This window comes from Telluria sp. ZT3P25, assembly GCF_059685895.1.
The window spans coordinates 1-57671 of record NZ_JCASIJ010000004.1; the positions used below are offsets into that span (position 1 = coordinate 1).

General features: G+C 51.1%; 59 protein-coding genes and 1 pseudogene (1 of these 60 running past the window's edge). 27 read left to right on the forward strand and 33 right to left on the reverse strand.

The features are described 5' to 3' along the window. Positions 1–429 precede the first annotated feature (429 nt). The 8 genes from AC56LY_RS23640 to AC56LY_RS23675 all read right to left on the reverse strand — a co-directional run bounded on the left by AC56LY_RS23640 (position 430) and on the right by AC56LY_RS23675 (position 7469). Entirely contained in the window at positions 430–1554 is a 1125-nt protein-coding gene (locus AC56LY_RS23640) for an ATP-binding protein (protein ID WP_499583559.1), read from the reverse strand. Between the two features lie 218 nt (positions 1555–1772). Then, complete coding sequence (locus tag AC56LY_RS23645) at positions 1773–2045, reverse strand: hypothetical protein (RefSeq protein ID WP_499583560.1); 273 nt, start codon at positions 2043–2045, stop codon at positions 1773–1775. Positions 2046–2368: 323 nt separating this feature from the next. Next, positions 2369–2755 carry a hypothetical protein gene (locus AC56LY_RS23650; RefSeq protein WP_499583561.1) on the reverse strand — a complete coding sequence of 129 codons (387 nt, stop codon included), beginning with the start codon at positions 2753–2755 and terminating at the stop codon, positions 2369–2371. A gap of 232 nt (positions 2756–2987) precedes the next feature. Beyond that, the gene (locus AC56LY_RS23655; RefSeq protein WP_499583562.1) at positions 2988–3347 is read right to left on the reverse strand and encodes a helix-turn-helix transcriptional regulator; all 360 of its coding nucleotides are present in this window, start codon (positions 3345–3347) and stop codon (positions 2988–2990) included. A 255-nt stretch (positions 3348–3602) separates the two neighbouring features. Beyond that, positions 3603–3884 carry a hypothetical protein gene (locus AC56LY_RS23660; RefSeq protein WP_499583564.1) on the reverse strand — a complete coding sequence of 94 codons (282 nt, stop codon included), beginning with the start codon at positions 3882–3884 and terminating at the stop codon, positions 3603–3605. Positions 3885–3894: 10 nt separating this feature from the next. Beyond that, positions 3895–4476: a recombinase family protein gene (locus AC56LY_RS23665; RefSeq protein ID WP_499583565.1), complete on the reverse strand. Its 582-nt coding sequence runs from the start codon at positions 4474–4476 to the stop codon at positions 3895–3897. Positions 4477–4905: 429 nt separating this feature from the next. Further along, positions 4906–5319 (reverse strand): toll/interleukin-1 receptor domain-containing protein, encoded by a 414-nt coding sequence (locus AC56LY_RS23670; protein ID WP_499583566.1) that lies wholly within the window; start codon positions 5317–5319, stop codon positions 4906–4908. Positions 5320–7250: 1931 nt separating this feature from the next. Then, on the reverse strand, positions 7251–7469 hold the full coding sequence (locus tag AC56LY_RS23675) for a hypothetical protein (protein ID WP_499583567.1): 219 nt from the start codon (positions 7467–7469) through the stop codon (positions 7251–7253). A gap of 313 nt (positions 7470–7782) precedes the next feature. On the opposite strand from AC56LY_RS23675, the gene AC56LY_RS23680 reads away from it, so the two are divergent. Beyond that, complete coding sequence (locus AC56LY_RS23680; RefSeq protein ID WP_499583568.1) at positions 7783–8100, forward strand: H-NS histone family protein; 318 nt, start codon at positions 7783–7785, stop codon at positions 8098–8100. A gap of 344 nt (positions 8101–8444) precedes the next feature. Here the strand turns inward: AC56LY_RS23680 and AC56LY_RS23685 are convergent, their stop codons facing one another. Together AC56LY_RS23685 and AC56LY_RS23690 are read right to left on the reverse strand one after the other, a co-directional pair. Then, the gene (locus tag AC56LY_RS23685; protein ID WP_499583569.1) at positions 8445–8774 is read right to left on the reverse strand and encodes a hypothetical protein; all 330 of its coding nucleotides are present in this window, start codon (positions 8772–8774) and stop codon (positions 8445–8447) included. 213 nt (positions 8775–8987) lie between these two features. Next, a complete protein-coding gene (locus tag AC56LY_RS23690) occupies positions 8988–10151 on the reverse strand; it encodes a GGDEF domain-containing protein (protein WP_499583570.1) in 1164 nt (387 codons plus the stop codon). A gap of 1256 nt (positions 10152–11407) precedes the next feature. Between AC56LY_RS23690 and AC56LY_RS23695 the strand changes: the two genes are divergently transcribed. Further along, positions 11408–12268 (forward strand): DNRLRE domain-containing protein, encoded by an 861-nt coding sequence (locus AC56LY_RS23695; protein ID WP_499583571.1) that lies wholly within the window; start codon positions 11408–11410, stop codon positions 12266–12268. 111 nt (positions 12269–12379) lie between these two features. Here AC56LY_RS23695 and AC56LY_RS23700 read toward each other — a convergent pair whose 3' ends face one another. Next, positions 12380–12718, reverse strand: coding sequence for a response regulator (locus AC56LY_RS23700; protein ID WP_499583572.1), 339 nt, complete (start codon positions 12716–12718; stop codon positions 12380–12382). A 477-nt stretch (positions 12719–13195) separates the two neighbouring features. On the opposite strand from AC56LY_RS23700, the gene AC56LY_RS23705 reads away from it, so the two are divergent. Beyond that, positions 13196–13525: an H-NS histone family protein gene (locus tag AC56LY_RS23705; protein ID WP_499583573.1), complete on the forward strand. Its 330-nt coding sequence runs from the start codon at positions 13196–13198 to the stop codon at positions 13523–13525. Positions 13526–13561: 36 nt separating this feature from the next. Here AC56LY_RS23705 and AC56LY_RS23710 read toward each other — a convergent pair whose 3' ends face one another. Both AC56LY_RS23710 and AC56LY_RS23715 read right to left on the reverse strand, forming a co-directional pair. Next, entirely contained in the window at positions 13562–16336 is a 2775-nt protein-coding gene (locus AC56LY_RS23710) for an LPD7 domain-containing protein (RefSeq protein ID WP_499583574.1), read from the reverse strand. Next, entirely contained in the window at positions 16326–16688 is a 363-nt protein-coding gene (locus AC56LY_RS23715) for a plasmid mobilization protein (RefSeq protein ID WP_499583575.1), read from the reverse strand. The genes AC56LY_RS23710 and AC56LY_RS23715 overlap by 11 nt, the downstream gene beginning before the upstream one ends. A gap of 351 nt (positions 16689–17039) precedes the next feature. Between AC56LY_RS23715 and AC56LY_RS23720 the strand changes: the two genes are divergently transcribed. The 4 genes from AC56LY_RS23720 (at position 17040) to AC56LY_RS23735 (ending at position 19083) form a co-directional block, all read left to right on the forward strand. Next, on the forward strand, positions 17040–17423 hold the full coding sequence (locus AC56LY_RS23720; protein ID WP_499583576.1) for a hypothetical protein: 384 nt from the start codon (positions 17040–17042) through the stop codon (positions 17421–17423). A 2-nt stretch (positions 17424–17425) separates the two neighbouring features. Beyond that, positions 17426–18148 carry a P-loop NTPase family protein gene (locus tag AC56LY_RS23725; RefSeq protein WP_499583577.1) on the forward strand — a complete coding sequence of 241 codons (723 nt, stop codon included), beginning with the start codon at positions 17426–17428 and terminating at the stop codon, positions 18146–18148. Further along, the gene (locus AC56LY_RS23730; RefSeq protein WP_499583578.1) at positions 18148–18618 is read left to right on the forward strand and encodes a hypothetical protein; all 471 of its coding nucleotides are present in this window, start codon (positions 18148–18150) and stop codon (positions 18616–18618) included. Before AC56LY_RS23725 ends, AC56LY_RS23730 begins: the two co-directional genes overlap by 1 nt. Before the next feature lie 162 nt (positions 18619–18780). Further along, entirely contained in the window at positions 18781–19083 is a 303-nt protein-coding gene (locus AC56LY_RS23735; protein WP_499583579.1) for an EexN family lipoprotein, read from the forward strand. Positions 19084–19605: 522 nt separating this feature from the next. Here the strand turns inward: AC56LY_RS23735 and AC56LY_RS23740 are convergent. The 4 genes and pseudogenes from AC56LY_RS23740 to imuA form a co-directional block, all read right to left on the reverse strand. Continuing rightward, entirely contained in the window at positions 19606–19950 is a 345-nt protein-coding gene (locus tag AC56LY_RS23740; RefSeq protein WP_499583580.1) for a hypothetical protein, read from the reverse strand. Then, positions 19947–20231: a hypothetical protein gene (locus tag AC56LY_RS23745; protein WP_499583581.1), complete on the reverse strand. Its 285-nt coding sequence runs from the start codon at positions 20229–20231 to the stop codon at positions 19947–19949. The genes AC56LY_RS23740 and AC56LY_RS23745 overlap by 4 nt, the downstream gene beginning before the upstream one ends. Before the next feature lie 58 nt (positions 20232–20289). Then, the gene (locus tag AC56LY_RS23750) at positions 20290–21117 is read right to left on the reverse strand and encodes a DUF932 domain-containing protein (RefSeq protein ID WP_499583620.1); all 828 of its coding nucleotides are present in this window, start codon (positions 21115–21117) and stop codon (positions 20290–20292) included. Between the two features lie 456 nt (positions 21118–21573). Then, a pseudogene (imuA, locus tag AC56LY_RS23755) lies at positions 21574–22295 on the reverse strand (translesion DNA synthesis-associated protein ImuA). A 494-nt stretch (positions 22296–22789) separates the two neighbouring features. Between imuA and AC56LY_RS23760 the strand changes: the two are divergent. Both AC56LY_RS23760 and AC56LY_RS23765 read left to right on the forward strand, forming a co-directional pair. Then, positions 22790–23359 (forward strand): hypothetical protein, encoded by a 570-nt coding sequence (locus AC56LY_RS23760; protein ID WP_499583582.1) that lies wholly within the window; start codon positions 22790–22792, stop codon positions 23357–23359. Positions 23360–23530: 171 nt separating this feature from the next. Beyond that, positions 23531–24058, forward strand: a complete 528-nt coding sequence (locus AC56LY_RS23765) for a hypothetical protein (RefSeq protein ID WP_499583583.1) — start codon at positions 23531–23533, stop codon at positions 24056–24058. Between the two features lie 182 nt (positions 24059–24240). On the opposite strand, the gene AC56LY_RS23770 is transcribed toward AC56LY_RS23765, so the two are convergent. The 10 genes from AC56LY_RS23770 to ssb form a co-directional block, all read right to left on the reverse strand. Next, on the reverse strand, positions 24241–24717 hold the full coding sequence (locus AC56LY_RS23770; protein ID WP_499583584.1) for a hypothetical protein: 477 nt from the start codon (positions 24715–24717) through the stop codon (positions 24241–24243). A gap of 98 nt (positions 24718–24815) precedes the next feature. Next, entirely contained in the window at positions 24816–25385 is a 570-nt protein-coding gene (locus tag AC56LY_RS23775; protein WP_499583621.1) for a recombinase family protein, read from the reverse strand. Between the two features lie 241 nt (positions 25386–25626). After that, on the reverse strand, positions 25627–26160 hold the full coding sequence (locus AC56LY_RS23780; protein ID WP_499583585.1) for a GNAT family N-acetyltransferase: 534 nt from the start codon (positions 26158–26160) through the stop codon (positions 25627–25629). An 841-nt stretch (positions 26161–27001) separates the two neighbouring features. Next, positions 27002–27283: a hypothetical protein gene (locus AC56LY_RS23785; RefSeq protein WP_499583586.1), complete on the reverse strand. Its 282-nt coding sequence runs from the start codon at positions 27281–27283 to the stop codon at positions 27002–27004. Then, positions 27255–27515, reverse strand: coding sequence for a hypothetical protein (locus tag AC56LY_RS23790; RefSeq protein ID WP_499583587.1), 261 nt, complete (start codon positions 27513–27515; stop codon positions 27255–27257). The genes AC56LY_RS23785 and AC56LY_RS23790 overlap by 29 nt, the downstream gene beginning before the upstream one ends. 850 nt (positions 27516–28365) lie before the next feature. Further along, positions 28366–29496, reverse strand: coding sequence for a replication initiator protein A (locus tag AC56LY_RS23795; RefSeq protein ID WP_499583588.1), 1131 nt, complete (start codon positions 29494–29496; stop codon positions 28366–28368). 106 nt (positions 29497–29602) lie between these two features. Then, entirely contained in the window at positions 29603–29971 is a 369-nt protein-coding gene (locus tag AC56LY_RS23800) for a TrfB-related DNA-binding protein (protein ID WP_499583589.1), read from the reverse strand. Between the two features lie 54 nt (positions 29972–30025). Continuing rightward, complete coding sequence (locus AC56LY_RS23805; protein ID WP_499583590.1) at positions 30026–31381, reverse strand: ParB/RepB/Spo0J family partition protein; 1356 nt, start codon at positions 31379–31381, stop codon at positions 30026–30028. Next, entirely contained in the window at positions 31330–32100 is a 771-nt protein-coding gene (locus AC56LY_RS23810) for a ParA family protein (protein WP_499583591.1), read from the reverse strand. The genes AC56LY_RS23805 and AC56LY_RS23810 overlap by 52 nt, the downstream gene beginning before the upstream one ends. Positions 32101–32240: 140 nt before the next feature. Next, positions 32241–32717, reverse strand: coding sequence for a single-stranded DNA-binding protein (ssb, locus tag AC56LY_RS23815; protein WP_499583592.1), 477 nt, complete (start codon positions 32715–32717; stop codon positions 32241–32243). Positions 32718–33728: 1011 nt separating this feature from the next. Here ssb and AC56LY_RS23820 point away from each other — a divergent pair. Next, positions 33729–34127: a hypothetical protein gene (locus AC56LY_RS23820; RefSeq protein WP_499583593.1), complete on the forward strand. Its 399-nt coding sequence runs from the start codon at positions 33729–33731 to the stop codon at positions 34125–34127. A gap of 101 nt (positions 34128–34228) precedes the next feature. On the opposite strand, the gene AC56LY_RS23825 is transcribed toward AC56LY_RS23820, so the two are convergent. The 6 genes from AC56LY_RS23825 to AC56LY_RS23850 all read right to left on the reverse strand — a co-directional run bounded on the left by AC56LY_RS23825 (position 34229) and on the right by AC56LY_RS23850 (position 40825). Then, positions 34229–34438, reverse strand: coding sequence for an antitoxin VbhA family protein (locus AC56LY_RS23825; protein WP_499583594.1), 210 nt, complete (start codon positions 34436–34438; stop codon positions 34229–34231). Between the two features lie 123 nt (positions 34439–34561). Further along, entirely contained in the window at positions 34562–36070 is a 1509-nt protein-coding gene (locus tag AC56LY_RS23830; protein ID WP_499583595.1) for an ATP-binding protein, read from the reverse strand. Next, positions 36067–36987 carry a hypothetical protein gene (locus AC56LY_RS23835; RefSeq protein ID WP_499583596.1) on the reverse strand — a complete coding sequence of 307 codons (921 nt, stop codon included), beginning with the start codon at positions 36985–36987 and terminating at the stop codon, positions 36067–36069. The genes AC56LY_RS23830 and AC56LY_RS23835 overlap by 4 nt, the downstream gene beginning before the upstream one ends. Positions 36988–37085: 98 nt before the next feature. Next, a complete protein-coding gene (locus AC56LY_RS23840) occupies positions 37086–39224 on the reverse strand; it encodes a TonB-dependent receptor plug domain-containing protein (RefSeq protein WP_499583597.1) in 2139 nt (712 codons plus the stop codon). 10 nt (positions 39225–39234) lie between these two features. Then, a complete protein-coding gene (locus AC56LY_RS23845; RefSeq protein ID WP_499583598.1) occupies positions 39235–40116 on the reverse strand; it encodes a CPBP family intramembrane glutamic endopeptidase in 882 nt (293 codons plus the stop codon). Positions 40117–40171: 55 nt separating this feature from the next. Beyond that, the gene (locus AC56LY_RS23850) at positions 40172–40825 is read right to left on the reverse strand and encodes a response regulator transcription factor (protein WP_499583599.1); all 654 of its coding nucleotides are present in this window, start codon (positions 40823–40825) and stop codon (positions 40172–40174) included. Between the two features lie 473 nt (positions 40826–41298). Between AC56LY_RS23850 and AC56LY_RS23855 the strand changes: the two genes are divergently transcribed. The 17 genes from AC56LY_RS23855 to AC56LY_RS23935 all read left to right on the forward strand — a co-directional run. After that, the gene (locus AC56LY_RS23855) at positions 41299–41754 is read left to right on the forward strand and encodes a hypothetical protein (protein WP_499583600.1); all 456 of its coding nucleotides are present in this window, start codon (positions 41299–41301) and stop codon (positions 41752–41754) included. Between the two features lie 8 nt (positions 41755–41762). Beyond that, positions 41763–42413: a lytic transglycosylase domain-containing protein gene (locus AC56LY_RS23860; RefSeq protein ID WP_499583601.1), complete on the forward strand. Its 651-nt coding sequence runs from the start codon at positions 41763–41765 to the stop codon at positions 42411–42413. Positions 42414–42447: 34 nt separating this feature from the next. Next, positions 42448–42738, forward strand: a complete 291-nt coding sequence (locus tag AC56LY_RS23865) for a hypothetical protein (RefSeq protein WP_499583602.1) — start codon at positions 42448–42450, stop codon at positions 42736–42738. Continuing rightward, positions 42738–43103, forward strand: a complete 366-nt coding sequence (locus AC56LY_RS23870) for a VirB3 family type IV secretion system protein (protein ID WP_499583603.1) — start codon at positions 42738–42740, stop codon at positions 43101–43103. Before AC56LY_RS23865 ends, AC56LY_RS23870 begins: the two co-directional genes overlap by 1 nt. Continuing rightward, positions 43063–45462, forward strand: coding sequence for a VirB4 family type IV secretion/conjugal transfer ATPase (locus tag AC56LY_RS23875; protein WP_499583604.1), 2400 nt, complete (start codon positions 43063–43065; stop codon positions 45460–45462). The genes AC56LY_RS23870 and AC56LY_RS23875 overlap by 41 nt, the downstream gene beginning before the upstream one ends. Before the next feature lie 50 nt (positions 45463–45512). Next, a complete protein-coding gene (virB5, locus tag AC56LY_RS23880; RefSeq protein WP_499583605.1) occupies positions 45513–46169 on the forward strand; it encodes a P-type DNA transfer protein VirB5 in 657 nt (218 codons plus the stop codon). Then, a complete protein-coding gene (locus AC56LY_RS23885) occupies positions 46166–46300 on the forward strand; it encodes a hypothetical protein (RefSeq protein ID WP_499583606.1) in 135 nt (44 codons plus the stop codon). Before virB5 ends, AC56LY_RS23885 begins: the two co-directional genes overlap by 4 nt. A gap of 15 nt (positions 46301–46315) precedes the next feature. After that, positions 46316–47251, forward strand: a complete 936-nt coding sequence (locus AC56LY_RS23890) for a TrbL/VirB6 family protein (protein WP_499583607.1) — start codon at positions 46316–46318, stop codon at positions 47249–47251. A gap of 140 nt (positions 47252–47391) precedes the next feature. Continuing rightward, on the forward strand, positions 47392–48174 hold the full coding sequence (locus tag AC56LY_RS23895; protein WP_499583608.1) for a VirB8 family type IV secretion system protein: 783 nt from the start codon (positions 47392–47394) through the stop codon (positions 48172–48174). Then, complete coding sequence (locus AC56LY_RS23900; protein WP_499583609.1) at positions 48171–48995, forward strand: TrbG/VirB9 family P-type conjugative transfer protein; 825 nt, start codon at positions 48171–48173, stop codon at positions 48993–48995. The genes AC56LY_RS23895 and AC56LY_RS23900 overlap by 4 nt, the downstream gene beginning before the upstream one ends. Next, positions 48992–50272: a TrbI/VirB10 family protein gene (locus AC56LY_RS23905; protein ID WP_499583610.1), complete on the forward strand. Its 1281-nt coding sequence runs from the start codon at positions 48992–48994 to the stop codon at positions 50270–50272. The genes AC56LY_RS23900 and AC56LY_RS23905 overlap by 4 nt, the downstream gene beginning before the upstream one ends. After that, positions 50253–51305 (forward strand): P-type DNA transfer ATPase VirB11, encoded by a 1053-nt coding sequence (gene virB11, locus AC56LY_RS23910; protein WP_499583611.1) that lies wholly within the window; start codon positions 50253–50255, stop codon positions 51303–51305. Before AC56LY_RS23905 ends, virB11 begins: the two co-directional genes overlap by 20 nt. Before the next feature lie 63 nt (positions 51306–51368). Further along, on the forward strand, positions 51369–53246 hold the full coding sequence (locus tag AC56LY_RS23915) for a type IV secretory system conjugative DNA transfer family protein (protein ID WP_499583612.1): 1878 nt from the start codon (positions 51369–51371) through the stop codon (positions 53244–53246). 13 nt (positions 53247–53259) lie between these two features. Next, positions 53260–54648: an LPD7 domain-containing protein gene (locus tag AC56LY_RS23920; RefSeq protein ID WP_499583613.1), complete on the forward strand. Its 1389-nt coding sequence runs from the start codon at positions 53260–53262 to the stop codon at positions 54646–54648. A 139-nt stretch (positions 54649–54787) separates the two neighbouring features. Beyond that, positions 54788–57247 carry a DNA topoisomerase gene (locus AC56LY_RS23925; RefSeq protein ID WP_499583614.1) on the forward strand — a complete coding sequence of 820 codons (2460 nt, stop codon included), beginning with the start codon at positions 54788–54790 and terminating at the stop codon, positions 57245–57247. Positions 57248–57331: 84 nt separating this feature from the next. Continuing rightward, positions 57332–57610 carry a hypothetical protein gene (locus tag AC56LY_RS23930; protein WP_499583615.1) on the forward strand — a complete coding sequence of 93 codons (279 nt, stop codon included), beginning with the start codon at positions 57332–57334 and terminating at the stop codon, positions 57608–57610. A 19-nt stretch (positions 57611–57629) separates the two neighbouring features. Further along, positions 57630–57671, forward strand: the 5' end (the start) of a protein-coding gene (locus AC56LY_RS23935; RefSeq protein ID WP_499583616.1) for a DUF2726 domain-containing protein. It continues 432 nt past the right edge of the window; the window shows 42 of its 474 coding nt (coding positions 1–42); the start codon lies at positions 57630–57632; the stop codon falls past the right edge of the window.

Consider the following 57671-nt stretch of genomic DNA (forward strand, 5'->3'; position numbering starts at 1 on the left):
AGTTTGTCCCAATAATTGCGACCAGACTGGCACTCCTGTGCAGACCCTCGTTAATCGAGGAAAAGAGTGCTTTCTTGTCAATATGTCCGACACGACTAGTACTGCTGATAACCTATTTTATCAATAGTAAATTTTCTCGACTTGAGTGCAACTCGCAACTTCGCACTAATACGCAGGCGGGCATGCGCACATGAGTGCGCATGGAAGGCGACAGGTAACGCGCGCGCGCTTGAGAGGGGTATTTTCCGAGTCCAAAAAGGCGCCACTCGAAGGATTGCCCACGGCGCTCCTCAGCGTGCGGGGCCGGTCGGTTAAACGTTCAACTCGTCGCGTGAGGAAGGTTAAAGCATGGCCGAAGGGAGGCAATATTAGATCGAGCACACTAAGACACCACTACGGACGACTATCGACCTAGAACAGAAAAAACCATTACAAACGAGGTATTTTCACAATAAATTTTGTGCCAGTTAGGGCATCAGAGCTAGCAGAAATATTACCACCATGTGCGGTGGCAATTTCTCTTGCGATGTACAGGCCGAGGCCAAGATTGCTCCGTGCCCTCGACCCACTCTCGTTGTCTGCTGCTTGCACTAACGAAGTAAATAGGGTCGGCAAAACATTTTCTGGAATGGTCGGCCCTTGGTTCTGCACTGTCAAAAGTATTTGATCTGTGTGGCCAACGATATGGATATTAATTGGTGCGTGTGGCGTACCATATTGTGCGGCGTTAGTAGCCAAATTTGTTAGCAGCTGCTGCAGTCGTGATTGATCGAAGCTACCCATTAGTTCACCGGTTGCATGAAGATCGAACTGGGCGCGGGGATGCGCTGCGTTTGCATCTTCAATGGCCCACTGACACATTTGGAGGAGGTCACAATCTTCGCGAATGATCGGAATGCCTTCTCCTAGTTGCGTACGGGCTAGAGCCAAAAGGTCATTAACCATTCCGTTTAAGGTTGCAGCGCTGCGCTTAACACGCACACCAATCTGCTGAACTCGCTCTTCAAAAGCACCTGGCCTTGCCAAGTAAGTCCCGGCCGTTGCCACTGCTGCCAAGGGGTTACGCAAGTCATGTCCAAGAATCGCCAAAAACATGTCGCGAGTTTCGTTCAGCTTTTCAGAGTAGGCAACAGCTGCGGCTGCGAGAGACTGATCAATTGCTTCGTTGAAGCGCATGACGTCCTCAGGGTTTTGAATTAGCGCAGCTCCTCCGTCTTCTTTCCAGAGTTTGAGAACACTCGCTCGAAGCGCTCGATACTCAGCAATTAGTTGCAGGAGAGTAAATCCGCTGGCGTAACGTAATCTTCCATGAGTTATGGAAGCATCATCATCCGATATGGACGTTGCTGGCTCGCCATGAGACTTCGCGTCTGCCTGTTTTGAGCTTTGATCCTGTTGAATGTCGTCTGCGACAAATTCTAGGATCTGCTTGGCATGATCTCTCAATTCAAGACTCGACATCTTATCCGAAGCTGCGCCAAAAGTTGCAGCGAATGCTTCCCACTCGACAAGAATCTTCTCCATATGGGTGATGATGTACTTTGAAAGGGTCATTGTGCGCTTTTTTGGGGAAAAGGAATATTGTTAGACAGCCATGGATTTCTAATGCTGAGGATAGCCTATTCGAAGAAATAATTTCGCTCGGTAGAGCGCTATGTGCGCCGCGTCAGCGGTTGCGCGCGGACCGACAGCGACGCCTAGAAGGCCCACCGCCAAATTTTAGGGTAGATGCTAAGTACGCGGTACACCATGCGAAGACGGTTCAGGTGTGTTCAAAGCAGCGCCGCAGCGTCGCGGTCCACCTCATCGAAAACGTGCTGCTCAACATACAAAGGCGGGCTCTGCTGCAGGACGCGCAGGCCGACCTCTACCCCGAATATGGCTGCAACAGTGGTTGCCAGGTCGACATAGGTAGCGGTGAGATGATCTATTCGTTGGTCCATAGTCTGAGTATGGCAGGGCGTGCCGCTCACCCCCGGCTTCGCCAAAATTAGGCAGGGTGCATCAACCCGCTGATATTCTGTATGGATGAACAGTGGCCCCATATGCGATTCAAGCCGCCGCTCACCCGCGCTGACTTGGTCCCCATTTAAGAGCGCAACCCGGAGAGCACTGACGTACGCCCGCTACTGTAGGAGGTGAAGCGCTTCCATACGCTGGCACTGTACGTCGACCAGCCGCAGCGCATCCTGGGCACGCTACCCGGCCCGCAGGGCGACGTCTTGCAAACCATCCGTGCGCAGCTTGAGGACGAGCCATGTGTAAAAGAGTTCCCCTACTGCCACCCCGCGTCTGATCGTAGAGGTTTCCGCACCCACCGCCTGCGCGCGTACGAGGGAAAATACTTGGGGTCAAAAAAAGGGAAGCGTCACGTGCAGTCGAGTGCTATTCGCGTACTAGGTGGGCTGTATAGGACTTGATGCACCGTAGCTTCGAGCCGCTCTTGATTCAGCGGAACGGCTAACAATGCGTTGATATTTATAAAATTTTCTAGTGAGTACCGCTCATCTGCGACCGCGATAATCCTTAGTAGAGGTTGAAGTGATTTCGCTTCCTCTAGGAAGACGGCTTCGTAAGGATCATCAGAGCCAAGTCTTGCTATTACTGCATCGAATACGACGCCATGCAGCGCGCACAACGCATTTGCAAAGCTTGGTATAGGAATGCCAAAGTGCCCTTTAGCTTGGAGCATTCGACAAATTTCTTTTGCCTGAAATGCGTTGCGGTCGACCACCAAAACAGGAGCCTTGTTCATATTGCTGCGTATCAATAGAAAAATGAAATTCTAAAGTGGCTTGCAATTATTTTCCACATTTTGAGTCTCATTGGACCTTAATTTACTGGCTCTTTACAACATGGGACGTGACGTCACATCGACCAACTACTCCACATCCTGAACACCCTATTCGGCGTTTAGGGCGATGCCTTGGTAAGCCATCACACTCAGCACGAGGGGGACTCTGTGTGAAAGAGTTTTCTGGCCCCGCCTAGCGTCTGGCCGCAGGCTTGATGCACGCATCGCTTGCGCGTGCGTATGACGGGGAATATTTGGAATCCAAAAAAAGGCGATGCGCGGCAGGGCGCACGGCCAGTTTCTCGATCAGCGCGTCATTGATCACCGGTCCGCCTTCCTCGCTGGTCGATCGGGCATTGCCTGGCCGGGTTGGCTGATTCTCCATCCAGGCCCGCACATCCTCAACCCGCCAGGCGGTGACGCTGGCCGAGAACTTCACTGGCGCCGGGAAGGTCTGCGCCCTCACCTTGCGCCACAGGGTTGCGGCCGAGAGCGGGACGCCGCCGGTCAGCAGCTGGGCCTGGCGAACATATCCGGTGGATGGCAGGGTCATTGATCGCGGCGTCTGTCGCTCAAGCGAAAGGTGGACTGGCACCGGCGCGCCGTCATCAACCTCGGCTCGCTGACCTCATGATTGCCTCGCCGGGAACTAACACTATCAGAGTTGCGCTTTTCTGAGAGTCACTGTTCATGCGCGTTTCAGCGGATTGATGCTCGGCGCTCCGACCTCCAGTGCAGCGCGCCGAGCTCTTCGATGATAAGTCGTATTATCATCGTTGGCTCGTCAATCCCGCTGTGTAGGCGGGCTTCAAGCCGACCAGGACTCACCTGCGCCCATGGCATCGTTGTAGGCGTTCGCTAGCAAATAAGCATGGCGCGCCGCAGACGGCATGGCTGACGCAGCCATCATCAGCCAGTGCCCGCGCCGTGTTTCGGGGAGTCCATTCCACCATTCCATGCCGGCGTGCGGGCTGTCCTCCCGAACCGGGTACATGCCGCCACCGGCTTCCTGATTGTCCTCATACAGCTTCAAGTGCCATCCCCCTCCCAGATCGGCAGAACGAGGCTGGATTTTGTAAGTACGTTTCATGGTGTTCCCCTTACTGGATGGTAGCGGCCGGCTTTACGACGCGCATGACGCTGGCGCGGGAAATGCCGAAGGTGCGCGCCAGTGCGCTGATCGATTCGCCAGCCTGGTGTTGCCTAGTCATCGCTGCGCGCTGTTCGTCGGTCGTGCTGGTCGGGCGGCCCAAGGTCTTGCCCTCTGCCTTCGCGCGCGCCAGTCCGGACTGGGTGCGTTCCACCAGCAGGTCGCGTTCCATCTCGGCGACGGCAGCCAGCATGTTCAGCATGAGCTTGCCGGCGGCACTGGTCAGATCGAGCTTGCCCAACTGCAGGACGATGACCACGATGCGACGCGCGGCCAGCGTTTTGATCGTGGCGCCGATGTCTTGGGCATCGCGTCCGAGGCGGTCGAGCTTCGTCACCACCAGCGTCTCGCCGTCGCGGATCTGGCTGAGCATCTTGGCGAACTGCGGGCGCTGGGCCGCCGAGACCTTGCCCGACACTCCCTCATCGGCGTACCAGTAGTCAGTTGTGTAGCCGGCCGCTTCGATCTCGCGGCGCTGGTTCTCCGTCGTCTGTTCCCTGGTACTGACCCGGCCATATCCGAAAACCGCCATGTTGTTGCTCCTTATGCACGTTTCAGGCATCCGAACGAGTTCACACTCGTTCAAACCTGTTCAATAAGATGCATCATAAAATCGAACATGTCCATAAGTCAACCCACTATTTTTTGAACATTGTTTTAGGCGGCAACAATGCCCTGTTCACAAACGGTCGTTATTGAACAGGAGGACGGTACAGTAGAGGAGGGGCGTGGAATGAAGGGGCTTTGGCTATGCCTAGGCGGGCACATTAAGCAGCAGATCGATAGCCCCTCTACGCAAGCTGCTGTCAGCAGGGAACGTATTTTATCAAGAATAGAAGGTTAAACATGACCTTGCTATGTTTAACAATCTTGGTGGTGCGGGGTACCGTACGCAGGGTTGTCAATAAGCCACGAAATCTGGGGGCCGAAGCAGCCCATCTTAATGACAACCCTGTGCAGGTTAGGGAGTAGCCAGCTCAGCGAGCTTGGCCGCGACAGTTGTCATCGAATCTTCTTCGGTGCTCAGGCCGCTCCTCGAGCCAAGCAGGGGGCTGACTTCGCGGAGTGCGTCATACGTCGTACCGTGCACGATGGGAACGAGCAGGTCACGTGCCAGGAGTACCGAAAGCTCCTTGTCGGCGATGCCCTCTGCTCGAACGCGGCTCAGTAGCGCGGGCGTCACCAGCACGATCCCGACCCGCGACTTCGCCAATCCCTTGTCGATTTCGCGGAGCAACGACGTGCCGAGGACGACGTCCTTCTCGCTGAACCAAACCGAAACGCCACGCGACTCGAGCAGATCATGCAGTTCCTTCGCGGCCCCTTTCCGGTCGTCCCACGCGTGGCACAGGAAGATGTCCCGAAGATCGGGCACGGACGCTCGCCTTTCTACGTTTTCGCGGACCGGCGTGAGCGTCCGCACCTCGGCAGGCGTGTATACCACTACCGACCCTGCTCGCGACCAGCGCGGCCTTGCGCTGCCACCGGACCCGCCGACGCTCCGGCTGCTGCCGCTGCTCCCCGACGAGGAGTAGGGCGAGGAGTAGGACGAAGACGAATATGAGTATGACCTGCTGCGGCCACCACATGCAGGACAGTCCGCTGCCCCGCTCGCTGTGCGGTGACCGTTTCTGGGGGCTGTGCATCTAGCCATGGCGTAATCCTTTCATTTGTAATCGCTCGGTCAAGTAGCGGGTTCGGCGCCGAAGGTACCGGGTACCATCGGCGCTTCGCCAGTTCGACCGTGCGTCAATTGCGATGTTGTCTTCCTGACAGACGATTACTTCTTGCCCTTATTACGCGCTTGCGTCAGGGCTGACGCAGCAACGCTCTTCTGTGCCGATGTCGACTTAGGGTTCGACAGGATCTTGCTCGCCTTCGATGCCACAGACGGAGACGTCTGCTCGTTGCTCTTCTTCGATGTTGCCATGTGAACCTCCAAAAAATAGAACTCACTATAAACAACTACATGTGGCAACTAAATGCGTTTTTGCACTAGATGTAGTGCCTGGAATTATACGCCCAGTTTTTTGTAAATATCCACGAGTCATGAAAAAAACTGTATGGTTGTACAGCTTCACGACCTTATGTGCCTTCGCGAAGAACGAGATGCGTACTGACTCAGGCGGCTACGACCCGATCGATGCTTGTGAGCGGCGCCTTTTGCACCGCGGCGCGCTGCAGGTGGCCGCCCTGAGCAGCAGCTGCCGTCAGCTCGCGCCTAGTTAAACAACGCCGGCCTGCACCTCGGCACTGCGGCCGCATGCGATTGTGTGGAAAAGCGCTGCCAATAAGTACAGTGGCTGGTGCGGTCGTAACGACAAGCTCGGGGAGCCCCCTAGCGGCGGCTAGGGGATAGGACCCGCGCCCGGCCTGTGAGCGAACCGGAGCCGAGCGCTGCAACCATCCAATGACCACCGCTCGTTGACCCTGCCCTGCACTAAAACCTACTTCGTGATGCCTGGGGATGACGACGAAGGCGATTAGGAAAGTTATTCAAATTGAGTGATTTCTCACCCAATTTGAGCAGCGAGAGAGTTGTGAGTTATGCCACTCCTAGATCTATATGGTAGGTATTATTCGGCTGACCAACTCCCATCCTTTGAGGAGTTCAAGACATGTTCTCGCAAGCTCAGGATGGCCACTGAAGGCAAAGACCTGTGCTGTAATCAGAACCATGAGAATGATACCGACGAGCGCAATTAGTCCATGTTGATACATAGACACAAAAAGATGACGTTTGAGTGTTGATTTGCGCCGGACAGCGCGAGGGGGGGGTAGGGTACTTTGAGGTAGGATATTGCGAACGAGCAGAATTAGAGGAACGTCGAGGCCCGTCGCCGTCGCCGTCGCCATCACCGTCGCCATCACCGTCGCTGCTAGCATTCTCGACGCTTGGAGCCATCGTGGAATCACTCATGCTCGATACGCTGGTTGGGTTGACGTTGTGCTGCGAAGCTGCGTTGCCAGCATGAGCGATAGTATGCCGAGACACACCAGACAAATATCTCTCATAGTGTTTCAGCATGCTACGAGCATCACCAAAACCTTCTACAAGAAGAACTTTTGTTGATGGCATTTTCCTACGCTTCACATCTTTCACTATGAGTGCCAACTCAATGGCGCCCCGCCTGCAGTTCTGCATGATTTGTTGATGGTGAGACATCTTTTATTCCTTAATCGGTGAGGGGAGTAGCAATATTACAACCATTATTGAGATGGGAATACTGCTCAACGTATCGCGGAAGACGAACCAGGAAGGAAGCAAGGAATAACACTTTGCTGTGGCCGACATGGGAGAGCAGATTATTTCTTACTGGTGATCTTTACATCGTTGATGGTGTGCTCGATGGCTATCAAGACTGCAGACAAGTCCTTGGGATTTGGACGCAAGCCGGGATGGCCAGCTGTGTCATTCCTGGCGTGCGCTAGAAGCGCTTCCAGATTGACGCCTTCCTTTTGGGCCGCATACAGCACGGCAATCAAAGCGTGTTCATAAACACCTGCTTTTTGTTCGTTGTCCATGATTTATCCTTGGTAGTGGAATTGCCATCCTAGCACCCTGACAGCCGGCAGCGTAGAACTTATCTTATGTCAAACACAAGATCAAAAATCATTTTATTTTGCACTCAAGTTGTGATTATTATGGATTACCTAAATTAATAAATGCTTGGCTGATAAAGAGCATTATCTTAATGCTCCTCCAAATTTATTTTTTGGTTAGGCTTGGCAGAGCTGCATTTGTTACATCATGTATCTGTACAGGGATGTCTGCAGAATATTGGGCTCGGATCGAGTATGATCGTCGCAAACTATTTTTAACCTTTTCAGGAACATCATGCAAGAACTATCAAAGTACTCCCTGTCGCAGTTGCGTACGCTAGAAGCACAAATTGTTGAAGAACTTAAAAAACGTCATTTTCTTGGGGTTAGCCAAGCGCGGGAGCAAATTCTTCATATTGCCCGGGCGGCAGGTCTTTCAGTCAACGAACTTCTTGCAGGAAAAGGATCCAAAAAAGGCCAATCCGAGCCACAGGAAGCGAAATTTCGTCATCCAGATGACTCCACCAAACAGTGGAGCGGTCGCGGACGTCAACCTGGTTGGGTCAAGGATTGGCTTGCCGCTGGAAAAAGCCTGGACGACACGAAGGTCTAAGCAGTAAGAAGCGCGGTAGTCGGTTGTGTTTCCACATGACCGACTTGACTACAGGGTGCCCGTGATGCTGTAACGACCGTCCGGTTTCGGCCCAGGCTGTGTAAAAACGCAAATTAGACGTCGGCTTGGCGACACCAACCTCTCAGATCGCGCGCTACGGCGTTTTCTCGAAGTTGGGAATGGTAAAGGGCCCCCTAAAAAAGCGCCCATCGCGCGTTTTTACACAGCCTGGACCAAAAGCAGACATACAGTAGTCTGCGAACTGGTTAGCTGCTTAGCGGTAGGTGTTCTTAAATCACAGCGACCTTGGCATCTCAGGCCGATTTTTGACAAAAATGCTGAAGCTAGCAGCCCAAGCGATCCTTGGTGCGAACTCGCTGAAGACCGTGGGAGACGGCCATCATTTTAGCGAGTCCCTGCGTAGCAAAAGTTTGGATATCTACTTGATGAAGTTCCACTGCCTTCTTAGGTGCATCGGAAATTCCTTGAATTCGCTCTATTATGTACGCTGGCCAATAAGTACCATCAGGAGCCGGAATAGCATAACCGTAGACACGGTAGTCACCCTCAATCCAAGGATTAACCGACTTCGAAGGGGCAAATCCGCTCATAATCAAGTCTCCAATTAGTTGCCTGACCACTGTAATAACAGGTTTAGAATGATAATCTTCCACCAAATTACGTTTCAGGTCAAATCGAAAGTAACATCGATAGTGTCAAGCGAGTTGATAAGGAAGACTGCTGTATGAGCGCGAACGTATTCGAGCATGCGGCTTCTAGCATCATTAATTCAGATTGACGGCAGAAGCTTTCGCCGCACAGGCCTCGTAAGCCGATGCACCGCAAGCAGATAGCTTGGCGCGAGTACGGTACTACGGAACTTCGGCTTAAGTAGAGCTAGTAACGTCCCATTCGGCCACATGAACCTGGTTCCGACCGCTACGTTTGGCCGCGTACATAAGCTCATCAGCGCGTGCTATCAAGGCATGGCTTGCTATTGTTGGAAGATGGGGCAAAAGGCACGTACTGACCACCCCAAAGCTTGCTGTAGCATTGATCCGGACATCGCCATGCATGCTTCTGGCTTCAGTTAATTTTGTGCGAATGCGCTCCGCAAGGGCGAGGCCATTGGGCAAATTGGTGTCAGGCAAAATTAATAAAAACTCTTCACCGCCGTAGCGCACGACTGTATCAATACCGTCTCGGGTCATGGAAAGCAATAGGTGCGCGAAATCTCTTAGAAGCGTGTCCCCAGCCAGATGTCCATGAGTATCGTTGACGGCTTTGAAACCGTCTATGTCGCATATGATGACGGTAAGCGATTCCCCATGAACTCGAGCGCGGTCAATTTCTTTGTCGAGCAGGCCAGCGTTCAGATGACGACGGTTGAAGACGCCGGTTAGGGGATCCCTCATAGCCTGGTTGAGCAGAATTTGATGAGTCCAGTATTGTCGGCGCGATGAATGAGCGTCGCGCCGTGCGGCAATGGCGCTGAATAGATTTGCGAGGATGAGGAGCATTGTCATAGTCGACAGCTGACGCAGGCTTACCATATCGACAGCATACACAAGCCCCAAGAAGGCGATGCTCGCACTGAGTGCGACGATAGTGGCGTTGACAAGTCGGTTCGGGATGAATAGATAGACGATGATTAGCATAATAGCCATCGACATACCGTGAAGCAGCAAGTCACCCCGGAAATAAGCGACTAGCAAGAACGTCAGCATTGCCAGGCTGGTAAAGACAGTAGCCGCGCGGTAGGCGGTACGCGCTGGATTGGAACTGCGGCGAATCATCACGATACCAATCAACGCCACGATCGTGACCATGAGACGGGCTACAAACAGTGCCAGTGCTTGATCGCCATAGCCGAGTTGGGCCAGGTCAGCAAGGCCAAATGCGCAAAAAAAAATCCCGCAAAACGCAAGCGAACGCACTGATTCACCCTGGATGACGTTGCCATGGTCTTGCAAAAAGCTAGATTCGATTGTTACAGAAGCAAATTCACTATGCCAGCACCTGATGTCACCGGGAGACTGCAGCTTCGACATGGGGTAGGTATAAGGTAGGATGGAGCAAGACTTTAGCGACTAATTGAATTGCTGTAAAGAAGTTACGTAAAGACGGATCTAATCGGCAAACCACGCCATGGGGCACAAGCAACTGTTTCAGTTGGCCAGAAGCATCAGCTTAGGCGTCTCGAGACTTAGAACACTGCTTGCATTGCGTCGGTAGCTACTTGTAAAGACGATCGGCGACTCCTCCAGCCTGGCAAACTGCTAAGCTGACGCGAACAACCGGGTTTGGCCAAAAGAGGACGTTAACATCACAGCGCTGCTAGCAGATTTAGACATTTCGATGAATCGATCAAAAATGAAAATATGGGCCTTTCGAGCTGCGATTGCGTTGGTTCCCGTCGGATATATAACTGTCTGTTCGTACGAGTCGCATCGTGGCGAAGTAGCTATGGCCCAAGTACAAAAAGGCGACAGCGAAGAAAAGGTGGTCGCTCTCTTCGGTCCGCCTAATACACGTGAGCATCAAGGCACGGGGTATCGTAGGTACGTTAACGACGCGTGTATCGACCCACGCGTGGAGCGACTGTGGTTCGAAATCGGCTGTCAATCGTAGACGAGGCCTGGCTTGTAGCGTTAGACAAGGATCGTCGTGTGCTTAAGGCGGCATACTTGATATCGCAGTAGGGTTAGCAAACGGTCCGTTTGGAAGGCATGTCTGCTTCGGGCCCAGGCTGTGTAAAAACGCAAATTAGGCGTCGGCCTGACGACAGTCGACCTCTCAGATCGCTCGCTACGGCGTTTTCTCGAGGTCGGGAATGGTAAAGGGACCCCTGAAAACACGCCGATCACGCGTTTTTACACAGCCTGGGCCGAAAGCACACATTGGTAGCGCTCAAATTTGCGTGATTGACTCGCGTTGCACTTCTTAAACAGCCCGTAGCAACTACGCATAAATTACGCAATCAATGTATAACTCATTGATTATAAATCGATGCGGATTCCGGCCGAATGCAACTCAGCAGTATCCCGGGCAGCAGTTTGTTGTAATCCAGTAACATTTACAGGCATTAGTTGCTCACGATGCAACGGTAGACTACACTAACCATGGCTGACCGTCCGGTATCGGCTATGAGCTGCCGCCCGCCCCGTGGTTTGGAGGAAAGCCATTTTGGCTCGATGAAAATGCAACTAACACTTGCCACGCAAAGCAATAACGTAACTACTTACCCGCCCGCCCAAATCGAGGTCAATCAGTGAAGCCTAGGCTACATACTCACCGGCAGTCAGGGGTGCTTCTGTTGATGGTGGCCTTGATACTAGCCAGCATCGCAGCGTTGTCGTTTAGCATAAACCGCGCCGCTACCATGGAGCTTCAATCGATCCAGTCCGACTACGAAAAACGCAATGCCGCTTACCTTGCCGAAGCTGCTGTGGCGGCCGCAAAATGGACCAATCAAGTTGACACGAAGTGCGGCAGAGCCTCCTTCACACCGATAACACTAGCAAACGCTACGCTAAGCGCAAATATCACGAGAGCGCCGCCGAAAGCGATTAATGTTATCGCGACCGCCGCCACGGCCGCAGGAGCAAATGCTACCCTAACAAGAGATCAGATCAACCTCGTCGATCTCACCAACAGCCAAACCAAGAACCTTGGCGGTGAAGTGCTGGATACCTATGTTGATCCGAGCCTGGGGACGATGAATACCTCCACTAACCTTGTGGTCACTTCGGGACAGTCGAATGCATTGATCTTCTGGCCTATGACGGATATTCCGGCAAATTCCGCAGTTCTGTCAGCACAGCTCATCTTGCATAAAAACGGCATTGGTACCCTTACCCCTACCGTCAACGTACACCGGATGACGACGCAGTGGGTCGCTAACGCCACATGGTCTAGCGCACAGCCGGGGGTATCTTGGAAGGGTGGCAACTACAGTGCGCCGGTGATCGCTAGCACCCGTATAAATCCCGGAGCGACTACTTGGGACGTGACCGGCTTGGTCGACGGCTGGGTCAGCGGGCGGCTGGCGAACTATGGCATGCTTCTGCGCCTGCCTGACCCTGGGAAAAGTGTGACGTTCTATAGCATGGACGCCATGAGCAGCATGAGCCCCGTCCTGCGCGTCAAATTTTCCACCGAGTGTTGAACTGTGTCGCGGCAGTTAGCGAAATACTGACGCCGTGGACTGGCAGTAGTAGGTCAATAGCAGGCTTATTGATTCATTGGCTTGTCCGAAAATAGCATGAAAGCCTTGCTATCAGTTGACGGGAAGAGAGTGGCTTCTCGAGGAGTCCGTGTTCTGCAACTGCTGGACCCAAGCACGTTCGTCCATAGCAGTCATTGACGCCATCACTAAAATCAGAAACGGATGATCTGGATACATTTCACGTGCTAACTGGCATAGCGTACGACCGGTCATGCCATCCATTTTAATATCGGTGATAAGCACATCCGGAAGGCAGCTTGCAAATTCTAACAACGCGTCATTGCCGTCCTTAGCGGTAGCGACGCTATATCCCTCGCGCTCCAGTGCCAGGCGTAACACACGCAGCACATGAGGCTCATCATCGACGAGTAATATGTGACGTTTAGTCATAGGTCTGCTAGGTGTTTCGATGGCTTTCGCCGTATGGCGTTTACTTGCTAATGTCAGTCATCTGTAAATATGTTGGCTTGGGCCGGTCATGTAAGCAGCCTTCTGTAGATCCGGACAGACTCGCGGGCACTGACCGGAGCATACTTTGGGTCGGAAGCAGCCGGTCCCATTCCCTGCTGGTGGCGTTACGACGATTGTCAGGTCAGGGACAAAGTGGGTCGCAGCTATTTCGATATCCGTACGGGTCCGTCGCAGCTATTCAGCGAAAAATCGTCGCAGCTATTAGCAAAATCTAGCGGGCGCAGCCCGGTGCCGCAGTAGCTTTCGTCGCACCTATTTCAGAAAGTCACAGATGGGCATTGAGGCATGCTACGTATCTGATAATGGTGGACTACCGTGTCAACCTGCGGTCTGATTGGATGAAGACATAGTAAAATCGTCTCCATTACGTTATCAATCATCGAAAAGGAACGAAGAATGACGAACATCGATCTATCAAACTACAACGTTAAAGAGCTGAAAGGCTTACAGCTCAACATCGAACAAGAGATCAAAACCCGTCAACAGGGCGATCTGACAAAGGCACGTCAGCAGATTTTGGCGATTGCGGAAGAGGCCGGTTTGTCGGTAGAGGAACTGCTTGCTTTGAATAGCAAGAAGCTGTCCAAGGGGAAAGGTCAAAAAGTAGAGCCGCAGTATCAAAATCCGGCGGACCAGGCCCAGACTTGGACGGGGAGGGGGCGTCAACCGAGATGGATTGCAGAAGGTATCGCCAGCGGGAAACAGTTGTCAGATTTCCGGATCTAACTTCGACCGTACATCGAAGACGGCAACTGTGGCCGATCAGCGTTCCGGGCCCTTCTCGGAACGATCCTGGTTCTTCGCTGGTCCGGATCGGTCGACCGTCTTACTCGGTGCATTTTCAGTCTTCTTACTGTGCCTTTGATCGTCCACGAAACGTTCGCCCAACTCGCGATGAGCCTGTCGCAAAGCCCGGTCAAATGCCAGCTCTGACGCTCGATGCTGTCGAACAGCATCGACTCTCTTATCCGTAAAGCTGATATTTAGCCCTGCCTCGGCTGCGATAACCGCCGCACGCTCTTGAAAATCTTTAGGGCCAGTTAGTACCAGAACACCGCCGTACTTTGCTTGGCCAAGCCGCAGCGCCGCTTCGATTGCTGCACTATCATTCTGCAACACTACAAGTTTTTCACCCTTGTCTTGGATGATGGCACGACCTGATAGGGTGTAGACAACGTCGCCGTTGCTGTGGACGACGTGACGCATTTCCTTCCCTCGATAGATCATTGAATTCGGGTCGCTGTGTGTGTGTACAGGACCAATGGAACCCAAATTGCCGGGCACGATCTTATTGGCCGGGGCCATTCGCCTCAGCTCGGCCAGCGCATCGTTACTGCCACCCTGCGCACTCTCACGCAAAAATCCGCGATACTGCTCACTGATCGGCGCACGAAACTGAGCACGTTCAACCTTGATGGCATCCTTCAAAGCGCTTTCGCCTGTAACAAAGGTCATTCGTGCAAGAGAATGTGCCGCCTTGCGCTGCGCTGGTGGCAGCGACTCCGCATGCTGGCGCGCACGCGCCATTGTCTCCCGCAGCGCTGCTCGGCGCGCCTGTTCGCTTCTAAGCTGCGCACTCAACAATTGACGCTGGCCACCACGCGCATTGCGCTCTTCTTGAAACTCTCGCCACAACGCTTGTGAAGGAGCGCGACGCGGATCGTTAACCGGCCGCTGCTCGACCTGACGCGAATATGACTGACGCAAGATCGACGCCGCTTCCTGCCAAGGCAACCGCATTTCCTTGGTCAGAAAATCCGACACGTTTAGATTCCGATTGCCAACCCGGATACGGTCACTTCCGTCAGATGATGACGATACTGGGTACTTGTCGATCAAAACTCCATGTGACACAGACAGGTCCGCAAGCAAACGTCGCGCATCGAGGTGAGAACGAATCTCCTTGAACTCCGCCAGTTCACCAGCTGCGCCAACCTGGCGCCGTTGCTCGAAATTACGCGCATGCTGACCGAGCGCCGAATCAGTGGCGCGACCAGTTGGGTTTAACTCGCGCTGGCGATAGCTATCCCGTCGCAATGAGTCAGCTCCACCGGTTCTGCCGTGGTCCAACTGAACACGTGCATGATCCTGCAGTAGCACTTTAGGCCGACCGGGGTCGCTTGCCACATCGATGCCGGACATTGTTCGCACACCGTTGATGGTTTTGGTTGCCTGACCTCGGGAAGTTGGGAAAGTGTCGTACTTCCCACTTGTGGCAAATGCGATCCTGAGGGCTGTAAGGCCGTCCCAGTCGGTTCCTCGAACGTCGCCGGCTCCGGTGGCCCCGAATCCTCCCCGCTCACCTCCTGCGCCTCCAGAGGCCCGTCCATCGATCCGTCCATCGGCCCGTCCATCGATCCGTCCATCGGCCCGTCCATCGAGTCGCTCGGCCCTTGGGCCATCAAGTCGTCTTCCCAGCTCAAGCTCGGGTCGTTTAAATCCGTATTGATGATCGAAGGGATTTCTTCGGAATTTTTCTGGCTCATGTTTAGGTTCCTGATACTTATCGTAAAATTTGCGCGCCTGCTCAGAGAGGATGCGCTGCTTATCCTCCGGCCCTGCTTCTTTGTAGGTTTTGTATAGCTTCTTATTGCCGCTGTTCAAATACTTAATCTCCAGGGCGCGATAAGCGTGCCAGTCAGCCAAACCAACCGCGACATTGCTAGGATCACGCCTAGCCTGGCCTTGTATTTCGTATTTGTGCTCCAACTCTGTAGTCAACGCAGCCTTCTTCTCAGCGTCAGGAAGTTCGATAAACTCCTTAGAAAAAACAAAATCCTTTAGATTTACGCCCTTAGCTTGACCAGAAGGCTTCACATTCTGGTATTCGCTATCTTTGCCAGCATTACGAGTACGTGTCCCCCCGAATTCCTTAACCATGCTCTTAAAGGCTTCGTAATCGGTAATGTTTCTTTCCAGTACCGCGCCTAATATTTCTTTCTTTAGGTCTTTGTTATGCCCATCGAAATGATCGTCCTTATATCGTTGGATCATATCGGAAGCATTCATAAATGTAAGCCGTCGATGATCTTTTGGCGATGCCAGACCATACTTGTTATTCACATGCTCCTGGAATGCATCTATAAACCGCTCGTTATGTTCAACCATTCCAAGCGAATTCAAATGCCCCCCACTAAGCATATTCACTTTTGGTATAATTATATGAACATGAGGTTTACGCTCAACCAATTCCCCAGTTTTCTGACTAACATAACTTTTTATCTTGGGTAGATGAGCTTCGGCATAAAAGTTAACTTCATCTTCACCATACGCCGCAAATGCGAACTCTTGGAAATCACGTGCAATGGCAGATAAAGTTTCATGCGAAACTTCGTCTTCTTTGAAAGCTAGAGTTATATGTAAATATCTTTCGCTGTTGATGTCTAAATCATTGATGATTTGATCGGTAAATTCCAGATCGCCAGCAAGAATAACCCGCTCATCCAACTCGTCACGCGAATGCTCCCGGCCCTGTTTATGGCCGCGTTCCAGATACTCCTTAATACCGGAGCTACCGCCCCCGACCCTAATCAACATGGTTCAATGCCACTTTCAAATATTTAGCGATATCTTCCAGAGCGCGCAGAGAGTCCTTGCACAGAGGTTCGGAAACTTTTCCAGACGCATTAGCAGAATTCAGAACAAAGGCAATTTGGTTCAAATTATTGCTGGCCTTATTGAAAAGGAACTGCATACGCTTCTTGTCAAGGCTCGCAACTGGTCGGGCTACAACTACCGTCTTGTTGCTAAGGGCGACATCACGAAAGAACTCACCCTTGGATAAACCGGATGCTTCGATCTTTGCGCGCAAAGCATCGGCCACCGTCTTACCGGTACGGAATGAGAATGGTTCTGTCAGCGGCTCTGCCGTTTTGTTAGGTCGTGCCATAGTCTTCTACTCAACGCGTCGCGGTGACCCTAGACAGCGCCAGGGCGGGTTCCCGGCGTCCGTAGGACGCAGGGGTTTCAAAGGGGATTCCCCTTTGGCACGGATATGATACCAAACCCGTCAGGGTTTTGTATTCATATCTGTCGTGCCTAGATATACGTCTAAATTTGCGCAACAAACGAAATACCCGGTTGCACACGGTTGCATATGGTTGCATAATGGTTGCGTGAGACTTGCACCGAGGTTGCACATAGTCGCACTTGGTTGCATTTCGGTTGCATTTCGGTTGCATTGCCCCGTTGCAGAGCGTACGATGCTTTTCGACCAACACACCGTATCTCAAGAGGAAAAATGGACATAGAAGAATTCGTAAACGGAGCACCACCCGGTAGAAAACGGTCACGATTGTTTCCATTTAAAGAGCAAATCGTGGCGTTGAAATCGAAAGGGTACACAGACCTACAAATCCGTGACTGGTTAGCACTCAACCAGATTGACATTTCGCGGGAAATGGTTAGGAAATTCTTAGCCAAGCAAACAAAGCAGAACACAGGGGAAACCGAAAAGCAAGCAAACGAATCAGTCGCTAATAGCAATCTTCGTAAAGATGACGAAGGACCAAAGCTGGCGAAACCACCGTTGAATCAAGCTGAAAAAATGCGGGCGATGCTTGAGGAACAAAAACGCGATGCTGAAAGCAAACATTTTAAACACGATAAAACAGGAAACATATAACTATGGAAAACTCAGTACACTTCATCTTGCAAGGCAAAGGCGGTATCGGCAAAACATTGACAGCTTCGTTGATAGCACAATGGATCGCCGACAGATTCCCAGGGTCACTTGAATGCTATGACACCGATCAAGAGAACACAACTTTTGCAGACTACAAATCGCTAAATGTCCATTTAGTTGACGTCATGAATTCGGATCGCACCATCAACCGAAAAATGTTCGATAAGATGCTTTTAGAAGTTTTCGAAAGTAAGAAAAACATCGTAATTGATAATGGCGCAAACACGTTTTCACCATTGATGTCATATTTGATGGAAAACGACTTTATCGATTTGATGATGGAGTCAGGAAAGCAAGTGTACATTCACACGATCATTGGTGGCGGCGATAACTTAAAAGATACTACCGCCGGTTTTGTATCATTGACAAAACAAACAAACTGTCCAATGATTATATGGCTCAACGAAAATGCAAACTGGGGAACAACAGAAAATTTCATCGAAACAAAAACTTTCAGCGATAACAGCCAAAATGTAAGAGGCGTTGTGCTTCTGCAAGGCAGAAACTCGGATACGTTTGGGGACGATGTACGACGCATGAACAAAGCTCGTTTAACATTGAAAGAAATCAATGCGTCAGAAACCGGTTTCAATATTCTGGAAAAAAGTCGCCTCGGAACAGTCGTCCGCGACGTTTTCTCAAAACTCGACCAGGTTGAATGGTAATGGATATTCAGCGACTACAAAACCAAGTATTCGAGCGAACCGGAGTTCGCATTGATGCGATTGATCCGGTATTCACCGTGGTCGCGCTTAATGAAGCAGTTTTCGAAGAGCTAATGAAAGCTTTTCTTGAAACACAAACTAAGAATATTGGGGAGTTAGACGAACGAATTGGGAGCCTGGTCGTATTGCATCGAAATCTTGTTTCAGCGGGCAAAGACCTGGCAGAGCGCGCCGATCAAGCACATTTGAACTCTGCGCTTAAAGCAGCTGTCGAGGCAAAAACCGAGATACTTACAACTGCGAAAGTAGCCATCAGTTCTGAAATGCAAGTTGCCGTAAGATTGCTAAGAGATGCCACAGATGAAGTACAAAAGAACAAAAAACAGGCGTGGGGCCTCTCTGTCGTACACGCCATGATTGGTGGTATCGTAGCGTCAGGGCTAATGTTGGCCATTTTGCAAATCCGTTAACATGCCGTCACCGGCCTAAGGACATATTATGCGAAGAATTTCGATCGGAATTATCATAGCACTGCTGGTTGCCATCGTTGGTTACTTGGCAGTAGATCGAGAAGAGAAAGACATTTCGAACGAACGGAACAAATCGTTCGATGCGAAGTTCGCACGGTAACCGTGCAATCGTCCATTCGAAAAAATATTATGACAAAAAACATATTAATTTCCGCGATGTTCGGAACGCTTTCTTTCTTGGCGGGCTGCAATAATGAAAAAATTTCCCAACCTACACAAACCGTCGATTGGTATAAAGCGCATGATGCCGAACGCAAAGACGTTCTCGCCAAATGTAATAACAATCCAGGTGACCTAGCTGCGACACCTAACTGTGTTAATGCTTCATCAGCCGATACCAGCGCATCTATGGGAAACCCGAATAAAGCAATTAAACCCAAGCCCTTGACCTTCGAGAACAAGTAACGCACGCAATCAAAAAGATTAGGGCGAGGCTCGGCACAGTGCCAACCAGGAGGAACACAATGAAGATGGCAGCGAGAATGTTGAAGACGATCGGTCGAGGCATCCGAAGCTTCATATTCATGAGATGGGAACCCGTCCCATTTTTTGGTTTGGCACTGACATCGATGCTTCTGTTTTGGGTCTATCTAGCGATCGCTAGGTAAAGCAAGGCCAGAGGCACAATGAGCGGCTCGGGGTGGGCGGGCGGGGCTGACCGGGGTCGGCCCGGTCAAAACGCCCCTAAACCTCCCACGTGACAGGGGGTGCCGTCCTTCGGCGGCATCCTGGCCTTCGCCAGGACCGCCGGGGGCGCCCCCGTTCCGATCTCTCACGTGTCTTAAAACCGGTTTTGCAGTATGGGGGCAATGTCACGTGTCGTGACGTGTGGTGTTGTCGGAGGAATTTTTCCCCCGCGAAATAATGGTGACAAACGACGCGCCGCCTGGACGTGGGTCTGTCACCATCTTTTCGCGCTAGCGAAAACTAATCACGGTTTCTAGTGGCCGAATAGGTCCGCTGCTCGAAACGGTCCGTGATATCGCGGGCAACATTTACCCACAAGTGCGGCGAAACCATCGAATTTTGGTCGGCCTTGTCGGGGTCCTGGACCGCGACCGCCTGAGCATGCAGCCGTACTGCCTCCATGATGAAGACCTCAGTCATAGGCCCAAAACGGCTAAACGTCATCATGTCCATGAGAAATTCTTGATTGGTCAAGCGGCGCGGTAGCCGCCCCGTCGAACAGACGGCACAGCATCCCGCCGGTTGTTCCTCGTCCAGCTCGTCACCGCAAATATCGCATTCGCCTTTGTCAATTTGTGTGCTCATATCGTCGTTCCTCCGGCTTGGCAAATAGAATACTCTTTTAACCTGCCAACTAAAAAAAATTGTCGTCTTTGTCCGTCTTCTGTAAGGATGATCCGTCCACCCGTTTCCGACTCACGCAAAAAATAAGAGACCTTTTCAGCAAGTGTCGCGGCTTCGCTATATAAGCGAAAATTACGGGATGGATTGCTTTTAAGATCGCGGAGAATACGAGTCAAGCGCCTCGCGGTGGCACGTGCCCTTTTAGTGTTCTGATTTGCGAAACAACGCATTTGTGATTTCATGTTAGCTCCGTAATTGGTTATCCCGAAAGGAGGGCTTACGCCCTCCCCCGCCGATTAATTAAGCTTTCAACTTGCGCATTTCTTCTGACAGAATCCATAACGCGCGGTTAAGCTTCACGGACTGGTCAATGCCGGTAACTGGCCGTGTTTGACGTACTTGCCCCGTTGGCGTCCGCCCGCGCAATCCACCATCGATCAAGTTTTCTTGTACACGATTAAACGTAGTCCAAAGATCATTAGAACGGTCTTCAAGACGCTTAGGAGTCAAGATTTGTGTTTCGGTAACTGGGGCCGGGGCAAGCTCAGTGTCATACTTTAACGAAAGCGCAGCATGTGCGAAGGCCTGCTGTTCGCCCGTATTCAACGTCAACGCCTTCATGCTGTCCATCTGGCCGCCGATTACCTCGAAGTCGTCCAGTACCCGAAATGCGCCCTCAATCACGTTGTCGATGATGTCGCCTTTATGACGGATACGGATATCGCTAAGGGTGTCGCCACATACCAAACCATTGGCGCAAACGAAACGGAACATACCAGACATCATTTGATAGCTGCTTGTTCCGTCATGCGAGTTAAGCAAAATAATCTCATTTGCTTCCTTACTATTTATTTGGCTGGCGTGACGCAGTCGGACCATGTGTTTCGTATGTTCGCGTTTGGAATCATCTCGGGCTTTGGCTTGACATACCATAAATGGAGAAAATCCTTGCTTGCGAAGCGCAGTAAGAACGTCCCCGGTTGGGATATACGTGTACCGCTCCGAGCGACTGGCATGTTTTTCCACTGCGAAAATCGACGGCGCGACCCGCATGATTTGATCGTCAGCCAAAGGAGATTCGGAACGGAGAGAAATACGGTTACGGGCAAATTTAGAAGCTAACATGATTATTCCTTTAGGTTACGTTGACGTTGAATTTAACTTTTTTACAGGTGAATCGTTTCGTCCACCATGTAACTATTATAATCCATGACAACGTCTATGACAAGCTTTTCAGGTTGTCAAAACAAAGAAATATCCAAGTTTTTTATTGTCTTTAGCCCGCCTGAAAATACGTTATTAACGTGTCAGTAAAAAAACTGGTTCTGCAAAACCGGTTCTAAGACACGTGAGAGATCGGAACGGGGGCGCCCCTGGCGGTCCTGGCGAAGGCCAGGATGCCGCCGAAGGACGGCACCCCCTGTCACGTGGGAGGTTTAGGGGCGTTTTGACCGGGCCAACCCCGGTCAGCCCCGCCCGACCACTCCGCGACCAATGCATCACCAGTATCGGGTTTAGCTGCGCGCTCGTGACACCTGCCGTAGGTAGTGCCTAATTTCGCCTCCGCGAAACGGCGAGATTAATTTAACTCTGCAACGCTCCGACGTTCAATCCTCTGCCTGATATCGCAGGTTCCGAACTCGATGGCAACGTCGTCTTTCCTCGACGTCTGCCATCTTGGATAAAACTTTGCAGCGGCAAAAATAATGGCTCATCACGTTGTGGTCCCCGTCTCTTGATGAACCCGATATTCACGCCCCCTCGGCGGGCCGTAAGCTCAAGCGTAATGGTGACGGCGAGGGGTCCTGCGCAGCTGCTAACGGTCGCAATACAAAGAACAGTGTCTGTCCTGCCTGAGCTGTTAAATTCAGCCTACGAAGGCTCTCTTGCCTTACATGGGTGTTCCAAAACATAAGAGCACCGCATGTGCCTGAGCGAAGCACGGTTTCTGCTGCCCAAAGGGCATCTCCAGTCGTCGTGCTCTTAAGCCAGACAAAGTTTTGAGGTGGAAAGCCCTGCCCTGCAAAGGCAAGTGCATTAGGTACTTGAGGCGGCTGCAAAAGCACAATTGTTTTGCTTGATACTTGGCGAAGCGCCGGTGCAAGCAGCTTGAATTCCCCCACACCTGGTTGTTGGACTAAAAGTTCGATCAAGCTGCCAGTTGGCCATCCAGTGTCGGGAAGCTGGTTAGAAAGCGTACTGTGGCCAGTGTCTATCGAGTTACCGGTAAATCGGGCTAACTGCGATGCTCTCCATAACGAAGGATGTAATTCCTCCAGCGTTGGACGGATGTTGGGTGTGGTCATAGCGAACTCATAAGTACTGTGTTTTTATACAGTATACGGGTTCTTCGGGGTTGGCAAGGCGTGGTCTGGAAGGGTTGCCGCGTAGCGGCAAGTCGCGTAGCGACCAAGCAGCTATGCTGCGCGCCATGGAACGGGCATCCCGGTTTTTCGCGTAGCGAAAAATGCCCCTAAGCAAACAATGCGTCATGTAGTGTCTCTTAAGGTATGTCTGACACCAATCCCATCTGAGCGCAGGTCCATACTCTCGCTTTGGTCTAACCTAGTAGGGGCGCCTACAGAATTCGGAAAAAATAGTACGCTAAGCCTCTAAATTGCGGTTGAGCATTCTGGCCCATGACGGAAATGGTCTAAAGTAGGGTATCCGATTGCTCAACCAATCCGACCTGGTTTCCCGCATTAGGCGGTCCCCTGGGGACGACGCTAGTACGGGAAGAGCACATACACGATGCGCTCATTTTCCGTTCTCCTTGTTCTCCTAACCTACAATTGTCCAAATGAACAAACTTGATGAGCTGAAGCTTTTGCGACTGCAAGAAGAGCTGAAATACGTTAATACTGAACTCGTCGAGCTATTTGCACGCTCCATCCTCGATGATCTGGTCGAGTGGAGCAACACGCACGTGTTTTCTAAGTTGGACGGCGAGTTGACGATTGACATCCCGCTAGGGCCGCCAAATGCAGGCGTAGGGTACAAGTCACACGAGCCACTACGTCCGCACATGGTGATCTACTTGGCAATGATCACAGACATTTACCGTGATGCCGTTACCTACCCGTTAATCTGCAAACGCTTGGTAGAAGAAACCAATACCCTAGATGCTTTCCATAAGAACTCGACATGGGAAGGTTTTCCGTTCGCCTTCAAAACTGCAATGCCCATGCTCCGAGCTGGTCATGTACACGAGAATCTTTCGGCCTTCTGTGAGGGTCTTGCTGAACAGCATGAACTTGGGCAGCAGAACGTATTTGACGCGAACGACGTGAGATGCCGGTTCGTAATGTTTGAACTTATGCTGGTATGGACGTTCTTTCATGAGCTTGGCCACGTTGTGCAACAGCACTAACGTCTGCGAAATACTACCGACCATCTTGAGAGTCCCGAACAGTTCTTAGAATTTCCAATAAGCAGGCCCAGCGCTGATCTCGCCGATAATGGGTCATCAAAAGAAGCCCCGGCAGACCTTCCTGCACAAGCCCGCGAGCTGATGGCTGATGCAGAATCTATGGATCTCACAATGAAATATATTCAGGCGACGGGACGGCTTTGCTTTCCGCTGGTGTACTTATTGCATTGTTCCGTTAGCTGCATGTTCCAGCGGTTTTATCAGAATTACGCGGAAAGCTTAGATATTGTGGGCCGTCGGCATCCACATCCAGCCCTACGGGAGCAGGTCTCGGAAGCCTTTCTAGCCGACACAATGGTCGATTATCTAGTGGCAACGAAACAAGTACCGAGCCAGGCGGCTGCTGCTGTGACGGTAACGTATGCAACCGTCCGGGCAAACCTGCTCACAGGTCTTTTCCGAGCGCACAGGGTTGAGCAGCGTGAAGATGCAGAAGGGCTACCTTCATACATGCGATTACAAACAGCCGAGCACCGTCAAGCCATGCTCAACTATGAGAACACATTGATGCCACATATTGAGGCTCAGATGACTAAGGTTCGGCAATGGCATTTGATACCAGAAAATCGCATGGATGATTGGCTGGAGATGCTGAGGCGTCATCAGAGCGGGCGCGCGCAGACCACTGAAAGTCCGTGACACAATATGGGTGACAACAGCCTGTTAATCGTAGGCCCGTCCGTAAGTTCGCTTGCGACCCAAATTACTGCAAATTCCCTGCTGTAATGGTTATGGATGGCGGGCGTGTCGAAACCGGCCGGCGGTGGCCGATGACCATGCGTTGCCTTAACGTACGATTTTCCCGAATTCTGTAGAAGCACCTAGTAGGTTCGTGTATAGGCCAGGATTCGTTCTCTGCTGCTCGCAAACGGCTTCGGTCCTGCAGGATTATCCAGTCTGAGCGTAGCGAGCAGGTAAATGCTGACCGTGCAGTCGTCCACTTCAATAAGGATGATGGGTTGTATCACGAACGGGTCAGCTCGATCGATCATGTTAGGGTCCTGACCGTAGTTCACAGCGCGCTCCGGGAAGATAGTATCAAGGTCGACGCTAGCTTCGAGACTGCTGCCGTCGCGCGTCTTCCATCGAGCTGTGATCGGTCCTGCGAACGGCACATAAGACCCTGAAGTACCGCTGGGATAGCGATTCTCGTCCTGAGGGCGCTTTTCGGGCATGATTCCTGCGGACGTCAGGTCGTGTCGCGATTGTGCATAGTCGATGCATACGTCATAGATTCCGCCGTAGCAAAAGATAGCAAGACTATGCGACGAAAACTTCAAAATTCCTTGGTTGTTCATAGGAGAGCGTCAAATTAAATTATAAAGAAAACTTAAAAACATGATAGGCAACTTTTAAATTGGGTTTCTAGTCAGCGTAAACGTGCGCGTCGTCTTGCTTAGTCAAGCAGCGGCTTGATTTTTAGGTACTGGTAAAGGGTTTCCCGACTAATGCCATATTCTCTTGCAAGAGCAGCTTTCGGCTCGCCGGCACTGATCCGACGATGCAGTTCGATAACCTGATTATTCATCAAGGCTTTTTTTCGGCCTTGGTAAGCTCCGCGTTGTTTAGCCAATGCGATGCCTTCTCGCTGTCGTTCACTGATCAAGGCCCGTTCAAATTCTGCGAATGCACCCATAACCGAGAGTAATAAGTTAGCCATAGGAGAATCTTCTCCGGTGAAGCTTAGGCATTCTTTAACGAACTCAATTCGTATTCCACGCTCGTTCAAGGTTTTTACCAAACGACGCAGATCATCTAAATTACGCGCTAGGCGATCCATGCTGTGAATGACAACTGTGTCTCCCTCGCGGGCGAACGAAAGCAACGCATCTAGTTGTGGGCGTTTCGTGTCTTTTCCCGAAACCTTATCGGTAAAAAGTCTGTCCACTTGTACCTGATCAAGCTGACGCTCTGGATTTTGGTCAAAACTGCTAACCCTTACATAACCGATTCTCTGACCACGCAAAAATTTGCCTCTCAACAAGTTGTATCAGGAAAGACTCTATGACCCTCGATGTCATATGTCAAGAAATACGTTTTACCACCCTATTCTGACGGTTCATATGCTGGCCCCCTGACATCAGGTTAGGGTATAGCCTAACCTGACAAAATAGCCTTGAGAATAAATTGTCTCTTATGCAACATACCAATTTCGCGGAGGCGAAATTTAGGTTTCATTTCGGGAAACGGTAATTTCACTATGGAAATCACTCATCAAGTCCACGGCCGACTGCTTGATAGTATGTTTCTCCGCGTCTAAATCTTTCTGCGATCAATTCTTCGAGCTTTTGAACTTGTGGTTGAAAATGATCCCATCGCGCCTTTTCTGAATTCATATCGCCCATCGATAAAGATTCTGTCATATTTATTATATGCGCAAGCTCATTTCGTGCACTTTCCCAGAATAAGAACGCTGGGCTAATTGGTTGTACTACTGTAAGCGGCAAGTTGTATTCTTTTGCGAGGAAAATAAGTAAGGCAAGGCCAAGTCCTCGCCGCCTATAGCCAGCAGTGATCTCAATATCGAAAAGATAAATCCGGTCTTTTAGCGGCGAAATGGTATATACAGTGCTTCCGACAACGTTACCGTCGATATCTTTGATAGCTGCTGTTATATCGGCGTTAGGAGCGGCGAATTTTTTACCGCCATATTCCTTTTTTAAGTCGCTTAAAGTAACTTCTGGGAATATACGCTGAGAAACTTTTCGTCTTATGCGCAGAAAAGTAATAAATTTTTTCACGGCAGCTCCAAAGGTTATCTAACTTTTATCTTAAGCGATTATCGCTCAAGACTCTAGACGGTGATACCGCAACTTCTGGATTGTCTCGCATATCTGAATAGGAGGGCCGTGCGGCGATTTCGATTTTTTCTATGCCTAGGGTCATTCTTTTTTTGATCGTGGCGTGGAGGTGCCTTAAAATGGCTGCATTTAGCCATGTCTAACTGGGATCAGTTTCTTGCTTACTTCAGCATCTCAGAATATTTGTTCAGGTCGGTATAGCCGGGGTGTCTAGCTTGCTAGTCGATGGCGTTTTGCAAAGAGAATGGGAATTTTTATGAGTATTCAGAAAGAACGTTTCCAGTGGTTTGGTCGCTCCTACTTGGATTGGGGACTTTGGGAAGACAAGCCTCCGACACACAAGCACTTGTCCGACAATCTACGCGCATTGTTGACTATAGGGGCGTACTTCATTGTATTGCGCTACTTATGGGAAACCGATCCTGTTCGCATTCCTAGGTACGTCTTCCAATTGACTGTAGTAGTGTGGGGGCTTTGGGTAGGCTGGTTCGCAGTGTTGACAATCACTCAAACTGTTCATCTTTACATAGGATTCATAAGAATTTTAATATTTCATTTTGGAGAACCTTTTATAAGTTTTACGACAGATGGGGAAGTTACCCCTAAGACACGTACACTTTTGACAGTCGTCTTTACTTTCTTGTGGTGCATCGGTATGGTTCTTTGGACAGGAGTACTGTACTTAGGTGACGCTTTCCTTAATGGTCATTTATCTAAGTGAAAAGACACAGTCTATATAGCCCTGATACTACTTAAATCAAGCGAAAAATCGCTCAATTGACTAATTTTGCTGATTCCCTTCATCGTCGTTACTTGGAAGGACAAATAGGGTATTGGTTCCTGGCAGAATCAGTGAACGGCCATCTTCGGAAGTCTGAAGCTCACGCCCGTTTGTAGACCATTTTTGGACCATCACGCCATTTTCTTCCTTGTCCACGCATACCACATCGCATTTCCAGCCATCAGCGGCATTTACTAGATTCCAGCGTGTTACTTTCCCGGTCTTTCCGTAGTTAGAGAACAAAATTTTCCTATCAATGTCTGGCTTGGTTAGACGCTTCATGCACGCCTTGCAAGCCTTCGATAAACTTGCGAAGTAATTCTTCGGCAACGGTGTTTTCCGGTATACCTCGGTACTCGGCGTTTGCTTTTGTCTGGCCGCGGATGATGCCACCAAACACAATAGCGATGTCGTCAACTGAAAGCTCTAGTTTTTGGGCGGTGTCCAGAATGGCAATTGCATATTGCTGCATTTGGTTCTCGCGCTTGATGAGATTGTGGTCGTCTTCTGTCATTGGAATGCCATTTTGCGTTTGGAGTTCGTAAAAGTTATATACGTTATATTGTTAAGGCACATTTTTAGCCCTGGCATAACACTTGTAAGTGCATGATTATAAAGATTAAAAAATTTAAAAACGTGTGTGAAAACCCGAACACGCGATGTGTGAAACCCCGAAGTTTTGTGTGTGATACCCCGAGCTTATGTGTGTGATACCCCGAGCAGTGTGTGTGAAACCCCGAATCCTGCTTCCGTGTGTGAAACCCCGACGGATGTTTCATAAAAGTAATTATATGCACCAGTCCTAGCGTTGTAGGTGTCTTCAAATCAGTTTTTGTTTCTGCGATTCAATACCAAATAGACTTCCGACTGCATTCGTGTGTGTGAAACCCCGAGCTTTCGAGGCTGAGTGTGTGTGTGAAACCCCGACTGTTTCCGTTGTCATATTGGAATACCTTTTCGGAAATACTGCGATGTTGCTTCCCGTCTGTGGTGTGGCTTCGTGAGTAGAACAGGTCTTAAGATCGTTTCTTACCTACTGCCGCTCATCCAGTTGTCTCCTTCGGCTTGCGCTTCCCTGTAGGCTTGGGCTAAGCGGAATGCGTGACGCGCACCAGCTGGAACAGCTGACGCGGCCATCATCAGCCAGTGGGTCCGAGCGTCTTCAGTTATCGAATTCCACCAAGTCATTCCGATGCTGGATTCTTCTTCGGCCACAGGGAACACTCCGCCCCCGCAGGTTGCTCGTCCTCAAACAATGTGAGATTCCACCCTCCGCCCAGGGCGGGATCGCGTGGTGTGACTTCATAAGTTCTAGGCATCATTAAAAAATCTCGTTCGGGCTTGGTGTGTGTGATACCCCGAAGTTAGTCATACAGGTCGGATTGCGTCCTTTTTCGTGGGCTGGCGGCTTTCCTCACATCACCCTTTTTTGCGTAGGCTAATGCAAGCTTCTTAGCGTCTTTTTGATAGAACTTTACCAAGTTTTCGGTCTTCTCCGATTTATGCTTCGCCATTCGATAGTCAGGAATGCTGTCATCGTTGATGATAGCCCCTAGCATTCGTCTGAATTCTCGAATGTTAGCTTTGCTACCTGTCTTTTCCAGCAGCCGTTCTTCCGAGATAACCCAATCAGCTTGTTCACCTACGTGCTTACGTGCTAGCTCGTAGAGGCGTTTTTCCAAAGGTTTTCGCAGGGAAAAGTACTGCGGCGTAATCGTTAAAATGTTCTTTTGCTCTAAGGCGCGATACAGCCACTCCGACAACGAAATCTCAATCGAAGTCATCCGTTTTTTTCCTTTGGCATCCGTTTCGATGATGTAGTCAGCTCGTTCGATTAGACCAAAGCTACTACGTCGGTCGATGTTGCCCATTTCTATGTTTGTTTTTATCCTTGTTCCAGACAGGCGGTCGATCGTGCTCTCTACGCTCGCGTAAGACTTGCCAGCTGTGTCACGCCCGGTGGAAATGAGAAAATCGTGTAACGTGAAACGGATACGTCTACCTGGCATTTTTGTGCCTAGACGTTGCGCTTCGTTCATTGCCGACATGAGCTGCGAAGTGAGATAAATCAACAGGTCCTTGTCATGGATGGTGGCTCGACCGATGGATGATGGGGTAACTTCAAGCCACTTCTTTTTGTCAGCACTTATCCACTTCCATGTGTCCATATCTGGCTTCGTTGACAACGAAAATAACGGAGCCTCCATGGTGGCCATATCGTCTTTTAAGTTGTAGTCGAGTAGGTTTGCCACGAAAAGGTCTAGCTGCTGCATGCCTGCGTTTTGCAGGGCCTCGCCCTGTTGATCTTGCAGAGCTGCTGCGTGTGCCTTCTTTGCCATTGCTTTGACGCGTCGTACTAACGGTGGCAATGTGCTCGCATCATCATCATCATCATCAACATCGCTAAACTCTGGAGTCGTTGTGACAATGTCGTCTTCTTTTTCTTCGCTTGGGCTTGTAGCTAATTCTTGCGGCTGTGCATTTTTCGGTGACATATACTTTACCTCTGGCTGGTATAATGCGCCTCGTTAAGTCGGGGCTATTCCACTTCGGCTTACGTTGACTTGTGCCCGGTCCCGCTTTATGTGGGGTCGGGTTTTTTTATTGTTTTGTAGAACTTTTTTGATCTGACGACAACGTTGCGGCCATCGCAATCTCAGACCGAAATTTTTCGACTAAGGCACTCGGTGCGATCAACGTAACCTGTTCCCAGCCTGGAGGCAGTAGAACGCCAGCATTGGCGGTTGCACGTTGTGCTTCGTGGTAGTCAGTAGCTTTTTGCCAAAACGTGTTGACGGTGTTGTTGATTGCTTGGCGAGTGCATCCGTGGCGGGCTGCGACTACGGCGAGTGTCTCGCCGTCAACCAAAGCAGATTTCGCCGCTTCACAACGATCCTTACTGACATTTTTCAACAGTGGTAGTACCGCATCAAAATCGGCTTGCGTCATTCGCCGTTTTTCTCTTGCCATGATGATCCTCGAAAGTTTTTAAGGCTGGCCACGCAATGGTGGCCAGCTGACCCATTACGGCTTGGCCAAGCCTAAAACATTCAGCGTGTCGAACTTCGTCACCGACGAATCGCCGCCCTGGATGAAGGCCAGCATTGCAAATGCTCCTGCACCGTCTTGGCTGAACGTACCCTGCCTCAAACCCTGGATAAGGCCTAAAGCGATGTTCTTGCTGTCTCTTCCTGCGATATAGAACGACTCAAGCCACTCTTGTACGTCCGACTTCTCTTGCTCCGACAGGGACGCGAGAAATTCCTTTGGTGCCAAACCCTTAGTCAAAATCAACTCATATCCATCAGTCAGGATCGACGCGGGGAAAGCAGGACCTGGGCCGGTAGTAGCGCGATGCTCATCTGCGCCTGATTCTTGTTCCTGTGTGGCTGTAAGAGCCGCTGTAGGCGCTGTATCAGTCCGAGTTGACGCGTGCTCGGTGTAGTGATCCGGGAACGGCCACGGTTCGCTGTCGGGTTGAGCATTGACGATTTTCGCCTCCGCGAAATTAGGCGAGGTCACAGCGCCTGGTTGCTTAGCCGACTGATCTTTAGCCGTAGCGTTTTTGCCTTGCTTTTGTGACTTGTCTTTTTTCGACGGCTTAACAATCTCTTTGTGTTTTGCAGCCACCTCACGTGCGTCTTGCTTGCCGCGAGTTTCCTTCAACTCGTCAACCATTTGAGCGGCTGCGACAGGATCAAGGTTTTCAACTGTCTTGACCATGCCGATAACTTCCAGATCGGAACTGATGCTCTCTGCGATCACACGTGTGGCCTGCTCGTCCAAAGTGGTCAAAGCCAGCCATTTCGACACCCAAGCACGCGACTTGTTGTTCTTCGCCATGACCGCCTCAACGCTACCGCCTGCTTCTTCAAGGTCGGCTTGCAGCCTTTTGGCGATTTCGATCTGAGTTAGATTCTTCCGTTGGATGTTCTCCTGCATCTGAAATACGACGGCTTCCTCTTCCGTCATTTCCCGAATCAAAGCGGGAATGGTGGTCTTACCTGTACGCTCCGAACTCCGATAGCGTCGCTCTCCCGCGACAAGAGCGTATTCTTTCGGACCATCTGGTGTTGGGCGTACGAGGATTGACTGAAACACGCCATGCTTGGAAACACTTGCATCCATCTCGGCATTGCTATTCAGCTCGTCTTCAAACTGAACGCGGATTTGAGGCCCGACGTAGATTTGATCGAGCCGGAGGTCGGCCAGATCGCCTTCGCCGCTGTTCATCATGTTGCCCATGCCGGCACCTAATGCACTGCTCAAGGCATTAAAAGCGCTGCCAGTGGGTTTGGACGCCACGGAAGACGACAGTGATTTTTTTCTCATTTTGTTACTCCCAAGTTCACCAAAATTTCGTTGCAGACTGATTTCCATTCGCGCGCGGCGGCGTGATGACCGGCCCCCTTCGTTGCCATCCAGACTGGGCGGCGACGCATGGTAGCTTTCTTGACGGCCGCACTTTCTTTCAGCATGAGCGGCATAATCGCGGTACCAAACTGAACACGCAAAGCGGCCAGCCCTTGCAGTTCTTCTTTACTTTTGGTGTTGATCTTGTTGGGCAAGATGCCCATCATGCGCAGCCTTGGATTAAATCCCTTTTTCTTGACGGCCTGAATGAACTTCCACAGATCGGCTAGCGCGGCCATTTCAAACAGACCCAAGGATGTCGGGCACAGTACCGCGTCAGCCGCCGCCAGTGCTGCATTGAGAGGCATGCAAATGCGCCCTGGAGTGTCGATGATACAAACGTCGAAGTCGTTCGCGAACTGGCGGAGGCTTTTCGCAGGGCGCTTAATGAACTCTTCGCCAGCGGTGTCGAGTTCGAACATGGACGGGTCGGCCCGAATAATGGCAACACGATCGGTTAGGTATTCGAGCGGCGTACTACGTGTTTCCTCGGCAAATAGCTCCGACGCCACCATAGCGGGGGCTGCATCTTCCTGACGTGGCAGGACAAGTTCCAAGCTACCTTGCGCATCCATCGAGACCAACAACACGCGGAGGTTGTGGAAGTCAGCGGCGGCACTGCCAAGATGGAAAACGACGGTAGTTTTACCGACACTTTTCTGATTTACGACGGCTAAGGTTTTCATGGGGAGCCTTATAAATTCTTTTTACGTTGACGGTACAAATATTGTTGTCAAGTAGACGATACTAAAACTGACAAGTTTTGTAAACATCTTATTGTTGTCACCAGCTTTACAAGCCCGGATTGCTCCGGGTCTTGCGAGTATCAGAACGGCACGTCTGAATCGGGGATGTTAGCGGGTGCAACAGGCTTAGCGCGGCCTTTTCCTGCGCGGCCCTTGCTCGATGGTACCTCCGGTGCTGCGGCAACCGGTGCTGGCTGCGCCTCATCTTGATCCTGGCTGCTGTTACCGTTGCCAAGCATTTGCATGTTTTCAGCAATGATGTCGGTAGCGTACTTTTCTACACCGTCTTTGTCAGTGTATTTGCGGGTTTGCAAACGGCCTTCGACGTAGATTGAGGAACCTTTTTTCACGTACTCCCCCACGATTTCGGCCAGGCGACCGAAAAACGAGATCCGATGCCACTCGGTTGTTTCTTTTTGTTCGCCGGTGCTGCGGTCCTTCGATTTATACGAGGTAGCGACAGCGATATTTGCAATCGCGTCACCGCTTGGCATGTGGCGCAGTTCAGGATCGCGCCCGAGGTTTCCAACGATAATTACTTTATTAACTGAGGCCATTTCAAACTCCTTTAATGATGAGGTTTTGTTGGCCCCGGACCGGCCGGGGCAGCTAGCTTTTAGTGACAGCTGGAAAGGAACGAGTCGAATTGATAGAACAGAACAACTACCGTCAGCATCACGACGATCAATGTCGTTACCACCCCCAGAACAAAACTACTCCACTTGACTTCTGACATAAAACCTCCGTTGCTTACGTTGACATAACTACTTGTTTTTAATGGCAATTCGTTTCGATCACCATGTAAGTATTATAGTCTATGACAACGCTTTTGACAAGCGTTTAAGGTTGTCAAATAGGAGAAAAGCAAAAATATTTAACGGCCCGTTGCCCCGTACTTATGAACTCGCATAAAAAACAAGCAAGCCTGGTCCTGCAAAGCCGGTTTTTAAACGTGTGAGAGATCGGAACGGGGGCGCCCCCGGCGGTCCTGGCGAAGGCCAGGATGCCGCCAAAGGACGGCACCCCCTGTCACGTGGGAGGTTTAGGGGCGTTTTGACCGGGCCGACCCCGGTCAGCCCCGCCCGACCACCCAGGAACCTGTGGATTACTACTGACGGGTTTCGTATCTGTACCGATGGTGCTCTTTAAGTTGCAGGCTGTTCCTCATCATTTGTCTTTCTGTTCGTGCCTACAATGCATGCTTGGTTAGTCTCTCAAATACCAAACAATAGGCATGCCAACGCTGGTGGTACCGTCCATGCCTTTGCCGGGATACGGAGTTGGCCGCGAGCGGCCAAGGCCTACCGGCCCGGCTCCTACCGGCAAACCCGCGCAAGCGCGGGCTGCGGGCTACATGGACGTCTATTGCTTTATCTCTGTGTTGAGGTTTTGGGTTTTGCAGGTAAGGGTGGGCATGGGGCACTGATTCTCTCGTTGTCTGTAACGACTCGGGGTTAGGCAAGTGGGTGGCCTGTAGGGGTGGCCGCTTGTCGGCCAGTCGCGCAGCGACCAAGCAGCTATGCTGCGCGCTCCGGAATGGACATCCCCGGTTTTTCGCGCAGCGAAAAATGCCCCATGAACTTGTCTTACGCGTTTTCGGATTTTGTTTTTCAAAAATCACGATTTTTAGACAAGTGTTACAAACGCTCGTGAATAAAGTAGAATTGCAGCACTTCAACCGAACTCTAGTAGTGCAAATGGGCTTTAATAAAAATGAACTGGCAACCATTGCCAAGACTAGCCCTGACGGCTTTTCCGTTGAAATTCATTGTGCAGACGACAATTTTTGGTATGCGTTTGTACTACTCTTAAGTACTTCTGAGAAACACGATGTGCTTACAGCTCGCGGCGATTTAAAGTCTTGGCGCAACCTCGATGACGCCGTCTTATTCTTCGAGAAAACCACACCCGCATGTAGGGCGTTCGTGGTACGGATCGGATCTTGGGTCTTGTCGCGCACAAATTGAGTGCAAACATCATCATTGCGATCCGGGCCGGAATGTTTCAGAAGTCGACAAGTAGAGAGCACTCAGCCTCAACACATGACCTATCCCATCTACCCGAGTGCTTATTCGGAGATTTTTCGGGCTGAATCAGATGACTGTTGATAGTGCGCCTTGGTGATCTCAATAGCATCATCCAGAGAAATTTCACCAGCGATATACCGATCGAGTAGAGCCCTAAAATGCGGATCGGGATGCATACCTTCCAAAGCACCGTTTGCGAGAGCTTGCTTTACCTGCTTTTCGCGGTCTTCTTTGGTTTTAATGTTGTTCATTTGGATACCTTTTGAGGAAATAAAAATTGAAAATTAAAACTAGTTCTTAGGACTAAAGAATCTGGTATTTCTAAACGGCAAACGAACGGCTCCATAATTTCGCGGAGGCGAAAATGGTATGGTTTATTTTTCGTCCTCGGCGGGTTCTAGTAGCAACGGAAGGACAATCGTAATCTTTGTGCCTTGCCCTGGGGTTGATGTGAAGTCAAAGGTTCCCTTGTATGGGTAGATTCGCTCCTTCATACCAATCAGCCCGATACCTTCATTTTCACTAGAAATCGTGCTGCCGATCCCGTTGTCAAGGATGGTCAGACGGACATTTTCTTGTGTGTCAGACACTTTTAGTGTGACGTAGGCCTGAGTAGCTCCTGCGTGTTTCACTACATTGGATAGTGATTCCTGGATAAGCCGGAAGATGGTTATCGACAAGCTACTTTCGAGCACTGAGCAATCGCCGTTCTCCTGGAACTGAAAGTTGCAGCTTGGATGACTGTCGTTGTACACATTGATCATTTCTTCAATAGCACCCCGTAAGCCAAGCATGTCTAACACTTCCGGGCGTAGGCGACGTACGATGATCCTGGCATTTTCGTATAGCTCAAGCGTCAAATCCATGATTGATTTGGCACGGTTACCAATTTCATCGCTTCGTTGGCGGGACGGCTCCTGCTCTGCTAAGTGAACGATACGTTCCGAGTTCAGTTTGGCTGCGATCAATGTCGCGTTGAGTTGGTCGTGAATTTCTACTGAAATGCTTTTGCGCTCGTCTTCAACGGCGGTGTTCACTTTTTGAATTAGCTTTCTTTTCTCATCGTTCGCCTTTAATGCCTCATTGCGCGATTGCTCTAACTCGATCGTCCGCTCGTGTACTTTGCGTTCAAGGCTCTGCTTGGATTCGTTCAAACTGATTGCCATATCATTGATGGACGATTGCAGTCGGCCGATCTCCCCCTCGCTCGTCACAGGAATATCGATATCGTATTTTCCAGATTGGATGCGGTTCACGGCGCGCGTGATCGATTTCAGAGGTCTTTTCAGCGTGTTTGACAGTAACGTAGCAACGGCAATGCTTGCCAGTAGTGCCGCTAACGCCATCGTCAGCTGCGCGTACAAGCGGCGTCGTTGCACGTTCAGTACTCCGACCGCGGACATGGCTACTTCTGCTTCACCAATTACAGTTGGGGTAATTTTAGAAGCGGCAAAATCGACTGGCGGTGTCAGATGAGGCTGGCCTGTTTCTCCAAATTCATCGACAGTCAGTACTTGGCGGTACACCGATGCCTTCGCAATTGGCATCGTTCCGTCTATCGGTGCGTCTGATGAGATGCGGAAAATTTGACGCTGACGGGTGTCGAAGACGCGGATGCTCTTGATGCTTTTATCTGATTTAAGGAAGCCTTTTGAGATGCGTTCCAGCTCGTCAACGTTGCCAGTGACCAGCGAGTATTCGCTGCTTTCGGCAATGGCGGTCGCAATCACGTTCCCGCGCTCAATGACTTCGGTACGAACTTCATCCAGTCGGGAGAAATAGGTGAAAGACACGATTGTGCAAAACAGTGTTGCCATTGGCACTACAGTGATCCACACGAGTCTAGTTGCAATACTCCAATGGTTCCAACTTTTGATCTTCATAACGCTTTCCCTCCTGGCTTTCTGGAGAAGCGCGAGACTTGATCTGACAGGACAATGTTTAGTGATCGTGCGACATCAACATTGATGGCGACATCGAAGTATTTTGGAAACTGAAGCTCAGGCAAATGGCCCGAGGTTTCATAGCTTGTGAGCATTTCATCTATTTGGGCGATGGAGTCCTGAATGGTCGTGTAGGTGGTGGCCAGTGCGCCAACCTTTACTACGGCTGCGGAGAAGCCGATTAGTGTCTGGTCCCGCCTGTAGGTAGATACAAGTACCGTCCTGATTGTTTCAGCGTTGTACACAGCACTATCGGGCATTGCGAGGATTGCTTGGACGTCAGCTAATCGGGTTAGAACCCGCGTGATGTCTTCGCCTGGTGCCAAGCGCTCATACGTCACCTCGGCCTGGCGCGGTGTCACGCTGCGCCTTAGGATACCTTCGATCTGCTCGTTGTCGCTGCTGAGAATGACGCCGACCTTGATCGGCTTGCCATAGATAAGGCCAATTAGTTGGAATTGTTGAACAGGCGACGGGTCAGCAAATATTGCTGTGGTAGTACCTGGTCGTACGGGGGCTTTGTCAACTATTGCGTGATAGGCCTTCTGCGAAGTAAAAGTGGAGATTACAGGTCCTGACAACCCGCTTCCGGTTAAGTATCGCAGCGCGTCGGGACCGACAGCGACATATATCGGTAATTTTCCACCAGAGCGTTTTTTGTTGACTTGATTGCCTATGCTCGCGCCTGGAAACTTTCGGCGCATTTCTTCCAGGATCAGCAATGTTGCCGGGGAGCGATCACCGACGATAATTTGCAAGTCGTAGCGTTGGAAGTTGATGGCCTGCGCAACTGTCGAAAGACCTGCTAACAGAGGAACGAGAGCGACAAGAATCCTTCGCCGGGAGGGTACACGCATGTTTTTTCTTATTGGAGTCGTAGCTGCTGCAACTCGAAGAGTGCAGCAGCGGTGTAGTCAAACTCGACCGTTTTTCCCGGTACGTGTAGCGCGACCTATCAAAGAGCTACCTTTATGTTAACGCGATATTGCATGCTTGAACCGATCCGGTTTGTGACAGATTTGTCTACGTCGTAAAAAGACGTCACTTCCGCTTCATTCAGGTGAGTAATTGTGAACGATGGTGTGACAGTACTGCCGCCGACGCGCCACTGTTTCGACAGGGTTAAGTCCTGTTTGCCATACGGGCTGTTACCGTAACCGGACCCTTGATTTTGGTAAGCGGCCAATGAGACACGTAAGTCGCTCGGTAACAGGTGCGATACGGCTATCAAACCAGTATTGCGTGCGTACTGAGTCAGTTCAATTGGCGTGGTGGCATCTGCATCGAGGTAGGTGTAGCCTGCATGGACGTTCCATTTCGGAGACGGGGCATAGTCAAGTTGGACCTCCGCGCCCCGAAGGCGAAGCGCGTTCGAGTTGGTCGGCTTGAACCTGGCCAGCGTGAGTCGTTCCGAAATTAAGCTCGTCAATCGGTCATCGAAAAGCTTGGCATCGACCATGAGTCCACGATCTGGAAAATTGCCTGTGTAGCCAATCTCCTTAGAGGTGTTTTTTTCAGCATCCAAGTTACCCGGCGCCTGCGCCGTCTGGGCAAAATTCGCTTCGGTTACACCAAGAAGTGCTGGGTTTAGACCGGTTGTGCGGTATGACCAATCGGCCCGTTGCTCGATGATCCCTGGCATGCGGTTCGCACGTGAAAGCACGAAGCGGACGGTGTGGTTTGAGTCCAAGTGCTTATTGATGGCGGCTCGCGGAGAGAAAGACGTACCAGTCAGATTATCCTTTTCGAAAAATCCGCCTGCGTTGACGACAACGGACGGCAGCGGACGGTATTCGGCGTTGGTGAAGACACGCCAGGTGGTGTTCGTAACCTTCCCTCCAAGGTATGTCGCGCTCTCCGCAGTGTCTCGCCGGCCCCCGATACCGGCAACCAAGCGCAGATTGTCGGATAGCACACTGGTTGTTTGGACTTCTATGTCTGCTCTGTTCTCGACATAATTTTGATCGGTGATACCGCACGCTGGAACAAGTGCTTTGGCTCCAAGCGCGCGCGCTGCGCGCAGCGCAGCCAAGGCAAGAGCATTATCTCGTGCGGTGCCGCCGGAAGGCGTTCTCCCAGCAATGATGGCGAGAACATAGTCAGGATTTGCACGCCACAGGGGAGCCAGCTCAGGCAGGTAGCCAAGGGTCGGAAGGCACTCTACCCAGCTTTGCTTATTTGTATGTCGCGATGCGTATGCGGTCACTTGCAGCTCGTGGGCAGCCGACAGATTTTTACGCCAGGTCACGCCAACGTCCCGTTCCTGCAACCCGACGTCAGGATAAGACCGCGTATATTCGTCGATCAGCGGATTTTCCTGCTGACCATTCAGGGCAGACAATCGAAATTCAAGGTTCTCGTCTTTGCCAAGCTCAGTAGACGAACGGAAGCTGAGCAAATTGCGTTCTTGGTCATCGTGGTGCATATCCACTCCGGCCAACGTAAAACCATATCCTCTGACCTGTTCAAACCCAGATGACTCACGACGATCAAAAGTAACCCAGTAATTTGTCGACGGGCCTATTGTCCCGCCATGACGGACGGTTGCAGTGCGGGAATTACGTGTGCCGACAGATCCACTCAATGTCGTTCCGGCCGATTCGTTAGGGTGTTTGGTGATGATGTTAATGATCGCCAGCATTGAATTAGGCCCGTATGACGCGCTGTTCGGCCCTCGTGTCACTTCAATGCGCTCGATATCGTCAATGGCAACCGGAAGCATAGTCCAATCGACCTGGGCGAATGCTGAGCGGTAGACGGACATTCCGTCGATTAGAACATTCATCCGTCGCGGTGCAACCGCGTTACTACCATGATAGTTAATCGTGTACTCACCACCAGAAGTTCGTGTCACTGCCATACCAGGCACTAACCTAAGCGCTTCCGGGATTGAGTTGATCCCGTAACTCGCCAGCATATCAGCGGTGATGACCGTTACGCTCCCTGGTACTTCTGAGATCGGCTGCTTTAGCCGGGTTGGAGTAAGTACGACGTTATTTGTATCGATGATGTCAAAATCAGAGCTTTGGCCATGAGCCTGGAGCGCGGTCATTGAAATGACGCTGGTCATTAAGTAGCGAGGAAATTTTTTCATGTGTAATGCGTTAAAAGAGGCGAGGATAGGTGAGCGCCAAGAAGTGAACGGCGTTCAACGTAAAGTGAGTAAGAATAGATGCTTCGATGCGCTGGCTGCGTAGGTATGCATAGCCGTAGCCGAAGCCAGCAAGAGTCGCAAAACCGACCAGCATTGGACCGCCTTTGACATGCGCTACGCCAAACAGGACAGCCGCGATTGCCATCGCAGCGTATTGCCCGTATTTCCGATTGCGTAGGCCGACCGTGAGCTGGTGTTGCATAAATCCCCGGAAGAACGCTTCTTCGGTGACGCATGTGAACAGCAGGTTGCACAGCAAATAAATCGGAGTATAGGCTACGATTTTTGGATCAAAACTGACGTAACTCAAAGCAACACCAAGCAGTAGAACAATCACTGGCGTGCCAACTATTATCGGGTATTGCTTCCATACGCCCATCCAGTCTTCACGGTTACGCGCAGGAGTGCAGAAAAACGCAAACAGGATGATGCCAGCAGCGGTTGTATCGAAATTCAGGTGATGAGTGAACGGCGGCGCGCCCTGGCTAATTAACATATCGCTGACGATGGCCGGGTTCGCAAACCCTGGGAACTTGTGCATCGAGAGCGCCAGAGTCATCCAGCCAGTAAGCAGTAGCAGGGCCACACGCACGAATCTGTTTTTAGCATGCTTCGTCAAGTAGGCTAACGCGACGAATAAAGACAAGCTTGCGATGCCAAACAACGATACCAAATTGTTGAGTGCCCCTGCAGCACAGGCCGAAATGAAAAACACTGCCCAAGCAGGTACGGTCGTGCGCCCAGTGATGCGAACAGGGGGAAGCCATAGGGCGACAATGGACATTGCTAGAAGGCCGTATGTGAGGCTTATCGGAGCCGTCATGGTCATCATCTGTGTGCTCCAATCCTGACAGCGAAGGCAACCCGCATTTTCGCCCCCGCGAAAATCATGGCTCGATGTACCCGTACTTGACCGCCAGCAGGGTCAAATCGGCTCCCCTGTTGGTTCCCAACTTTTCTTTCAGAGAATGTGTCACATTGCTAATCGTTTTTTGAGATAGCCCGAGCTGATCTGCCATTTCCTGATTCGTGCGGCCTTTAGCTGTCAGGAGAAATATCTCGAATTCCCTTGTATCGAGCAACGCGGCCGGAGACTGGTCGCCTTTTACCGACAGGCTCGCCAATCGCTTGGCTATCCGCGCCATGAAGTAGCTTTCTCCGCTGTTTGCATCGGTGACAGCCTGGGCGAGATCGGATGCACTGATGTCCTTGGTTAGGAAACCCCGTCCGCCGATGCTGTATGTCTGCTTGATTAGCGCATCCTGATCGAACTGACTCAAAAACAGGATGTTCGCACCAGGGTGGCGCGCCAGAATCGCTTTCGCCGCATCAAGTCCAGTTAACTTCTCTCCGAAGCGTAAGTCCATCATCACAACGTCCGGTCGCAATGCCTCGTAGCTTTCAATGGCTTCGGATGGAGAGGTTACTTGCCCGACGACGTCGATCGCCATGCTCGCTAGTGATAGGGCAAATCCCTGCATCACGATGGGATGGTCATCCGCAAGCAACACCCGGATGGGTGTCATGGTCTTGTCACTCATACATTTCCTAGTTATTTCAAATTCCGTTTTTTGACCGGCTGATGTACCTATGCCGGCTCACGTTTTGCCATGTCTGGCATTTTATTTTCTTCTTGCCTTACGAAGCTAACTATTTCGCATCAATCTCCAGTGTCCTAAGCGACAGGCTCTCGGGACACATCCCTAGCTAGCCCAGGATGTTATAAAAAAACATTCGTTTTCAGAAGAAAACGTTTCCAAAAATACATATGGAATGTGCGGTTGAACTGAACTAATATTGCGGCGCACGGAAGAGTATTTTACGTGGACTTCCCGCAATTTTTTCCTAAATTGGAAATTTTGACGGTGCTTCGTCAGAGCAGCAGTGGAGTAGAGGCAACACAAAGCGTGCAAGAACGACACAAAAACAAGTTTTGAAAAACAAAATCGCATTTTGTTTTGTTTTTATGTAAAATGATTTCAAACGTTAAATTCGTTCCTGAGAGAGGCGAACCATGAAAAGTGCCAAATTTATTGCAGCTGCGGTTCTTGGAATAGCTCCACTGGTAGCGCACGCCGACACTTGGGCGTGCGAGGTGGTGCTTTGCTTGTCGAACCCAGCAGGTGCCACTGCAGTTTCCCAATGTGTGCCGCCAATCAAAAAACTCTTCAAAAACTTGGCCAAGGGGCGTGCTTTCCCGACGTGCAACATGAACTCTGGTGCATCACAGGGAAATTCAGCACGAAACGTGATGTTGAGCGGGCGTACATGCCCGGCCCAATTTCGTTACTACGTGGGGAAAAAAGCGTTTTGCCAATATCAAGGAGTAATCGACGTCAAGGTGTCTAACCAGCCATACACACGCGTGTACTGGTCCGAGGGCAGTACGTTCACCGAGGGTGGTAGCAATCAACCGGTGCGGCTTTCTGGTGCAGATGGATCACCAGCTAACGACCAGCTAATGAACTAGGTGACGCAATGGCCGACTACATCGCACTCGATAACGAATGTCTGCGTCATGCGCGAACGCCAATCGCTCAGGCGATTACGTCGGTCGAATCAGCGTTTAATCCCTACGCAATCGGCGTGGTTGGCGGCGCATTAGTGCGTCAGCCCCGTAATAAAGCCGAAGCAGTAGCAACGGTTGTCGCGTTGCACGCGGCAGGTTGGAATTATGACCTAGGTTGCCGCCAGATCAACAAGGCGAACCTGCCCAAATACGCCCTTGACCTGGAGTCTGTCTTCGATCCAAGCAGAAACGCCGCGGTCGGGTCAGCTATCTATGACGATTGTCACAAAAGGGCAGCGGCCCGTTTTACCAGCGGTCCAGCTGTTACTCGCGCAGCGCTCTCTTGCTACAACAGCGGAAATTTCTCGACTGGCCAACGCAGGATCGGCGGCAAGCCAAGCTATGCCGACAAGGTTATTGCCGCTTTACCCACTAGTTTAATACCCCAGCCCGGTCTAGCTATTCGTGTCATTTCTAAGGCCGTCAGGCCAAACACTTCGCGCTTGCCACAGGCGGCAGTTATTAACGAAACCGATTTTCGCGAAGGAGAAAATCAAGCAGCACCTCAGCAGCAAGCTCATGTCAAGAAACCGACATGGGATGTTTTTAACGAGTTCTAACCCCTTCAAAACAATCAACTTTTTAGGTTTAAAAATGAAAAAATTTCTGCCAGCACTGCTCGTCGGTTCATCGTATTTCCTGGCCAATTTCGCCTTGGCGGCAGGTCTTGCCTCCGGTACTGCAGAGGCAACCAACTTCAAGAACTGGATTTACGGATTTCTCGCCATCGTTTCGGTGATCTACCTGTTGTTCCAGATTCTGCAGGCATACGGCGGCAAGCAAACCTGGGTTGATGTCGGCCACGCGTGCGGCAAGGTCGCACTGATGGGTGGTACTCCAGCCCTCGTTACCTTCTTGTGGGGCATTTGGGGAACGAGCGCGTAATGGCCGACAAGGATCAATATTCCTCCTACAACGGCCTGTCACGGGTCGCCATGATCCGTGGCGTCCCTCTGCTGGCCGGGGTCGTGATCCTCTTAATCTGCCTGGTCGTTGGATTTGCCGGTGCCTTGATGTTTGGTATCGGCGGCATCCTCTTCGCTGGAATTGGCATTCCTATCTTCTTCTATATCAAGAAAATCAGCGAAACCGACGACCAAGCGTTGCGGATTACCTTCCTCGAACTGTGGTGTCGCCTGACGCGGCGTGGCAGTCGGCACTACGGCAATACCTACACCCTGTCACCTATGCAATACGGTCGGAGAAACCATGTCTACAAACGTTACTTCAAACTCCCTGACGGAAAGTGAACTGCGCAGCTTGCCAGCCATTGAGTCGCAGCTTCCAAGGTTGCGTAGACACATTACACCGCGTGTTGTGAACTACGAGGATGGCAGGGCAATGCTCGTAATCAAACTGGCTGGGATGCCGTTCGAGTCAATGGACGACGCAATTATCGTCAATCGCTTCAATGCGCGTAATCGCCTTATCGCTGGGCTTGCAAAAGACAAAGGACGGCGCCTGTCTATCTGGACGACGCTAAACCGCAAGCGGGTCACGTTCGCAAGCCAGTTCGCGTTCAAGTCGTCGTTCATGCGTCAGTTTTCAGAAAAGTACTTGCGTCGATTTAACACCGGCAAGTATCTGGCGAATGACTTCTACATTACCGTAATCCTCAAGCACGACGACATCAAGGAAGGTGCCGCCGAGCTGGAGGACGTTGGTAACCAGCTGGTCAAAGCCCTGAGCTCCTATGACCCCGAATACCTCGAAACGTATGTGGAAAACGACGTGATGTTTTCCAAAACCTACGAGTTCTTGGGCTTCCTGGTCAACGGGTTTTGGGAAAAACAGGCGGTGCTTGGTTGTCCTGCAGCCGAATCGATACCCAGCTCGTGGCTACATTTTGGATATGAAACCCTTGAGATCCGTGGCGAAGGCGTCACGCGCTTTGCGACGAACTACGATCTTAAAGATTATCCAGATGAAACGTCTTGGGGAAAGTTTGATCCTATCCTCGCGTTGCCGGCAGAATTTACGTTGACACAAAGCTTTCTGTGTATGGGCATCTATGACCAGCAACAGACGATTAAGAAGCAAATCAACAACCTCGAAGCCGTAGGTGATGCTGCAAACCATCAAACTGCAGAGCTTCAACAGGCAATGGGTTACATCGCGTCAGGAGAGCTTGCCTTCGGTGAGTATCACGCGGCATTAACCGTTTTCGGTGATTCGGTGCGTGAAGCAAACGACTTAGGGACCCTGGTAGTCGGCACGTTCCTGGGCGAGTGCGGTACGCGCTTTGTTCGTGCGAACCAGTCAGCCAAATTCACGTTTCAAAGCCACGTCCCCGGCTCGAAGGTAAAACCACGTCCGATGATGAAAGCCAGCCGAAATCTGGCTGCTTCGTTCGGCATGCACAACTACTCAACTGGTAAAGCAGAAGGCAATCCGGTCGGGGATGGCTCGGCTCTGGTTCCGTTGCAGACAGCCGCTTCATCGCTATACAGCTTCAACTTTCATCACTCAAAAAAAGATGAAGACAATCAGGGTGAGAAGATTGCTGGTAGCTGCCTGATTCTCGGTGCAACAGGTGCAGGCAAAACGACCCTCCAAACAGTAACGATCGGGTTTCTAGAGCGCTTTGACGCCAAGATATTCGCTTTGGACAAAGACGAAGGCTTGAAGATTTTCATCGCCGCGCTAGGCGGCGTGTATTACTCGCTCAAAGCAGGAGAGCGAACCGGCTTGGCCCCGTTTCAGTTGCCGGACACGCCCAAGACGCGTCAGTTCCTGTACGGGCTCGTCAAAACCTGCGGCAAGAATGTTGACGGCTCCATCACTGCGGAAGAAGGGAACGAAATCAAAGCAGCGGTTGATGCTGTTCTCGATTTGCCGCACGAATACCGTCGCTTTAGTCGTCTGCTTGAAAACATTACCGACGTTGGCGGCAATTGCCTGGCGCAGCGCCTGGCGAAGTGGTGCGAAAGCCGTGACGGTGAATATTCTTGGGCGCTTGATAACGTCGGAAACAACATCGGCGTCGTTACAGAAATGCGCGTCGGCTTCGATGTCTCCGACTTTCTCGTCGACAACTATCAGCCGACCGAACCCATATTGGCCTACCTGTTTCATCTGAAATCACTCATGCAGGAAAAGGGCGGCTTACTCACGACGGTCGTTTCCGAATTTCATATTCCGGCTAAGTATCCGAGTACTTACAAGATGATGTTTGATGTGCTCAAGACAGGCCGGAAACGCGACGAACACTTAGTACTCGATTCGCAATCGCCCGAAGACGCTATCGATTCACCAATCTTCGCAGCCATCCGCGACCAGACGCCGACAAAAATATTTTTGCCGAATCCATCAGCAGAATTCGCTAGTTACCAGCGCTGCGGACTGACGCTTAAAGAGTTTGAGGCGCTGCGCGAACTAGCGCTTGACTCACGCATGTTCCTCATTAAACAGGGCAACCAGAGCTGCTTCGCCAAGCTCGATCTTTATGGCATGGACGACGAAATTTCAGTCCTGTCGGGAAATACAGAAAACGTAGCCATCTTCAACGAGATTGTTGCCGAAGTAGGCGCGGACCCGGATGTGTGGATGCCTATCTTCCAATCGCGCCGCAAAGGCAAACGACCAAAAATCACCAGCGATATCGAGTAGCGGTTCGCTTTCCTAATTTTCGCCTCCGCGAAAAATCTCTTGGAGCAATTATGAAAACTACTATCAAGACCATTACTGCCGCCGTCGCATTTTTTGTCGGCTCCAGCGTACAAGCGCAAATTCCCGTGTCGATCACAGCTTCTGTTCCTGACACGCTCAATCAGGTCGCCATCATGAAACAGTGGGCTAGCCAGTATCAACAAATGACTGGCCAGATTAGCCAGATGAAGTCGCAGTATGACTCAATGACTGGCTCACGTGGACTAGGTCAGATCAACAACAATCCCGCGCTGCGCACTTACCTGCCGGAGCAATGGGCTGGAATCTACGACAAGGTAAAGCGTGGAAATTTGTCAGGTATCAGCACTGTTGCAAGCGGCATCTACAGCTCGGAAGGATTCAATCCTAATGCTGTGGGAGGGCGTCGGCGTCAGGCAGAAATTCTTGTAGCGAACAAGGCCATGGCTATGCGGTCCTATGACCAAACTCAAGCACGCTTAAACAACATCAACGCGCTGATGGTGCAAGCAGACGCCACGCAAGATATGAAAGCTGCTTCGGACCTACAAAACCGCATTGCGGCTGAGAACGCAATGATCCAAAACGAGCAAATCAGGCTGAACCTCGCAGCGCAGTTGCAATTGGCCGAAGCAAAGTTAGCGGACGCACAACGTGCTCGTGAATTCGATGAGAAGTTTGCCAAATGATGAAAAACATTCGCATCGTCATCATTGTGATGTTGCTCATTTCGGTCGTTGGCTATATGGCGACGGATCGCGAAGAAAAGGACGTGGCACATCAACGTGACAAGACCTTTGACGCCAAATTCGCAAAGTAAGCAAAGGTCGAAACCATGGCAGCCATAACACCGTTTCACGACATTTACACGTTCTTTGATGCGCAAGTTATCGCGGTCTTGCAGAACGGCACCACGAACATGATTGCGCTGATTTCGCCACTGTTTGCTGCAGGCTTTGGCGTCTACGTGATGCTTATTGCGTTCTCGTACATGCGTGGCGATAACGATGAATACATCTTAGATTTCCTGAACAGAATGATTGGTTGGTGCGTCGTGATTTCGCTGGGCTTAAATGCGACGATGTACACGGAACACGTTGTCCCATTCATCAATGGTCTTGGCGAAGATTTAGCCGGAACGGTTGGCACAAAGTTTGAGTCTGCATCAGCACTCGATGGCATGGTGAACAATTTCTTAGACGCTTTTCTCGCCCTGTATGCCGAAGCAGATGGGATCAAGCAGACCTTATTTGCGGTTCTGGCGATAACTGGAGTGTCCGTCTTTGCCGGAGCCTTCATGGTTGTTGCCATCGCATACATCATCCTGGCCAAGCTTGCCATGGGCATTCTGATAGCAATCGGCCCGCTATTTATTGCATCGGCATTGTTTCCTGCAACCCGTGAATTGTTTAAGTCGTGGACCGGCCAACTCTTGAATTATGCATTCTTACTGATGCTGTTCTCGTTTGCTGCGCAAATCGAAATTGCAATGGTTAGCTCTTATGTGCCGAAGGATCTGTCTTTCTCTTCGATCATTAAAGTAAACCTTATCAGCGCCGTGATGGTCTTCGTTTCGTTGAATCTGCCTAGTCTTGCGTCCGCACTGGCCGGTGGGGTTGGCATATCAAGCATGGTTAGAAAACTGCCTTCGCTCCCTTCATTCGGAGGGGGTGGAAAAGGCGGTATTGAAAAGCCACCTGCTGGCGGTGGCGACATGAAGGGCCAACCAGAGAACTCAGGCGGGTCGATGGCCTCAGAACAAAGAAAGTGAGAACGAACATGAAAAAACTAATTTTGGGTATAGCACTGTCGGCAGCATTGGCCGCTTGCAGTACGACGCCGCCTGAACCAGTCCAGCCGACCGGCCCTTGGATGCTAGTAAACAAACCGGCCACTGTAAAGGAATAAGCGATGAAATCTACCGTACAAAAGATCGTAAGCAGCAAAAAAGACGTAGCAGACATGACGCCAGACCAGCTGGGCGATTTCTACATGAAACAAGCCATGGAATTCGAGTCGAGCAAGTTTGACGACATGGTCAAGTCGAAAAAGCTTGCTTGGCGATGCTTCACCGGAGCCATGGTCTTAGTCGGCGTCACGGTTATTGTCAGCGGCATCAACGCCTTTTACAACAAACCGAATCCGCCAGGGATTATGCAAGTTCACGACAATGGCGACATCACTTGGCTGAAAACGCTTTCGGATGCCAAAGTCACCTATGGTAGGGCAACCGATGTGTCCTATCTGCGCAAGTACATTACTTGCCGCGAGTCCTACGATTGGGAAACGATCCAAGATCATTTCAACTGCACTATGTTGATGTCGACGCCAACAGAAGGGCAGCTTTACGCAGCTTTCAACGGCGAGAACAACCCAAATGCTCCAGTCGTCGTGCTCAAGGATAAATTCCGCGTCATACCTACACCAGGAACAATTTCCTGGGTCGGTGACACGGCCTTGGTTTCATGGAGCCGCAAAACGATCAACCTGGTCGATCCTTTTGCAAAGCCGGTCGTCGAATACTTCATATCGACCATCACTTTTAAATACGAAGACCAGCCGATGGACGACCGTGACCGCGGCATCAATGTCGCAGGTTGGAAAGCCACAAGCTACCAAGCGGCACGCGACATCACGAAAACATCATCGGTCACAGCAACGGTTCCAGCGAAAGTCGAAGGGGCAACGCCATGAAAACCCCATTGATGGCAAGCGTGCTGTTTGTGACCGTTTCAACTGCCAGCGCTGCACCTGGTGATGATCCTCGTATCAGGACTGTTACCTACGATCCAAACAAAGTTGTGCAGATTTACACCGCGATCGGCAATCCCACGCTCATCCAGTTCGAGGAAGGCGAAACGGTCGAGGAAGGTGATTCCAACAAGGCCATGATTGGTATTGGAGACAAAGAAGCATGGAAGATCGGGCCACGTGGCAGCAATATTATGTTGAAGCCTGCGGCATCAAAGCCTGACACCAAGCTTCTCATCGTTACAAACAAACGCAGCTACGCGTTTGAAATCCTGTCGGTGCCAAAAAAATCGTTCATTACCCCGACGCTGATAGTGCGCTTCGACTATCCAGATACCCGCGCAAAAGCTGCACTGGCTGCAAGTCAGAAAAGTGCAGCGACGGCTGAATGCGTAGCTAGAGTCGCCGGCGGAGGCAACGTCACATTAAAGAACAATGCGAATTACATGATGCAGGGCGATACCGTCCTGGCGCCGTCATCAATTTCGGATGACGGCAACTTTACGTTCATGCGGTTTGGTTCTACGCGTGCGCTTCCCGTCGCTTACAAAGTCTTGCCGGACGGAAAAGAAGCACTGACCAACTTCCATATGGAAAGTGACACCGGAATGATGGTCGTTCACGAGACAGCGGCCAAGTTCATTCTCCGCTACGGCAGCTCTGTTCTTGCTATTCGCAATGACGGCTTTAACCCTGACGGCAAGCTCAACGTGAGCGGCACATCCGTGCCAAATGCTGTTCGCTTACCACGAGGTGACCAATGAATACTTCCAACGAAAACTCCGTCGAAAACGATGACGTCCAGGTTGACCGTGACATCCCCAAACTTAATTCCAGCAAGAAAAAAAACAATCTTTCGCGGATGGGAATCGCTGCTGCGTTAATGGTTGGGGTAGTCGCAATTGCGGGCGGATCTGTTCTATTCCTGGGCCGTCTTGAGGAAAGCAAGAAAGTCCAAGCAGCGGAACAGGCCAAAGAGAAACCGGCTGCGGCCGTCCAAGTGGTCAATCGGGATTTCGAGGCTACTAAAAAACGTATCAAGGCCGAGGAAATGGCGGCCATGCCGGCACCTGCAGCAGCCGAAGTTGATCCGGTCGCACAAGCGCAAGCGGGTGCTCCAAGCGGCTCGATGGCTGTTCCAGCTGGTGCGATACCTGTACAGGGACAAGCGCAGCCTGGCCAGACTGCTGGTGGTGGACATGGCGGTGCAACGACCACAGCGGCTGCAAAGGTCCCAACGCTTGCCGAACGCCGTATGAGTGGCGATATCCTGGTCACGAGTGGTAATGGAGGCAGCGGGGCAAGCAGTGGAACCGGGCAGCTGGCCTCGCCGGGATTAGGTAATGCCGAAAATGATGCGCCTCCCGCAGGCGGCTTCATGAATACAAGCGCGCAAACCGGACGCGGTGGCCTTGACGACAGACTTAAGCCATCGAACTTGGTGGCCGGAGTAGCAGTGCAGCGGCCCGACTTGAACATGCTTCTACGGCGGGGTACTTCAATCGAATGTACGCAGAAAACGCGAATCGTCACGACAAATCCTGGCGGTGTCGGTTGCACCATCGCAAAAGATGTGTGGTCGTCCAATGGGGCAGTAAAACTGATCGAGCGCGGCAGCGAGGCATTTGGCGAGCTGCGGGACAGTCTGGTCCCTGGCCAGGCTTTTGTGCCTGTTCTCTGGTCACGTATTGAAACGCCAAGCGGTGTCGTCGTAGACATCAATTCATTCGGGACAGACTCCCTAGGTGCCAGCGGCCAACCGGTATATGTAGACAATCATCTAATGCAGCGCTTCGGCGGCGCCGTCTTGCTTAGCCTGATTAGTGACTTTGGCCAAGCCTTGTCCAACAAGGCAAGTGACGGCGGCGGGTCCATCCAATTGACTACCAGTTCGCGGGCAGGGCAGGACCTGGCCAGCAGAACGCTTGAAAGCACGATCAACATCCCGCCTACCGGCTACGGGCGTCAGGGCGATGTCATCAACATCTTCGTTATGCGTGACATTGATTTCAGGGGGGTATATGAACTCGTCCGCCATTAAACACGATGTGTTCGATAAGAGCATTACGCTCAGGTCGAAGCTGAAACAGTCTGGTATTCAAGCCCATCTTGACCGCGAAGGCGTGACGGAGGTGTGCGTAAATCAGCCCGGCAAAATCATGACCGAAACGCCTGATGGCTGGACGGAACACGATGCGCCGGAAGCCACTCTGCGACTTCTGACCGAATTGGCCAATGCTGCCGCGATTTATCAAGGCGGCACGGGCTTGAACATGAATAGCCCCATCAAACAAGTCCGATTGCCCGATGGTCAACGCGGCCAAGTAGTGATCACCCCTGCCTGCCTGCCGGGGACAGTTGCCCTGACATTCCGAATCGCCAGCAACGAACGTTATTCGCTCGACGACTACATTAATTCAGGTCGCCTAACGCAGTTCCGCGATGTGAGTGTGTTCACCGACGTACCACGCGATATTCACCTTGAAGAGTTCGAGCTGGAGATGCTTCAGGCGAAAGAAGCGCGAGATATGAAACGCTTTTTTGAACTATGCATTGAGAACAAGTTAAACATTTGTATGTCAGGCGGGACAGGTAGCGGTAAGACGACGTTTATGAAGGCTTTGGCCGATATGGTTGCTGCAAATACACGCATCATCACCATTGAAGATGTACACGAACTGTCATTGCCTCTTCACTGGAACAAAGTCCACCTCATGTATGGCGACTTTGTTACGCCAAAAGAGCAGTTGAAAAACTGTATGCGTATGAAACCGGACCGCATCTTCTTGACCGAGCTCCGCGGCGATGAGGCATGGGATTACATTGCCGCACTAAATACAGGGCATCCCGGTTCGCTAACGACGACTCACTCGAACAATCCATTGTCGGCATACCAGCGTATTGCCACCCTGGTGAAACAATCCGAGATTGGGCAAACGCTTGAATGGAGCTATATCGTCCGGGAAGTAACGACTTCGATTGACGTAATGATCCAGTTTTCGCGGACCAAAATGTCACAACTCTACTATGACCCGGTCCGCAAAGCAAAACTGATGCGTGGTGAAAACGTTTAAGCATGCATCCTAAAATTTCGCCTCCGCGAAATCTCGGTTCGTCAATCCTACAAAGAGCAAACAATGACTAAGCCATACAAAAAGGTTGTGGTAGCTGCAATTGCAGTTGTCTTCATCTGTGCCCTAGCTGTTGCGGGTCAGTACGCGGGAGGGCGTCTATTTGCCGATCTTGAAAAAATTCCATCCGACTCAGTCACTATCTACACTTTGATCGATTATTGGAAATCATACAGCCATATACGGGCGGTGAAATTCTCACTAATGATCGGATGGGCCGCCGCTGTAGCTCTGCCCTTAATACCTCTCGTAATGGTTCTCGTGAGCGCTTTGACTGGTAAAAAGCCTGAGCTTCATGGCAGCGCAAGGTTCGCTACAAAAGCCGAAGTGCGACAAGTAGGGTTATTTGGCGATGATAAAGCGAAATGGCCTGGCGTCATTGTGGGAAAGTTAGATGACAAATTTTTGACTTTTCCAGGCCAACAATTCATAAGTGTTAAAGCGCCGACTCGGAGCGGAAAAGATATCGGTATCGTTACCCCGAATCTCCTGTCCTATCCAGACTCGATCGTTAATCACGATATCAAGCTGGAAAGCTACAAGCTCACTGCTGGTTTTCGCGCAAAACATGGCCAGGAAGTTTATCTCTTCGCGCCAAATCATCCAGATAAGACTTCGCATTGCTTCAATCCGATGTCATATATTCGCAGAGAATATGATTATCGTATTGGTGACATTCAAAGCCAAGCCAGCATGTGGTATCCATCGGGCGGCAAAGATGCGTTCTGGAACGATAACGCGCAAGTACTGTTCCTGGGACTGGCGTTATACATGATGGAAACGCCAACTGAAACAGTAACCATGGCAAATATGCTTGGATTGAGCACGCCTGCCACTGGGGAAAGCCTAGACAAATGGATCGAGGCCACCATTAGTTCTAGGGAAGAGCGTGAGAGCGTACTACCGCGTTTGAGCGTCGAATGCGTTGATGCATTGCGTAGTTTTGCCGTCAACACGGATCAGGTCCGCGCCAACATTTTGAGCACGTTTATCGCCCCCCTCAAAATCTTCCGCTCGCCTCTGATCGCTGCTGCTACGTCCAGCGATGATTTTGACCTGCGTGATATCCGACGTAAAAAAATGACCATTTACTTTGGTATGACCGCCGAAGACTTGGTCACTTACTCGGTGCTGGCAAATATCTTCTATTCGATCCTTCTGAACGAGAATACCAAAACGCTACCGCAAGACGACCCGAGTTTGAAGTATCAATGTCTCGTCATTTTCAACGAGTTCACATCTGTGGGAAAACTGAAAATTATCCAAAAGGCGATTGCCTACATGGCTGGTTATAACATGCGCTTGTTGCTAATCTTCCAGAACAAAGGTCAGATTTCCGGTCGCGAAGACGGCTATGGACCAGAGGGCGCGCAAACGTTGATGACAAACTGCGCCATGAATATTCTATTTCAGCCCAAGGAGAATGAGGAGGCGAAAGAGTATTCTGAAACGTTGGGCTATCAGACCGTCAAAAGCCGTTCAAAGGGCCGTAGCGTTAGTGGTGGCAAGGCTGGCCACTCACACAACGATAGCGATCAGCGTCGCGCACTGATGCTCCCACAAGAAATCAAAGAAATCGGCTTTAAAAAAATCATTATTTCCGTCGAAGGATGCAAGCCGATCTTTGCGGACAAGGTGATTTCATATGAGGACGATGCCTTCACCGACCGCCTCAACTTGACGCCACCAGTTGTGCCAAACCTAACGATTGTCCGAGCACAACACCGGACCCGTGCGCTGACTGTCAACGAGATGGAAACCCTAGATGTAGATGACATCGTCAACAAGGCCGAAATCTTAAAAGCCGTCTGTGATGCCATCGGCATGGATTTCGCAGGCTTTGCAACGTCCGATATGGATCAAGAAATTTCACTAGCTGCTTAACTTGGAGAACCACATGAATACTATTGAATCAGCCGCCAATCCAGAAAAGAAAAATCCGCAACAAGACGGCCCGACATTGCGAGTATTTGTAAGAGAGGGTAACGGATACGCCCTCCAACACGAAACCAAAGACTTTCAACAGGCTATGAAGCAAGCTGAGAGGTTCTACGATAAGGGCAAAGACATTCTAGTGAACGAAAAGGACAATCCAAACGTCGTTCACGCCAAGAGTAACCTTAACCGCGAAGTAGATGTCGGTCGCGAGATCCGGCCTACGGGTCCAGGAGACACGTTGGTTAAAGGTGCCGGTGAGGTTGTGCTGGCCAGCTTTTACGCCAAGCTGCCCTTGGACACAAAAGCGTTCGATGAGCGAGCTACGAAAGAACCCTCACGGCCAATACCGACGCCAGCGGGTCCAGAGACGTCTAAAGACCCGGCCAAGGGGTTAGATGGAACATCCACTCGTGATGTACCGAGCCAACCTAATAAGCCTGCTGGAGAGCCTTCTGAGCGCGTGGAGGGCAAGGAGCCTAAAGCAAAAGATGTAGCGGAACCGTTCACCGCGACGAAAGCTGTGATGGATAAAATCGGCTACACATTGCCGGAGACAGTAGCTAGTGAATACAAAGTGAAAGACGGGAAATTTCACGACAAGGCTTCTGATGCGTTACGGTTCGAAGACCATGGAAAGAAGCTGTCAACACCTGTCGAAGACCCGAAAGTTATCGCACACATGGTCGAAGTAGCTTCGGCGAAAAATTGGGGTGCGTTGGAACTGAAAGGCACTGACAACTTTAAGCAAATTGCTTGGCTTGAAGCACAGTCACGCGGAATCGAAACAAAAGGCTATCAGCCAACAGAGCGAGACAAGGAACAGTTGGGCAAGGTGATGGTCGAACGTGGCTTAGCGGGCAAGGAAGTCGCCGCTCCGTCCAGCCCTGAGAAAACCAACGAAATTGTGGGTGTCAACCAACCAGCCGTTGACGATCCGAAGTTTCGTGCGCAAGTGCAAGGTCTTGCCGATGTGACCGCCAAGCTCGATGCCAAGCCTGCGGCCGGTCCAGTGAAGTTTTCGGACGACCCAAAACCGACGTTGCCGAAAGTGGGCGTCGAGCTGCCCAAGGGCCAGGCTCCCGAACCATCCCACGTTAAAGAAGCATCCAGTTCAAAACCAGCGGAGCGCACGCTGACAAAGGACGAACAGATGCGCGTTGACGTTGCTACCAAGTTGATGGAAAAGCAGCTTGCAAAGTTGCCCGAGCATAGTCGCCTTGACGCAATCGCCAAAATGACGACAGCCGTAAGAGACGGAACGCTTAAAATTCCTACCCCTAAAGTTACCGAACGTGCCGTTGACCGACCCGCTCCTGCGCCAGCTCCTGTAATGGAACGCAGCCGTTAATTTCGCCTCCGCGAAACCTTGGTGCCGTTCGATGCGGTTGGCGCGGGTACAACGTCATCGAGGTTCCGTAAGGCATGCTGACATCACTACTGCGCCGGCGCCGAACTCACGTCACTAGTCAGCTTACTCAAGGAACACCGTGAAAAATCTTATCATTGCAGAAAAGTCGTCTGTAGCAGCTGACATCGCAAACGCACTCGGTAACTTCAAAAAAACGGGTGGGTTCTTCGAGCGTGACGACATGATAGTCGTCGGCGCTGTCGGCCACCTCCTTGGGCTGCAGTGTCCTCCAGGTCAGGATGTTGGAATCCCCGTCATTCCAACGCACTTCGAGCTTGTACCAATTGAAACGAGCGCCGACCGGCTCGCGCTCGTAGAATCATTGATTGCGCGGCGCGATGTTGCGGCCCTCATTAACTGTTGCGATGCAGGTCGAGAGGGTGAACTGATCTTCCGCTATATCTACTCCCACTCGGGTACGAAAAAGCCTATCAAGCGAATGTGGCTACAGTCGATGACGCCCGATGCGATCAAGGCCGGATATGTTGATCTGAAAGAAGGTGCGGCATTCGACAATCTATACGATGCAGCAGTTTGCCGCTCTGAATCCGACTGGCTGATGGGAATCAATGGTAGTCGTTGCTTGACCTGGTTCAACAACATTATGTACGACTCACGAGACATGGTGACGGCGGGCAGGGTGCAAACGCCAGTTGTTACCATCGTGGCTGATCGCGAGAACGAGATACTGAATTTCGTTCCACGCCCATATTGGGAGGTCGTTGCCACGTTCGCTGTCGCTGTCGGTGAATACAACGGCAAATGGATCGATCCCGCATTCATAAAAAACGATGACGACGACGCTAAACCAGACCGGCTTTTCGATACGGTACGTGCGACAGCGGTGCTGGAAGCATGCGTTGATAAGCCAGTGCAGTCGGTCGTAGACCACTCTCAGGACGACCCCAAGCCGCCCCCTAAGCTTTTCGACCTAACTACATTGCAACGCGAAGCAAACCGCAAATTCGGCTTCACAGCGTCCCAAACACTGGGATTCGCACAGTCGTTATATGAAACGCATAAGGTTCTTACCTATCCACGGACGGACGCAACAGTTCTGCCGGAAGATTACCTGGACACGGTCGTTAACGTCTTCGGGACATTTGAAGGTGTTTTTGCGCCGCTGGCCAAGAAGGCGCTGGCCAATGGATATGTAAAGCTCACGAAACGGATTTTCGACAACAGCAAAATCTCCGATCACTTTGCGATCATACCAACAGGGCTGCAGCCGGTTGCAATCAGCGCTGATGAGATGAAGATTTATGACCTGGTAGCCAGGCGCTTTATCGGCGCGTTCTATCCGGCAGCGCTCTTTAAAAAAACCGTCCGCGAAACTGTCGTGAGCAACCACACGTTTAAGTCGAACGGTACGGTGCTGGTTGATCCTGGCTGGCTCGAAGTGAGCGGCCGTGAAGCTGGCGGCGACAACGAACTGGCCTACGTCGCAGATGGTGAAACGCCCGACGTCAGCTCGATTTCCAGTAAAGGTAACGCTACGAAGCCTCCAAAACGATTTACTGAAGACACATTGCTTGGTGCTATGGAAGGGGCAGGGCGGTACGTTGAAGATGACGAACAGAAAGAGGCCCTGAAAGGGAAGGGGCTTGGGACACCCGCCACGCGTGCAGCCATCATCGAAGGCCTAATGCAAGAGACGGAGCGCAAGAAGCCTTATTTCGAGCGCAAAGCTAAGGAAATTCACCCCACGCCCAAGGCGATGCATCTTGTCCCAATCCTGCGCGAACATGGGATTCATGAGCTGTGTTCGCCAGCCATGACGGGGGAATGGGAAATGCGCCTTCGAAACATGGAAAAGGGAGCTTATCCGAAGGCCCAGTTCATGACAGAAATCACGGATATGGTTCGATCCATTACCGAGAAGTTGCAGTTGAAGGCGAAGGCCTCTCCGCAGTATGCAGCACTCAAGCTCGACGTTCCCTGTCCGGTCTGCAAGGGCGAAGTACGCAGCGAGGGATTTAACTTCCTTTGCCATTGCGGTTTTAAAATTGGCCGTAAGGTCTGCGGCAGGGACATCAGCAAGGTCGAAGTGACAGCCCTGCTGAAAAACGGTAAGAGTCCGCTATTGAAAGGTTTCACTAGCCCGACGAGTGGCAAAGTGTTTGACGCGTTTTTAATGTACTCAAAGACGAAAAATAAACTGGAGTTTAGTTTTCCCGAGGCTGGCGAACAGGATGGTACCTGCCCGAAATGCAAAGAAGGACAACTCAAGCAAAAAGCCGGGGCAAACGGACCGTTCTGGTACTGCACGCGCTGGAATGCTGACCCAAAATGCGATGCCACGTACAAGGACGACAATGGCCAACCGTTGGTAGCCGCGCCGATCCCGTGCCCAAAATGCGAAACGGGTAGACTACGACTGGTTCCTGGGAAGGAAAAACCTTTTTGGTCGTGCTCGAGCTACCGCAACGAAACAGCGCAGTGCAAAGCCGCATTTCAAGATCGCGGCGGCGTACCGGATTTGGCTCCACCACCACGAGCGTTCAAGCCTGGCATGAAAAAGGTTTCCCTTCCAACGTAAAATGCCCAACGACACGGGGCCAACGTAGTTTCGCCTCCGCGAAACTAGCGGAAAACCTCACACAGAAACGTCAAACACAAAAACATGGATACTTTTATGAAATTTTTGCCGCTGATTTTTGCCTCTCTGCTACTTGCAGGATGTGCCGATACTAACGAGGATTTCGCGAAAAAGGTCGAGATTCAAATGGCCGAAATTGCGAGAAATAAAGACGCAAGGCGGGGCGCAGTGGAGCTTTGTAGGCCGCTTCCTGAGGAGCGTCGTAGTCAAGAGCCGCAATGTGTGGCTTTACAGAACGAGGCTCGTGGAACGCCATATAAGGCGCCGCTGCCGAGCGATCGCTCGACAGATAGAGCCTTCTGATGAGAGAAAAGAGAAAAACATGGAGATAGTTTTTGTACTTTTAGCAATTATTCTATTGGCT

Coding starts and splice junctions, on each gene's coding strand:
- AC56LY_RS23640 (WP_499583559.1), bottom strand. CDS start 1,554: ATGACCCTTTCAAAGTACATCATCACCCATATGGAGAAGATTCTTGTC.
- AC56LY_RS23645 (WP_499583560.1), bottom strand. CDS start 2,045: ATGGGGCCACTGTTCATCCATACAGAATATCAGCGGGTTGATGCACCC.
- AC56LY_RS23650 (WP_499583561.1), bottom strand. CDS start 2,755: ATGAACAAGGCTCCTGTTTTGGTGGTCGACCGCAACGCATTTCAGGCA.
- AC56LY_RS23655 (WP_499583562.1), bottom strand. CDS start 3,347: ATGACCCTGCCATCCACCGGATATGTTCGCCAGGCCCAGCTGCTGACC.
- AC56LY_RS23660 (WP_499583564.1), bottom strand. CDS start 3,884: ATGAAACGTACTTACAAAATCCAGCCTCGTTCTGCCGATCTGGGAGGG.
- AC56LY_RS23665 (WP_499583565.1), bottom strand. CDS start 4,476: ATGGCGGTTTTCGGATATGGCCGGGTCAGTACCAGGGAACAGACGACG.
- AC56LY_RS23675 (WP_499583567.1), bottom strand. CDS start 7,469: ATGGACAACGAACAAAAAGCAGGTGTTTATGAACACGCTTTGATTGCC.
- AC56LY_RS23680 (WP_499583568.1), top strand. CDS start 7,783: ATGCAAGAACTATCAAAGTACTCCCTGTCGCAGTTGCGTACGCTAGAA.
- AC56LY_RS23690 (WP_499583570.1), bottom strand. CDS start 10,151: ATGTCGAAGCTGCAGTCTCCCGGTGACATCAGGTGCTGGCATAGTGAA.
- AC56LY_RS23700 (WP_499583572.1), bottom strand. CDS start 12,718: ATGACTAAACGTCACATATTACTCGTCGATGATGAGCCTCATGTGCTG.
- AC56LY_RS23705 (WP_499583573.1), top strand. CDS start 13,196: ATGACGAACATCGATCTATCAAACTACAACGTTAAAGAGCTGAAAGGC.
- AC56LY_RS23710 (WP_499583574.1), bottom strand. CDS start 16,336: ATGTTGATTAGGGTCGGGGGCGGTAGCTCCGGTATTAAGGAGTATCTG.
- AC56LY_RS23715 (WP_499583575.1), bottom strand. CDS start 16,688: ATGGCACGACCTAACAAAACGGCAGAGCCGCTGACAGAACCATTCTCA.
- AC56LY_RS23720 (WP_499583576.1), top strand. CDS start 17,040: ATGGACATAGAAGAATTCGTAAACGGAGCACCACCCGGTAGAAAACGG.
- AC56LY_RS23725 (WP_499583577.1), top strand. CDS start 17,426: ATGGAAAACTCAGTACACTTCATCTTGCAAGGCAAAGGCGGTATCGGC.
- AC56LY_RS23730 (WP_499583578.1), top strand. CDS start 18,148: ATGGATATTCAGCGACTACAAAACCAAGTATTCGAGCGAACCGGAGTT.
- AC56LY_RS23740 (WP_499583580.1), bottom strand. CDS start 19,950: ATGAGCACACAAATTGACAAAGGCGAATGCGATATTTGCGGTGACGAG.
- AC56LY_RS23745 (WP_499583581.1), bottom strand. CDS start 20,231: ATGAAATCACAAATGCGTTGTTTCGCAAATCAGAACACTAAAAGGGCA.
- AC56LY_RS23760 (WP_499583582.1), top strand. CDS start 22,790: ATGAACAAACTTGATGAGCTGAAGCTTTTGCGACTGCAAGAAGAGCTG.
- AC56LY_RS23765 (WP_499583583.1), top strand. CDS start 23,531: ATGAAATATATTCAGGCGACGGGACGGCTTTGCTTTCCGCTGGTGTAC.
- AC56LY_RS23770 (WP_499583584.1), bottom strand. CDS start 24,717: ATGAACAACCAAGGAATTTTGAAGTTTTCGTCGCATAGTCTTGCTATC.
- AC56LY_RS23785 (WP_499583586.1), bottom strand. CDS start 27,283: ATGAAGCGTCTAACCAAGCCAGACATTGATAGGAAAATTTTGTTCTCT.
- AC56LY_RS23790 (WP_499583587.1), bottom strand. CDS start 27,515: ATGACAGAAGACGACCACAATCTCATCAAGCGCGAGAACCAAATGCAG.
- AC56LY_RS23795 (WP_499583588.1), bottom strand. CDS start 29,496: ATGTCACCGAAAAATGCACAGCCGCAAGAATTAGCTACAAGCCCAAGC.
- AC56LY_RS23800 (WP_499583589.1), bottom strand. CDS start 29,971: ATGGCAAGAGAAAAACGGCGAATGACGCAAGCCGATTTTGATGCGGTA.
- AC56LY_RS23805 (WP_499583590.1), bottom strand. CDS start 31,381: ATGGAAATCAGTCTGCAACGAAATTTTGGTGAACTTGGGAGTAACAAA.
- AC56LY_RS23810 (WP_499583591.1), bottom strand. CDS start 32,100: ATGAAAACCTTAGCCGTCGTAAATCAGAAAAGTGTCGGTAAAACTACC.
- ssb (WP_499583592.1), bottom strand. CDS start 32,717: ATGGCCTCAGTTAATAAAGTAATTATCGTTGGAAACCTCGGGCGCGAT.
- AC56LY_RS23820 (WP_499583593.1), top strand. CDS start 33,729: ATGCCCCATGAACTTGTCTTACGCGTTTTCGGATTTTGTTTTTCAAAA.
- AC56LY_RS23825 (WP_499583594.1), bottom strand. CDS start 34,438: ATGAACAACATTAAAACCAAAGAAGACCGCGAAAAGCAGGTAAAGCAA.
- AC56LY_RS23830 (WP_499583595.1), bottom strand. CDS start 36,070: ATGAAGATCAAAAGTTGGAACCATTGGAGTATTGCAACTAGACTCGTG.
- AC56LY_RS23835 (WP_499583596.1), bottom strand. CDS start 36,987: ATGCGTGTACCCTCCCGGCGAAGGATTCTTGTCGCTCTCGTTCCTCTG.
- AC56LY_RS23840 (WP_499583597.1), bottom strand. CDS start 39,224: ATGAAAAAATTTCCTCGCTACTTAATGACCAGCGTCATTTCAATGACC.
- AC56LY_RS23845 (WP_499583598.1), bottom strand. CDS start 40,116: ATGATGACCATGACGGCTCCGATAAGCCTCACATACGGCCTTCTAGCA.
- AC56LY_RS23850 (WP_499583599.1), bottom strand. CDS start 40,825: ATGAGTGACAAGACCATGACACCCATCCGGGTGTTGCTTGCGGATGAC.
- AC56LY_RS23855 (WP_499583600.1), top strand. CDS start 41,299: ATGAAAAGTGCCAAATTTATTGCAGCTGCGGTTCTTGGAATAGCTCCA.
- AC56LY_RS23860 (WP_499583601.1), top strand. CDS start 41,763: ATGGCCGACTACATCGCACTCGATAACGAATGTCTGCGTCATGCGCGA.
- AC56LY_RS23865 (WP_499583602.1), top strand. CDS start 42,448: ATGAAAAAATTTCTGCCAGCACTGCTCGTCGGTTCATCGTATTTCCTG.
- AC56LY_RS23870 (WP_499583603.1), top strand. CDS start 42,738: ATGGCCGACAAGGATCAATATTCCTCCTACAACGGCCTGTCACGGGTC.
- AC56LY_RS23875 (WP_499583604.1), top strand. CDS start 43,063: ATGTCTACAAACGTTACTTCAAACTCCCTGACGGAAAGTGAACTGCGC.
- virB5 (WP_499583605.1), top strand. CDS start 45,513: ATGAAAACTACTATCAAGACCATTACTGCCGCCGTCGCATTTTTTGTC.
- AC56LY_RS23885 (WP_499583606.1), top strand. CDS start 46,166: ATGATGAAAAACATTCGCATCGTCATCATTGTGATGTTGCTCATTTCG.
- AC56LY_RS23890 (WP_499583607.1), top strand. CDS start 46,316: ATGGCAGCCATAACACCGTTTCACGACATTTACACGTTCTTTGATGCG.
- AC56LY_RS23895 (WP_499583608.1), top strand. CDS start 47,392: ATGAAATCTACCGTACAAAAGATCGTAAGCAGCAAAAAAGACGTAGCA.
- AC56LY_RS23900 (WP_499583609.1), top strand. CDS start 48,171: ATGAAAACCCCATTGATGGCAAGCGTGCTGTTTGTGACCGTTTCAACT.
- AC56LY_RS23905 (WP_499583610.1), top strand. CDS start 48,992: ATGAATACTTCCAACGAAAACTCCGTCGAAAACGATGACGTCCAGGTT.
- virB11 (WP_499583611.1), top strand. CDS start 50,253: ATGAACTCGTCCGCCATTAAACACGATGTGTTCGATAAGAGCATTACG.
- AC56LY_RS23915 (WP_499583612.1), top strand. CDS start 51,369: ATGACTAAGCCATACAAAAAGGTTGTGGTAGCTGCAATTGCAGTTGTC.
- AC56LY_RS23920 (WP_499583613.1), top strand. CDS start 53,260: ATGAATACTATTGAATCAGCCGCCAATCCAGAAAAGAAAAATCCGCAA.
- AC56LY_RS23930 (WP_499583615.1), top strand. CDS start 57,332: ATGGATACTTTTATGAAATTTTTGCCGCTGATTTTTGCCTCTCTGCTA.